Raw genomic sequence first — 55,206 nt, forward strand, 5'->3', positions numbered from 1 at the left:
CGCGGTCGTGGCCAGTCGCTCGCGCAGCTGCTCGATGCCGGTCCACACGTCCCGCAGCCGCGACTCCACCAGGCCGTCGGTGTACAGCAGCAGGGTGGCACCCGCGGGCGCGTCCAGCTCCACGGCCTCGAAGTCCACGCCGCCGACCCCGATGGGGGCGCCGGGCGGTACGCGCAGCACCTCGGCCCGGCCGCCCAGGTGCAGCAGCACCGGGGGCGGATGGCCGGCGTTGGCGATGGTGATCCGGTGCGCGACGGGGTCGTAGACGGCGTACATGCAGGTGGCCATGCGGTCCGTGCCGAGCCGCTGCGCCTGCTCGTCCAGGTGGTGCAGCACCTCGGCGGGCGGCAGGTCCAGCTGCGCCAGGGTCTGGGCGGTGGTGCGCAGCTGGCCCATGATCGCGGCGGAGGTCATCGAGTGGCCCATGACGTCGCCGACGACGAGCGCGACCCGGCTGCCGGGCAGCGGTATGGCGTCGTACCAGTCGCCGCCGACCCGTGCCGTCTCGGCCGCGGGCAGGTAGCGGGAGGCCAGCCGCACGCCGGTGGGCTGCGGCAGGCTGTCGGGCAGCATGGTGCGCTGGAGCTCGTCGGCGATGTACGCCTCACGGCCGTAGAGGACCGCCTTGTCGATGCCGAGCGCGGTGTGGGTGGCCAGCTGGGCGGCGACCAGCAGGTCGTTCTGCTCGAAGGCGGGACGCTCGGGGCTGCGCAGGAAGACGGCGGCGCCGATCACCCGGCGGCGGCCGCGCAGCGGCGCGAGGACCGCCCGGTTGCCGCGCGGCAGCGGATGGTCCAGGCCCAGGAGCTCGGGCAGCGCCGCCCGGGCGGCGGCGGAGGACCCGAAGACGGGCCGTACGCCGCGCAGCACCTCGGCGAGCGCGCCGCCGGGCCGGATCTCGCACAGCTCGGCCGCGGGCAGGTCACCCTGCGGTCCGACCAGCGGCAGCTGGCTGAAGTCGAGCTCGCCGGTGGCCCCCGCGGCCCCGGCGAGGTCCATCCCCGCGCCGATGGTGCTGCTGATGTCGGTCAGGTCGTCGATCGGCCGGAGCCGGTCGGTGCGGCGCAGCCTTAAAACGACCGGGCCGAGGGGCCGTTCGTCGCCCACCGGGAGCGGATCGCGCAAGTAGACGAGGATGGCGTCGGAGAAGGTGGGCACGGTGGCCCGGCACAGGCCGAGCACGATCTCGTCGAGGTCGATGCCGCGGGCGATCCGCCGGGTGGCGGCGCCGACGAAGCGCAGCCGGTCCCCCTCGCGGCGCGCGGCGGTCGCGTCCGGACCGGCCCCGCCCGCCGGCGCGGACCCGCCGGCCCCGGGGAGGCCCGCCGTGCCGCCCCCGCCGCCCGCGGGGGCCGGGCCGGCCGACCCCGCGCCGAGGGCGTCGGCGTCGGCGTCCTCGGCCTGCCGGGGGCGGGCGTTGTCGTGGTCCTGGCCGGGGCCGGGGCCCGCGGCGGCCGGAACCTCCGCCGAGGCCGCTCCGCGCGGCCGGGGGAGCCCCGAGCCGGAGCCCGCCGCGCCGGAGCCCGCCGCCGAGCGCGCGGCCCGTACGTCGGAAGCCGCAGCGGCCGCGCCGCCCGGCTCGGCCGCGGGGCCGGTGCCCGGGGCATGCGTGCGTACGGCCTCGGTGGCGGCGATGGGCGCCTTGCCGTGGCCGGCCTCGTCCGTACCTCCGCCGGAGGCGACGGGCTGCGGGCCCTCCTGGGAGGTGGGGTACTCCGTCACGCGTGGAATTCCGTCCGTTTGCGCTCGATGTGCGCTGCACTCAACTCGGTCAGTCGCGGTATACCCGCTCAGCGGCCCGGGCACCATCACCCAGAGGTTCCTCGCTCGAACTTCTCTCCCGGCCCGCGGCCGGGAGCTCCCCGGGCGGACCCCCGCCCCGTCGTCGCCTCTCCTCGTGTACCGACCTCCGGTCAGATCCCGTGTGCGGAAGGACACTTGCCGATGCGCGGCCCGACCGCACCGTCCCGCGTGCGCGACCTCGCGGAGGACGATCCTACGTTTGAACCCCGGGGGCGCATCAAGGGTCTCATGAGGTCATATGCGCCGGGGTGCGGTCCCAGTCCTCGGGCAGGACCGGAATCCTCCAGGCCGGATCCGGCCGCCAATCCTGCCAGCCGGCCGAGAACGGAGCACCCCATTCCTCGATGAGCGCGACCGCCGCACGGCCTGCTTCCCGTACCCGCCGTGCCTGCTCACGGTCCATCAGGCCGGACCGCTGGGCCTGGGCGAACTCGTCCTCGTCCAGCCACTTCCAGCTGCGGTCGGGGTAGACGGCGATGTCCAGGAAGTGGTCCTCGGAATCCACTCCACCGGCCCATCTCGACCGCGGCTCCTCCAGGTTCACGTACCAGTTCTTGAACGTCCAGCCCGGTCCCCAGAACAGCCAGACCGACCAGGGGTCCCCGGGGCGGGCCAGTTTCAGGACACCGCCGCCGAACCAGCGCGAACGCACCGTCGTGCGCGGCGCGGTGTACCGGGTGGCGAGCGGCTCCTCGTGCACGGGGGTGCCGTCGGCGAGGACCGGCTTGACGCATTCGGTGCCGGGGGCCATCCACACGGCGAGCACGTCGGCGGTGTCCTGCACCACGGTGACGGGACGGCAGATGTGCACCGCGCCCTTCAGCCCCGGGGCGTGGTCACGGTAGCGCCACAGGATCTGGTCCCCGGGCGCCCAGCGCGTGCCGCGCGCGGGACCCGGCTGCGCGCCCGGCGCCCGGCCGCTCCCGGGCTTGAAGGTACCTGTCATGCGCAGATCTTAGGGCGGGGGCCCGCACGCCCGCTGCGGTGCAGGTCACCGAGCGGTCAAGGGACTGTGAACGACCGGATCCGGCCCCCGCCCGGGGGTGGCGGCGACCCGTCAGGGACGCGTCATGCGCAGGACGTCCAGGGCCTCGTCGAGCTGCTCCAGGGTGAGGTCGCCGCGCTCCACGTAGCCGGAGTCCAGGACGACCTCCCTGATCGTCCTGCGCTCGGCGAGCGACTTCTTGGCGACCTTCGCCGCCTCCTCGTAGCCGATGTAGCGGTTGAGCGGGGTCACCACGGAGGGCGAGGACTCCGCGTACTCCCTGGCCCGGGCCTCGTCGGCGGTGATCCCGTCGACCGTGCGGTCGGCCAGCAGGCGGCTCGCGCCGGCCAGCAGCCGGATCGACTCCAGGAGGTTCCTGGCCATCACCGGGAGCATCACGTTGAGCTCGAAGTTGCCGGCCGCGCCCGCCACGGCGACGGTGGCGTCGTTGCCCATGACCTGGGCCGCGATCATCAGGACGGCCTCCGGCACCACCGGATTGACCTTCCCGGGCATGATCGAGGAGCCGGGCTGGAGGTCCGGGAGACTGATTTCGGCCAATCCGGTCCGCGGTCCTGAGGCCATCCAGCGCAGGTCGTTGCAGATCTTGGTGAGCGAGACGGCGACGGTGCGGAGCATCCCCGAGGTCTCCACCAGCGCGTCCCGCGCGCCCTGGGCCTCGAAGTGGTTGCGCGCCTCCGTCAGCGGCAGCCCGGTGGCGACCGCCACCTCGGCGATCACGGCGGCCGAGAAGCCGGGCGGGGTGTTGATGCCCGTGCCCACCGCCGTCCCGCCCAGCGGGAGTTCGGCGAGCCGGGGCAGGGACGAGCGCAGCCGCTCGACGCCGTAGCGGATCTGGGCCGCGTATCCGCCGAACTCCTGGCCGAGGGTGACCGGGGTGGCGTCCATCAGGTGGGTCCGGCCGGCCTTGACCACCCGGTCGAACTCGACCGCCTTGCGCTCCAGCGCGGCGGCGAGGTGTTCCAGCGCCGGGACCAGGTCGTTCGCGACGGCGGCCGTGGCGGCGATGTGGATGGACGACGGGAAGACGTCGTTGGAGCTCTGCGAGGCGTTGACGTGGTCGTTGGGGTGCACGTCCCGGCCCAGGCGCTCGGTGGCCAGGGTGGCGATGACCTCGTTGGTGTTCATGTTGGACGAGGTCCCCGAACCCGTCTGGAAGACGTCCACGGGGAAGTGGTCGTCCCAGCGCCCGTCCGCGACCTCGGCCGCCGCCGACCGGATCGCGTCGGCGACGTCCTGGTCCACCACGCCGAGGCGCGCGTTCACGAGGGCCGCCGCGGCCTTGATCCGGGCGAGCGCCTCGATGTGGGCCCGCTCCAGCCGCTGTCCCGAGAGGGGGAAGTTCTCCACCGCGCGCTGGGTCTGCGCACGCCACTTGGCGTCCACGGGCACCCGTACGTCGCCCATGGAGTCGTGCTCCGTCCGGAAACCGTCGCTCTGCCGATCGTCTGTCATGTCTGTTGCCTCCTAAAAAAGTTGAGCAATTCTCTTGTTAGAAGTGTTCCCAACTCCCCTACCGGCCAGTAAATACCGTCGGTAACACCGACATTCGGGGAGGCGTCCATGGCACGTGCCCGCACGAGACCCGCGCTCAGATCTACCTTCGCCGCCGTCGCGGCGTTCGCGGCCGCCCTGGGGGGTGTCACCGCCGTCACCCCCATGGCCCAGGCGGCCACCCGCTCCGGGGTCGTCGCACCCCTCTCGCCCGAGCTGGAGGCGATCCGCGCCGCGGAAGCCGTCAAGATCTACGGCGACCCCGCCGTGCGCCCGCAGGCCGACCGCAAGACCGGCCTGATCTCGCTGGGCGACAGCGAGATCTCGGGGGAGGGCATCGGCACCTACGACCCGGCGACCAACACGCCGAACAACCAGTGCCACCGCTCGCCCGACGCCGCGATCCACCGCACCGGCATCCCGGCCGACCTCACCTTCAACGTCGCCTGCTCCGGCGGCTACACCGGCAACATCAGGATCGGCGGCAGCAAGCAGTACGCCGACGAGCTGGTGCAGAGCGACAACCTCGCCATCAAGGCCCGCAACACCAGGATCAAGATGGTCCTCCTGGTCGCCGGGGCCAACGACGACCTGCAGTTCGGCCCGGTCATGACCGACTGCGTCACCCGCTGGATCCTCAGCCAGGGCACCTGCGAGCCCAAGTACGCCCCCGGCTGGCAGGCCCGCGTCGACGGCCTCAGGCCCAAGGTGGAAGCCACCGTCGCCGACCTCAGGACGGTCATGCGCGACGCCGGCTACGCCGACGCCGACTACAAGCTCGTCGTGATGGGCTACCCCAGCCCCATCGGCCCCGACTTCCACGACAACCCGAACTTCCCCGGGAAGCTCCCCGGCGGCTGCGCCGGCTACGACTCGGACGCCACCTGGGGCCGCAACCACGCCGTGCCCACCTTCGAGAAGGGCATGCGCGCCGCGGCCCTGTCCTCCGGCGCGATCTACCTCGACAACTCCCGGCTCTTCCACGGCCACGAGGTGTGCATGGAGGACACCTGGGCCCGCGGGCTCTACCTGGACCTCGGGGACCACTTCCCGTGGGACGAGAACACCGCCCGCCAGTCCTTCCACCCCAACTACCGCGGCCACGGGGCCTTCGCGTCCTGCCTGACCCAGCTCTACGACTCGGGCCTGCGCGAGGCCTCCTGCGCCGACCCCGCGAGCACCGGCAGGCCCGTCCTCCAGGCCGGGGCCTGGGACGACAAGTTCGCACCGCTCAGGAACGCGGCCACCGGCAACTGCCTCGACTCCTTCGGCGGATCCAGCGCCAACGAGACGAAGATCGTCGGCTGGGACTGCCACGGCGGGCGCAACCAGGGCTGGTGGTACGACACCGCCCGCAAGTCCGTCCACATCGAACTCACCCAGGACCGCTGCCTCGACGCCCCCGGCGCCAACTACGGCTCCGGCACCGGCCTGATCATCTGGAACTGCCACGGCGGAGCCAACCAGCAGTTCGTCCGCGACGGCGCCACCCTGCGCCCCGCCGCGGCCCCCGGCATGTGCCTGACCGTGGCCGCCGCCCACGAACCGCTGCGCCTGCAGAGCTGCAACGGATCCGCGAACCAGCGCTTCGCATAACCGCCCCGCACCACCAGGCCCCCCACGCCCGGCCGGCGCACCCCGGCCGGGTGTCCCCGCACCCGCACGTGTACCCGTACATGTCCCCGTACATGTCCCCGTACGCGCACCGGCGGCGGTCACAGCGAGTCCAGGTACTCCCGCACCTCGCGCGGCCGGTTGGTGATCAGGGTGTCCACGCCGAGCCGCACGCACAGCTCCACGTCCTCCGGCTCGTCCACCGTCCACACCCGCACCCGCAGCCCCTTGGCCTTCAGCCGCCCCACCAGCCCCGGATCCTTGCGCACCAGGTCGATGCCCGGCCCCGCGTGCCCCGCGAACGGCGGCCGCACCGGCCGCAGCCGCCGCTCGATCAGGTAGACGGCGGGCAGACCGGGCGCCAGCCGGTTCAGCCTGACCAGGGCGTTGCGCGAGAAGCTCATCACCTCGACCAGCCCCGAGGAGCCGTCCGCCAGCCCGTGCTCCTTCAGGACCCGCACGAGCTCGGCCTCCAGCCGGCCGCCGGCGCGGGTGGGGTGCTTGGTCTCCACGGCCAGCCCGACGGGCCGCCCGGCGGCCAGCGCCTCCTTCAGCAGGTCCTCGAAGAGCAGCACCTGCGCCCCGCGGTGCTCGGCGCCCTTCCAGCCGCCGAAGTCGAGCGCGCACAGCTCCTCGTAGGTCATGGCGGAGACCACCCCGCGCCCGTCGGAGGTCCGCTCCACCCGCCGGTCGTGCACGCAGACCAGCTTGTGGTCGGCGGTCAGCCGTACGTCGCATTCGAGGGCGTCGGCACCGTCCGCGACGGCCTGCCGGTAGGCGGCCAGGGTGTGCTCGGGGTGCTCGTGGGAAGCGCCGCGGTGGGCGACGACCCGGACGGCGCGGTCGGTACGGGGGTGCGTGTGCGTCATGCCCCGACGTTATCCGGATGCGCGGGACGCCCCGGTAGCGCATCCTGCGCGGATGGCGGAACAGCAGATGTCCGGGGTCCTGCACTGCGAGCCCTGCGAGGAATGCGTCCGGGAGGAGTGGCAGTTCGTCCGGGACGGCGAGCTGCGCTGGGAGGGCTACGACCACTGCCCCCGGTACCGGATCTACGCCTGCGACCGCGGCCGGGGCGTCCCCCCGCCCTGGGTCCGGGAGCGCATCCTCGCCCAGGAGGGCGCCGTCCACCTGTCCGTCGGCGGGCCCGACGGGGTGCCGATCGCGCTGCTGCGCCGGGTCTACGGGCTGAGCATCGCCGAGGTCGTCGCCGCGCGGGCCGAGGGGTACCGGGCCACCCCCGTAGAGGCCCGGTACCTGACGCGAACGGCGCCCTGACTACGGCTACGGCTACGGCTACGGCTACGGCCGGGGCTGCGGCTTCGGCTGCGGCCGGGGGGCCAGTGGGGCCGGAGTGACCTTGAAGCCGCCCTTGGTGACCTCGGTGAAGGGCGCCGGGGCCATGCAGGTGCCCACCGTCGGCTCGGCGACCGTGCCGTCGGGCTTCGCGTCGACGTTCACGATGCCCCACGAGAAGCCGACGCGGTCGGGCGCGCCGCGCTCGCCGTCCTGGACGCTCAGACCGATCCGCTTGCCCTCCCAGCCGACGTTCGAGCTGGTGACCACCGCGGTGACCGTCGCCGTCCTGCCGCCCGTCACCATGCAGTCCACCTCGGCCTCGGCGACGCCGGTGAAGCCCTGGTCCGGCATCGCGTGGTAGACGGTCACCCGGCCGCGCGCGTCCGTCGGCAGCCCCTGCTCCAGGTTCTCGCCCTTCAGCGGCCTGCTGAACGGCACCGACTCGGCGTCGACCGTGAAGCGGATGTCGTGCGAGGCGGGCACGTACGGGTAGCGCACCGTGCCGCCCCCGTGCACCGAGGCGGTCTTCGGCGCGGCCGGCGCCGCCGGGGCGGGCGCGGCCGCCCACAAGGTGCCCAGCAGGGCGGCGGACCCGGCGACGGCCAGGGCGCGCGTACGGTTCTTCATCATCGTGAACTCCCGTGTCCAAAAGGGATTTTGGTTACGGGAAGAGCCTCGCCGTCCGGCGCCCCCGGCTCCATCCGCCGATCGGCACAAACGCCCGAGGGGCCCTCTGCCGATCGGCAGAGGGCCCCTCGTCGCACGAGCGGGTCGCTACAGGCCCGGGCCGCGGACCGGAATGTGGGTGAACGTCGGCTCGGGCGCCGGGTTCTGGAAGAAGTCGTTGCCCTTGTCGTCGACCACGATGAAGGCCGGGAAGTCCTCGACCTCGATCTTCCAGACGGCCTCCATGCCGAGCTCCTCGTACTCCAGGACCTCGACCTTCTTGATGCAGTCCTGGGCCAGGCGGGCCGCCGGGCCGCCGATCGAGCCCAGGTAGAAGCCGCCGTGCCGGCCGCACGCGTCCGTCACCTGCTGGGAGCGGTTGCCCTTGGCCAGCATGACCTTGGAGCCGCCCGCCGCCTGGAACTGCTCCACGTAGGAGTCCATGCGGCCGGCCGTGGTCGGGCCGAAGGAGCCCGACGCGTAGCCCTCGGGGGTCTTCGCCGGGCCGGCGTAGTAGACCGGGTGGTCCTTGAGGTACTGCGGCATCTCCGCGCCCGAGTCCAGCAGCTCCTTGATCTTGGCGTGCGCGATGTCGCGCGCCACGACCAGCGGGCCGGTCAGCGACAGGCGGGTCTTGACCGGATGCTTGGTCAGGGTCGCCAGGATGTCGTCCATCGGCTGGTTCAGGTCGATGGAGACGACGTCGGAGGACTCCGACAGGTGCTCGTCCGTGGTCTCCGGCAGGAAGCGGGCCGGGTCGCGCTCCAGCTGCTCCAGGAAGACGCCCTCGGCGGTGATCTTCGCGGTGGCCTGGCGGTCCGCCGAGCAGGACACGGCGATCGCCACCGGCAGGGAGGCGCCGTGGCGGGGCAGGCGCACGACGCGGACGTCATGGCAGAAGTACTTGCCGCCGAACTGCGCGCCGATGCCGATCTTCTGCGTCAGCTCGAAGACCTGCTGCTCCAGGGCCTCGTCGCGGAAGCCGTGGCCCAGCGGCGAGCCCTCGCGGGGCAGCTCGTCCAGGTAGTGCGCCGAGGCGTACTTGGCGGTCTTCAGCGCGTGCTCGGCGGAGGTGCCGCCGACCACGATCGCCAGGTGGTAGGGCGGGCAGGCCGCCGTACCGAGCGAGCGGATCTTCTCCTCCAGGAACTTCATCATGGAGGCCTCGTTCAGGACCGCCTTGGTCTCCTGGTAGAGGAAGGACTTGTTGGCCGAGCCGCCGCCCTTGGCCATGAAGAGGAACTTGTAGGCGCCGCCGTCGGTCGCGTACAGCTCGATCTGCGCGGGCAGGTTCGAGCCGGTGTTCTTCTCCTCCCACATGGTGAGGGGGGCCATCTGCGAGTAGCGCAGGTTCAGCCGGGTGTACGCGTCGTAGATGCCGCGCGAGAGCGCCGCCTCGTCGCCGCCCTCGGTCAGCACGTTCTGGCCGCGCTTGCCCATGACGATCGCCGTGCCCGTGTCCTGGCACATCGGCAGGACGCCGGCCGCCGCGATGTTCGCGTTCTTGAGGAGGTCGAGCGCGACGAACTTGTCGTTCGAGGAGGCTTCCGGGTCGTCGATGATGCGGCGCAGCTGCGCGAGGTGCGCGGGGCGCAGGAAGTGCTGGATGTCGTGGATGGCCTCCTCGGCGAGCTTGCGCAGCGCCTCCGGCTCGACCTTGAGGAACGTACGGCCGTCCGCCTCGAAGGTGGACACGCCCTCGGCGGTCACCAGCCGGTAGGGGGTGGTGTCCTCGCCCAGGGGCAGCAGGTCGGTGTACGCGAACTCCGGCATTGGGGCCATTCCTCACTCGGCAGACAGCACTGACGACCAAATTGGCAGCGCAGTCCACCAGCGTAGAACCTCCCGCCCGGCGTGTGTTTGTGAGGTAAGGCTCAGTCGGGCCGACTCGGCAGTATCGCGATCTATCGTGTCTCGCTATGCTGGCGTCGTGGACCTGGAAAAGCACCCCGCCGCCCCCGCGCCCGGCCCTGCCGCGCTGCGCGCCTCCGACGCCGACCGGGACCGGATCGCGCAGATCCTCGGCGACGCCGTCGCCGAAGGCCGGCTGACCGCCGAGGAGCACTCCGAGCGCCTGGACACGCTGTACGCGGTCAAGACCGTCGGCGAGCTGGAACAGCTCGTACGGGACCTGCCCGCGCCCGGCGGCGTCCACACCCCGGCCGCGTCCGCCTACGCGGGGGCCGCCGGCGGCCCGGCCGCCGAGACCATCGTCGCCGTGTGCAGCAGCTCCAGCCGCAAGGGCCGCTGGCGGCCGGGCGCGCACACCCGCGCGGTCTCGGTCATGGGCGACATCACCATCGACCTCACACAGGCGGTCTTCGAGCAGCAGGTCACCGAGATCAACGTGACCTGCGTCCTGGGCAACGTCGAGGTCCTGGTCCCGGAGAACGTCACCCTGCGCGGCTACGGCAGCGGGGTCCTCGGCAACTTCGAGGTGCGCGGCGAGAGCCGCGGCGAGACCGACCCGCAGGCGCCGGTGGTGATCGTCCGGGGCTTCTCCCTGCTCGGCAACATCGAGGCGCGGCCGAAGCTCGGCGCCCGTCTGGTCGACCTGGCGCGCAAACTGCGCAAGCACCTCGACGGCTGAGAACGCCGGCCGGGACGGTGCGGCGGCGCATCCGGATGCGGAGGGTCTCGTTTCGGACGAACCCCGGGCGCCCGGTGGCACACAGTGCATAGGGGCGCGTACAGCGGGTAGGGACAGGTGCGTCGTCTCTCGCTCACGTATACGTCGTCAGGAGTAGACCGTGCCGCATCCGCCGCATCAGTCCCTGCAGGTAGCCGCCGTGAAGAGCCTTCAGGGTCCTGGGGCACGCCCATCGGCCGTGCCGCAGCCGCGGGTGCCGGCCAGGGCCGAGGACGGCCCCTGGCACGCGGAGGCGGTGTGCCGCCGCGACGAGGCCGGCCTGTTCTTCGCACCGTCCAAGGAGCCCACCGCCGCCCGGCTCTCCCGCGAGGAGGCCGCCAAGCGCGTCTGCGCCCGCTGCCCGGTGATGGTCGCCTGCCGTGAGCACGCGCTGCTCCAGCCCGAGCCGTACGGGGTCTGGGGCGGGCTCACCGCGGCCGAACGCCGCGTCGTGCTGGCCCGGATGCGGCGCCGCTCCGCCGAGCTGCGGCAAGCCCCCGGTGCGGGCTCCATAGCCGCGGCGGGCTGAGCCGGCCGCCGCGGCGGGCTGAGCCGGTCGCCGACCGGGCGGCCGCGGTCCGCGTCGCACGCCGGGAAGGCCACGGCGGCCCATGACGGTCCACTGAGGGCCGCGGAAGCCCGCGGACGCCCCGTCCGTCCCCCCACGCCTCGTACGCGGACACGCGAGAGGGGCGGTCACCCCCGCACAGGGTGACCGCCCCTCCCGCGTTGTGCCCCCGCCCGCTACTGGGCGCGGTCGAAGTCGATCGCGCTGTACGCGCGCAGCTTCGACAGGCGGTGCGTGGAGTCGATCTTCCGGATGGTGCCGGACTTGGAGCGCATGACCAGCGAGGACGTCGTCGCGGTCTCCGAGCGGTAGTGCACGCCGCGCAGCAGCTCGCCGTCGGTGATGCCCGTCGCGACGAAGAAGACGTTCTCGCCCGAGACCAGGTCGGTCGTGGTGAGCACGCGGTCCAGGTCGTGGCCGGCGTCGAGGGCCTTCTGGCGCTCGGCGTCGTCCTTCGGCCACAGCTTGCCCTGGATCACGCCGCCCAGGCACTTGATCGCGCAGGCCGAGATGATGCCCTCGGGGGTGCCGCCGATGCCCAGCAGCAGGTCCACGCCGGTGCCCTCGCGGGCGGCCATGATGGAGCCGGCGACGTCGCCGTCGGAGATGAACTTGATCCGCGCGCCCGTCTCGCGGATCTCGCGGACGATGCCCTCGTGGCGGGGGCGGTCCAGGATGACGACCGTGACGTCCTCGGCGGCCATGCCCTTGGCCTTCGCGACCCGGCGGATGTTCACCGAGACCGGGGCGTTGATGTCGACGAAGTCGGCGGCCTCGGGGCCGGTGACCAGCTTGTCCATGTAGAACACGGCGGACGGGTCGAACATCGTGCCGCGGTCGGCGGCCGCCAGGACGGCGATGGCGTTCGGCATGCCCTTGGCGTTCAGGGTGGTGCCGTCGATCGGGTCGACGGCGATGTCGACCTCGGCACCCGTGCCGTCGCCGACCTGCTCCCCGTTGAACAGCATCGGGGCTTCGTCCTTCTCGCCCTCGCCGATGACGACGACGCCGTTCATCGAGACGGTGGAGATCAGGGTCCTCATCGCGTTGACCGCGGCGCCGTCCGCGCCGATCTTGTCGCCGCGGCCGACCCACCGGCCGGCGGCCATGGCGGCCGCCTCGGTGACCCGTACGAGTTCGAGCGCGAGGTTGCGGTCGGGGGCCTCCGGAGAGACTTCGAGCTGGGGCGGCAGGTTGTGCTCGGTCATCGGAGCGCACCTTTCTGTACGGCGACGGCCGGGAAGTGAGGGTGCTGGAACTCTATCGGTACGTCGACATATTGAGCAGGGCGGGTCACGTATGAGCGGAATATCGGTCATTCGATTGTCCTGAGCGGACGCCTTGCACTCCGTGCGGGGCGACTCAAGGGTGCGCCGCGCGCCGCGCCCGCGCGACCCCGGCGGTGATCGCCCCCCGGTGATGCGGGACGATGGTGCCGTGGCAGGTATGAAAGGCAAGCAGACGATCTGGGACATGGTCCGGTCGCTGGCGGTGATCGGCGTCGTCGTCGCGGGGATCTACCTCTTCGTCCCGCACGACGACAAGGCCGATCCCACGCGCACCGTCGACTACCGGGTGGAGACCATCACGGCCCGGCGCGCGGCCCCGTACCCGGTGGCCGCCCCCGTCGGCCTCCCGGAACAGTGGCGCGCGACCTCGGTGACGTACGAGCGCAAGAAGGCCGACGCCTGGCACCTGGGCTTCCTCGACCCGGAGCGGCAGTACGCGGCGGTCGAGCAGTCCACCGACACCTCCGTGAAGTACCTGGAGCGGGTCACCCACAAGGCCACGGCCTCCGGGCAGACCCAGCAGGTCGGTGACACGGCCTGGGAGCGCTGGGACGGCGAGAAGTACGACGCCCTCGTGCGCCGGGAGCAGGGCTACGTCACGGTCGTGACCGGCACCGCCTCCTTCGAGCAGCTCGGCAAGCTGGCGGCGTCGCTGGAGTTCAAGCAGGGCCGCTAGGCCCTCCCGCGCCCTGGTTTCAGTCCGCGGCGGCTGCGGCCCGGCCCTCGCCGGCCATGAACCGCCAGACCAGGGCGTGCCCCAGCACGATCAGGCCGATCAGCATCAGCGCCTCGGCCTGGATCGGCCGCAGCCCGAACGGCTTCGCGAGCTCCGGAAAGGCTCCGATCACCGCGATCAGGGCGTAGAGCAGCGCGGCCGCGGCCTGCTGCCAGATCAGGAACCGGTCGCCGCGCGCCCGGGCCAGCAGCCGCACGGTGCAGACGCAGCCGACCACCGCGAGGACCACGAAGGCCGCCCGCCAGACCTGCGGCTGCTCGGTGCCGCCGATCTGGGCGAAGAGCCCCATCAGGGCGGGCAGCAGGAACGACAGGTAGATCCCGCCGACGACGCGCCGCAGGGCGGGGTCGCGCATCCAGTCGTGGTGGCTCTGGACGACGTTCCACCACAGGCCGACCAGGGTGAAGCAGGTGGCGGAGAACAGGGCGTAGAAGGTGCTGACGTCCATGGACGACGAGGGTGGCAGCAATCGCGTCCGCCGTGTCCGTCCCACGCCAGGCGCCGTCCCGGATCCGCCGGTACGGGTGTGCGCGAAGAGGGCCGCGGCCCCGGTGATCCGGGGGCCACGGCCCTCTTCGCGTGTCCGGGGCGGTGCTCAGACGGTGGTGATGACCTCGTCGAAGGCCAGGCGCGGGGAGCGGTCGAACCAGGCGCCCTCGGCGGCCGGCTTGCCGATGTTGATGACCATGATCGGGGTGTGGTCGGCGTCCAGGAACTCCTTCTGGATGCCGGCGAAGTCGGCGCCGGTCATCGGGCCCGCGGCCAGACCGGCGGCGCGGATGCCGATGATGAAGTACGCGGCCTGCAGCGCGGAGTTCAGCAGCGCCGACCGCTCGCGGACCGGGCGCTCGGAGAAGAACGCGTCCTTGGCCTGCGGGAAGTGGGGCAGGAGCTGCGGGAGCTCCTCGTGGAACTCGTTGTCCGCCGAGAGGATCGCGACCAGCGGGGCGGTCGCGGTCTTGGCGTCGTTGCCCGCGGCCATGTGCTTCACCAGGCGCTCGCGGGCCTCGGGGGAGCGGACCAGGGTGATGCGCAGCGGGGTCTGGTTGAAGGCGGTCGGGCCGAACTTCACCAGGTCGTAGATCGCCTGGACCTGCTCCTCGGTGACCGGCTCCTCGGAGAACGCGTTGGCGGTGCGGGCCTCGCGGAACAGCAGGTCCTGAGCGGCGGGGTCGAGAACGAGAGACATCGGTAAAGCCTTCTTCCATACGGAGGTGAAGCGATGTCCATGACTCTACGACCGAAGTAGATGAATTTTCAACTAAACCGGGGTGCTCGTGACCGGGATCACTCCTCCTCGGCGGCCTCGCGCGCCGCCAGCGCCGAGTCCAGCCGGGCCCGAGCCCCCTCCAGCCAGTGCCGGCACACCTTCGCCAGCTCCTCACCGCGCTCCCAGAGCGCGAGGGAGTCCTCCAGCGAGGTACCGCCGGCCTCCAGCTTGCGGACGACCTCGATGAGTTCGTCGCGCGCCTGCTCGTACCCCAGCGCCGTATTGGCCTCGGTCATTCCCGTATCCATCCTCTGTGTGTCGTGCGACCACGTGATTGCGGCCGTGTGGCGCTACTGCGAAGCCCCGGCGGCGTCCGGGGCGTCGGCCGGGTCCGAGGCTTCCGCCGCAGCCTCCGCGCCCGCGTCCGGCGCGTCCGCCTCCGCCCCCTCCGCCGCGTCCGGCGCGGAAACCTCCACGGAGAACGTGCCCTCCGCGACCCTGGCGCGCAGCACGTCCCCCGCCGACACCTCCTGCGGCGAGCGCACCACGTGACCGTCCGCCCGCTGCAGTACGGCGTACCCGCGCTCCAGCGTGGCGGCCGGCGACAGCGCCACCACCCGGGCCAGCGTGTGGGCGAGCTCCGAATCGGCCCGGTCCAGCAGGTGCCCCAGCGTGCGCCGGCTCCGCGCCAGCAGCGCGTCCAGCTCGTCCTCCCGCATCTCCACCATGCGCTGCGGATGGACGAAGACCGGCCGGCCCAAGGCGTGCGCGAGCCCCCGCTCCTCGCGGTCGAGCAGCGAGTTCACCGCGCGCAGCCCCCGGCCCTGCAGCTGGCGCACCCGCTCCAGCTCCTCGCCGACGTCCGGGACCACCTTCTTCGCCGCGTCCGTGGGCGTCGACGCCCTCAGGTCGGCGACCAGGTCCAGCAGCGGGGAGTCCGGCTCGTGGCCGATCGCCGAGACCACCGGGGTGCGGGCCGCGGCGACCGCCCGCACGACCTCCTCGTCGGAGAAGGGCAGCAGGTCCTCCACGCTGCCGCCGCCCCGGGCCACGATGATCACGTCGACCTCGTCCAGGGCGTCGAGCTCCTTGACCGCCCGGACCACCTGCGGCACCGCGTGCACGCCCTGCACGGCGACGTTGCGCACCTCGAAGCGGACCGCCGGCCAGCGGCGCCGGGCGTTCTCCAGGACGTCGCGCTCCGCCGCCGAGGCCCGCCCGACCACCAGCCCGATCAGCTGCGGCAGGAAGGGCAGCGGCTTCTTGCGCTCCAGCGCGAAGAGGCCCTCGCCGGCCAGGGACCGCTTCAGCCGCTCCAGCCGGACCAGCAGCTCGCCGATGCCGACCGGCCTTATCTCCGTCGCCCGCAGGGACAGCTGCCCGCGCGGGGCGTACCACTCGGGCTTGGCCAGCAGCACGACCCGCGCGCCCTCCGAGACGACGTCCGCGACCTCGTCGTAGACCTGGCGGAAGCAGGTCACGCTGACCGAGATGTCGTGCGAGGGGTCGCGCAGCGTCAGGAAGACCACTCCCGCCCCCGGCCGCCGCGAGAGCTGCGTGATCTGCCCCTCGACCCACACCTGCCCGAGGCGCTCGATCCAGCCCCCGATGAGCCGGGACACCTGGCCCACCGGCAGCGGCGCCTCGGCCGACGTATTCAGACCCATGTGCGCAGGCTATCCGGCGCCGCCGACACCGCGTCAGGCCGCGACACAGGTGTCGGAATCCGGCCCACCCGCGCGCCCCGCCACCCTCAGGTCGCCCACGGCCCGGGAAGCCCGGCCCGGGAGCCCCGGCCCGGCTGCCAGGCGGCCCGGCCCGGGAGCCCCGGTCCGGCGGCCCGGCCCGCGCCATCGGGGCGCCGTTCGGGAGTCCGGGCGCTCCCGCGGTTCCGGGCCGCCGGCCGGTCCGCTCAGGGCCGCACATCCGCGCGGGCGGCCCCGGTACCCCGGCCCCCCTCGGCGCCGTCGCCCCGGCGGCCCCGCTGGGCGAAGAGCACCGCCAGGCCCACCGCCAGCCACACCGCGCCCACCAGTTGCGCCGTCCGCGACGCCTCGACGATCACCGTGACGGTCACCGCCGCCCCGAGCACCGGGACGACCAGGTGCTTCCACCAGTTCGGCGGCCCCTCCCGCCGCCGGACCACGAACCAGCCCACCACCGAGGCGTGCAGCAGGGTGAAGGCCACGAGCGCCCCGACGTCCACCACGGACACCAGGTGGTCGAGCCCGTCGTCGCGCCGGGCCGCCCACACCGCGGCGACCAGCGTCACGGTCGCCGCCAGCAGCAGGGCCGCCCGCGGAGTGCCGTCCGAGGTGCGCGCCAGCGCCCGCGGCAGCCGCCGCTCCCGGGCCATCGCGAACACCAGCCGCCCGGCCGCCGCCTGCCCCGCCAGGGCGGCGAACGCCGCCCCGACCGCCTTGCTGATCGCCACCAGGTCGTGCAGCCAGAAACCGACCGAGGCCTCCGCCGCGGTGTAGAAGGCCGGCCCCTGCTGCGCCGGATCCGCCGCCAGCTCCGCCGAGGACACCGGCATCAGCAGCGCCGCCAGGTAGCTCTGGACGACGAACAGCGTCCCGGCCAGCGCCAGGCAGCACAGCAGCGCCCGCGCCACCCGCTCCGATCCGCCCGTCACCTCCTCGGCGAAGGAGGCGATGGCGTCGAAGCCCAGGTAGGACAGGACCGCCACCGACACCGCGCCCAGCACCGCGGCCGTGCCGAAGCCCAGCGAGCCGTCCCCGGTCAGCGGCGAGAGCCAGCCGCGCCGGGGGCCGTCCTGGACCAGCACGACCACCGCGGCCACCACGAAGACCAGCAGGACCAGTACCTCCATGACCAGCACGGCGAACCCCACCCGCGCGGCCGCCCGTACGCCCCACAGGTTCAGCGCGGTGGTCACCACGACGGCCAGGGCCGTCCACACCCACCGGGAGACCTCCGGCACCAGCGCGTTCATCGCGATCCCCGAGAACAGGTACGCGACCGCCGGGATCAGCAGGTAGTCCAGCATCGCCATCCACCCGGCGATCAGCCCCGGCCCCTCGCCCAGGCCCTTGCGGGCGTAGGTGAAGACCGAACCGGCCTGCGGGGCCACCCGCACCATCTGCGCGTAGGAGAAGGCCGTGAAGGCCATCGCGACCGTCGCCACCAGGTAGACCAGCGCGACGGCGCCGTGCGACTTGGCGTCGAGCGTGCCGAAGACCCCCACCGGGGCCATCGGGGCGATGAACAGCAGCCCGTAGACGACCAGGTCCCGGAAGCCGAGACTCCGCCGCAGGGCCGCGGGCACCGCGGGCGCCGGGGCCCCGCCGGAATCCGTAGCGGACGCCATCAGTCCTCCGGGTGACGGGTGGAACGTTCTCGGACCCTGCCGCGGGACGTCTCACGGGACGTCTCACGCGACGTCGTACGGGATGCCGCTCGGGACCTTGCGGCCAGTCTGCGGCGAACGGGCGACGTTCGGCCTGCTGGAGACCCCCGTACGATGGAGGCTATGACTGCTCCCGCCCCTGCTCCCGCTTCCCGCCGTGTCCTGCTCGCCGCGCCCCGCGGCTACTGCGCGGGCGTGGACCGAGCCGTGATCGCCGTCGAGAAAGCCCTTGAGCAGTACGGGGCGCCGGTGTACGTCCGCCACGAGATCGTGCACAACAAGTACGTCGTCCAGACGCTGGAGCGGAAGGGCGCCATCTTCGTCGAGCGGACGGAGGAGGTGCCCGAGGGCAGCATCGTGATGTTCTCCGCGCACGGCGTCGCCCCCGTCGTGCACGAGGAGGCGGCGCGCGGCAAGCTCGCGACGATCGACGCGACCTGCCCGCTGGTCACCAAGGTGCACAAGGAAGCCATCCGGTACGCGAACGAGGACTTCGACATCCTCCTCATCGGCCACGAGGGCCACGAGGAGGTCATCGGCACCTCCGGCGAGGCCCCGGACCACATCACGATCGTCGACGGCCCGCACGACGTCGACAAGGTCACCGTCCGCGACGAGTCGAAGGTCGTCTGGCTCTCGCAGACCACGCTGTCGGTCGACGAGACCATGGAGACCGTCGACGCGCTGAAGACGAAGTTCCCGCTGCTCGTCTCGCCGCCGAGCGACGACATCTGCTACGCCACCTCGAACCGGCAGGCCGCCGTCAAGGTGATGGGCGCCGACTCCGACCTGGTCATCGTCGTCGGCTCGAAGAACTCCTCGAACTCGATCCGGCTCGTCGAGGTCGCCAAGGACGCCGGCGCGAAGGCCGCGTACCTCGTCGACTTCGCGAGCGAGATCGACGAGACCTGGCTGGAGGGCGTCACCACCGTCGGCCTCACCTCGGGCGCCTCGGTGCCGGAGGTCCTGGTCGAGGAGGTCCTGGAGTGGCTCGCCGCGCGCGGCTACGCGGACGTGGAGATCGTCAAGACGGCGGAGGAGCACATCACCTTCTCCCTGCCCAAGGAGCTCCGCCGCGACCTGCGCGCCGAAGCCGCGGAACTGGTCGCCGACAAGTAACTCGTTTCGTACGGTATGTCCATGCAGATCTTCGGCGTGGACATCGGCGGATCCGGGATCAAGGGCGCTCCCGTGGACCTGGAGCGCGGCGACCTGGCGCAGGAGCGCCACAAAGTACTGACACCGCAGCCGGCCACCCCCGACGGGGTGGCCGGCTGCGTCGTCGAGGTGGTGAACCACTTCGGCTGGGACGGCCCGGTCGGCGTGACCTTCCCCGGCGTGGTCACGGCGGGCGTCACCCGCACGGCGGCCAACATGGACAAGTCCTGGATCGGCGTCGACACGGCGGCGCTGCTCTCGCGCGAGCTGGGCGGCCGGCCCGTCACGGTGCTCAACGACGCGGACGCGGCGGGCGTCGCGGAGATGACGTACGGGGCCGGGCGCGGGCGGGGCGGCACCGTCCTCCTGCTCACCCTCGGCACGGGCATCGGCAGCGCCCTCTTCACGGACGGGCGGCTGGTCCCGAACACGGAGCTGGGCCACCTGGAGCTCAAGGGTCACGACGCGGAGACGCGGGCGTCGGTGAAGGCCAAGGAGGACGGGGACCTCACCTGGGAGCGCTGGGCGCACCGGCTGAGCAAGTACATGCAGCACGTGGAGATGCTGTTCTCGCCGGACCTCTTCGTCATCGGCGGCGGTGTCAGCCGCAAGCCGGAGAAGTTCCTGCCGCTGATCGAGGGCGTCCGGGCCGAGATCGTCCCGGCCAGGCTGCAGAACAACGCGGGCATCGTCGGAGCGGCGATGGCGGCGAAGGGCTGAGGAAGGCGAGGGGCGAGGGTGGCGACGGGGTGAGGGCGGCGAAGGGGTGAGGAACGCCCCGCCGGTCAGGCGACGCGGCGGGGGAGGCGGCGCCGGCCGATGAGCACGGCCTTGCGCACCAGCGCGATGAGGGCGGCCACGAGCGTCCCCGCGTACAGCCAGCCGGCGTGCAGGGACAGCGCGGAGACCAGCCCCATCAGCTGCCCGCCGAAGCCGCCGGAGCCGCCCGAGATGGGCCACGCTCCGGCGGCGAAGGCGATGGGGACCCCGATCGGCGCGGTGATCAGGTCGGCCGGCCGCACCCAGAGCGCGGTGGCGGCCGCGACGGGCAGGAAGAGCAGCCCGTAGACGAACAGCGAGGAGTCGAAGAGCAGCCAGCAGATCCCGGCGACGAGCACCATGGCGGTGCACGCGAACAGCCCGCCGCCCAGGCCGGTCAGCCGGGGGCGGGGCAGCCGGCGCGCGGGCGCGGGCCGCGGGGGGCCTCCGCCCTGGGCGGGCACGCCCGCGGGCCGCGGGCCCCGACGCTGGGCCGGGGGTCGCTGCGGGTGAGGGGCCGATCGCGTCCTGTATTGCTCCACCCCACCAAATTAGGCGGGAGGGGGGCCGGATCCGGGCCCGGACACGCGTACATCCACCGCCACTCATCGGAAAGTAAACTGTCCGGTGGCCCACTCCCGGGCCGCCGCCCCCTCCAGCTACGGGAAGTCGCCAACGTGTCGCTCACGATCGGAATCGTCGGCCTGCCGAATGTCGGCAAGTCGACCCTGTTCAACGCCCTGACCAAGAACGACGTGCTGGCGGCCAACTACCCGTTCGCCACCATCGAGCCGAACGTCGGCGTCGTCGGCGTCCCGGACCCGCGCCTGGCCGTCCTCGCGGGCATCTTCGGTTCGGCGAAGGTCCTCCCGGCGACGGTCGACTTCGTCGACATCGCCGGCATCGTGCGCGGCGCCTCGGAGGGCGAGGGCCTGGGCAACAAGTTCCTCGCGAACATCCGCGAGTCGGACGCCATCTGCCAGGTCATCCGCGCCTTCAAGGACGAGAACGTCGTCCACGTCGACGGCAAGGTCTCGCCGAAGGACGACATCGAGACGATCAACACCGAGCTGATCCTCGCCGACCTCCAGTCCATCGAGAAGGCCGAGCCGCGCCTGACGAAGGAGTCCCGCCTCCAGAAGGACAAGGTCGCGGTCCTCGCGGCCGTCGTCGAGGCCAAGAAGATCCTCGAAGCCGGCGACACCCTCTTCTCGAAGGGCATCACGAAGGGCACGGAGCAGGGCGACCTCCTGCACGAGCTCCACCTGCTCACCACGAAGCCCTTCCTCTACGTCTTCAACGTGGACGAGGACGAGCTGACCGACGACGCCTTCAAGGCGGAGCAGTCGGCGCTGGTCGCCCCGGCCGAGGCCATCTTCCTCAACGCCAAGCTGGAGCAGGACCTCTCCGAGCTGGACGACGAGGAGGCCCTGGAGCTCCTCCAGTCGGTCGGCCAGGACGAGCCCGGCCTCGCCACCCTCGGCCGCGTCGGCTTCGCCACGCTGGGCCTGCAGACCTACCTGACGGCCGGCCCGAAGGAAACCCGCGCCTGGACCATCAAGCAGGGCGCGACCGCCCCGGAGGCGGCCGGCGTGATCCACACCGACTTCCAGCGCGGCTTCATCAAGGCCGAGGTCATCTCCTTCGCGGACCTGGTCGAATGCGGCTCGGTCACCGAAGCCCGCGCCAAGGGCAAGGCCCGCATGGAGGGCAAGGAGTACGTCATGCAGGACGGCGACGTGGTCGAGTTCCGCTTCAACGTCTAATACGTTCGGCGAAAGGCCGTCTGACCTGCGAAGGAGCAGGTCAGGCGGCCTTCGTCGTCCACGCGAAGCCCGCAGCGGGCTGGGTGGGTCTGCCGAAAGGGAGGACGTCGGCCGTCAGGCGGCGCGAGCTGCGGGCAACTGCGAGACCCACGTCGTGAGCTCAGTCAGGTGCCCGGGTTGCAGCCCGTGGTGCGAGTCGGGCTGGACGAGGAGGGTCGGCATTCCCTCGGCAGTCCGCTCCGCCGCCCAGGCATGGTCGAGGTCGGTGAAGTCGTCGTCGACCCAGGCGACCGCCGCCCCGCCGAGCCACGGCTCGACGTGATCGCGCTTCCAGAGGTAGCCGTTGGGGTGGCTGGTCGTGATCCGGGGGCGGGGGAGGTCGAGATACGGGAACTCCGGCAGCCCGAGGAGCGGCCCGACGATGGTGGTGGCGTCCTTGCGCCAGCTCGTGCACCACACGGGAGCGACGAGAGCGTCGGCAAGGAAGCCGGCGAGCAACGGGCCGTGGGCGGGGTCGAGCCAGATCGGTACCGGATCGTCGGGGTTGCGGCCCGCGGGCAGGACGGTGTGGCGGACGTGGGTGGTTGGGGTGCTGCCGTCGGGCGCCGGGAACGGTATGAGGACGCCGTCGATGTCCAGCAGCAGGTAGGGCAGGGGCATCGTTGCCTCCGTCGGTCAGCGTTTCCGGGCGGTGATCAGGAGAGTGGTGGGCCACGCGTCGAGGCGCGGGTGCTGCAGTTCGATGGCCGAGGTGATCCGTAGGCCGGTGCGGCTGAGATGGGCGGCCCAGCGGTGGGCGTCGAACTCCCAGCGGGCGATGGGCAGCCGGGTGCGGTCGGGCATGGTGACGTAGTCCTGGCGGGGACGATCGTCCGTCGAAGGATGTCTTCCTGCCCGTGCCGGGTGGGGGACGGAGAAGGCCAGCACGCCACCCGGCACGAGACGGCGGGAGGCCGCAGCGAGCAGAAGCTCAGGGGCGACGAGGCCGACGGCGCCGAAGACCGAGTAGATCGCTTCGAAGCTCTTGCCGGTGACCTGGAGGTGGTGCAGGGCGTGGCCGGCGGCGAAGGTGGCTCCGTCGATGTGGCCGTAGTGCGACCGCGCTCGCTGTACCTGGAGGCCCACCAGGTCGACTCCGGTGACGCGTGCCCGGTGGTGCTGGGCGAGGTGGGCGATGTTGTGGCCGGGGCCGCATCCCAGCTCCAGGAGGCGCTTGCCGCGCAGGTCCCGGCCGAGGACCTCCGCGCCGGGGCCCAGGCCGGGGCGGGTGCTCCACTCCATCCGTGTCGGAGGGGTGAGGGCGTGGGCCGGGGCGGTGGTCAGGCGCTGGGCTGCGTGGGCGTACCAGGGGGAGACCTGGGCGAGCACCTAGACCTCCAGGAGTCGGACCACGTCGTTCAAGTGACGGCGGACGACGGGGATGTACGCGAAGTCCCTGGTTGGGTCGTTGATCCAGCGGATCGCCTGCTCCATGAACCACTCGACGGCCCACATGCGATGCCAGCCCAGGGCCCATGCCTCGGCGGTCAGGCCGCCCCGGGCGGCGAGGGCGTCCTCGTGCCCGCCGGCGGCGACGTACTGCTCCAGGAGCACCCTCAGCCGTACGGGGCTGGGCGTCTCGGTGGTGCCGTGGTAGGAGGCGAGGTCGATCAGGCCGGGGCCGGTGAAGGCGCGGGCGAAGTCGAGGAGGCGCCAGCCCTCCTCCCCGATGTGGATGCTCGTGGGGTGAAACTCGGAGTGCACCCAGCCGAACGGGTCGAGCGTCGCCCCCCGGGCGCGGGCTTCGGCTGCTGCGGAGATCTTCCCCAGCGCGGTCTCGATGTCGTCGCAGTCCGTCCACCGGCCGGCCTTCCGCAGCCGCTGGAGGTGGTCGAGGGCCCGGCCGGGCAGGGCCGCGAGGCCCGTGGCGTCGAGGAAGGGCAGGCCGCCGGCCGGGCGGGCGGCGTGGAGCATCACGGCCGCGGCGACGCCGTCGAGGTCGTCGGCCTCCCGCACCGGGGTGCCTAGGTCGTCCATGAGCATCCCGAGCCACTTGTCCTGCATGGTGGTGGCGTGAAGCTCGGGAACCGGCAGCCCGCGCTGATGGGCGATCCGGAGGGCCTGGGCTTCGCGGTCGAAGGGCTCCTTGGCGTACTTGAAGACGGCCGTGGTGCCGTCGGGGAAGGTGACGCGTTCGACTCCGGACATGCCCCAGACGCGGATCTCCGTGCGTTCCGGGAGCGGCTTGCGGATGAGGGCACACAGGTCGTCCAGCAGGGCGGCGGTCAGGCTCTGGTCCATGGGGTGTCTCCAGGGGCTGGTGGGCTCCGGGGCGGGCGAGCATCCGGCCCGCCCCGAAGCCGTACGGGTGGGGCTACTCGGCCGCGGTCACGCGGTGGGCGTAGACCTGCTCGATCCAGCCCGCCTTGAACGCGGCCAGGTCGTCACGGAAGTTGGCCATCGAGGCACCGTAGGGCGCGACGACGCCACCCGACTGATCCGGCACGGACTGGCAGCCGTGCACGAGCCGGCCGCCGAGGGCCGCGTGGGCCTTGATGGACTCGATCCGGCGGTGCTCGTTGAACCAGCCGCCGTGGTAGACCTCGTCGAGCATCGCGCCCGTCTCGTCGTCCAGGTCGAAGACGACGGAGGTGGCGGCGGGGAAGAACCAGCACGGGCCGACGTTGGAGATGTGACCGTCCAGTTCGACCTTGTTGAGCGCCATGAGCGTGGCGGCCTCGCGGAGCATCCGCAGGTGGTCGGCGGTGATCTGCGGCAGGCCGAGACCGGCCAGGTGCTCGTCGCGGAAGAGGTACGCGTACACCTCGTACGCGGTGGCTAGGACGCGGGCCGCGTCGGAGGTGGACTCGCCGTGGCTCTTGACGAAGCCGAGCGCGAGCTGTTCGACCGCGCTCTCGGCCGTCTCGTCCGCGTCCAGGAGCTGGGCCTTGACCAGCTCCCAGTCGGTGACGAGCCAGGTGTTGGACTCGAAGCGGAAGAAGTACTCGGCCGGGTCGATGGTGAGGCGTCGGCCCTCGACCTGGATGCCGGGAAGGCGGCTCCAGCGCGGGTCGAAGGCGTCGGGCAGCTCGATCGTGATGGTCGTGGTGTCGATGGTGGTCACCGTGTCTCCGTCTCTGATCGTCCGGGCCAGGGCATGGGAATGCCCGAGCTCGTTAGGGCGTAGGGGACTTGGGGCCGCCTGTCCCGAGAGTGGGGCGGCTCTCGATAAGTGAACCGCCCGTTACGCAGAGTGGGTACGGTGTGACCGAGCCCAAGCGGTATACGCGGTTTACAGCTCCGGGACGGAGGAACGTGCCAGCGCCGACCGACCCCAACTCCCGCCTGCGCGAGACGATCCACGCTGCCGGATGCACGTACGAAGCCCTCGCCAAGGACGTCCGCCGCATCGCCGCCGAGAACGGCGAACTCCTCCAGACCAACAAGTCCGCGATCTCCCACTGGGCCAACAACACCCGCGCACCCTCGGGCCAAGCGGACCAGTACCTCGCCGAAGCCCTCTCCCGCCGCCTGGGCCGCGTCGTCACCCCGACCGAGATCGGCCTCCACCCCGGAGATGCCGAAGCCGCCTCGAACGGCGATCCGGTCGTGACCGTCACCGACCTCGGCCGTGCCGACGTCGAACGCCGCCGCTTCCTCGCCATCGCCGCCTTCACCACGGCCGGCGTCGCCATGCCGCTGCTCCACGACCACGAAGCCACCTCCCGGATGCTCCGTGCCCGCACCGGCCGGTCGCTCGTCGGAGGCGAGGACATCGACGTCGTACGCCAGATCACCGCCGCCTTCAGCGCAGCCGACGAACGCCTCGGCGGCGGCCACGGCCTGACCACCGTCACCGCGTACCTCGCAGACACAGCCGCTCCGATGCTCCGCGGACGCTTCCCCTCGGAGCCGTTACGCCAGACCGCCTTCGGAGCCGTCGCCGAACTCGCCTACCTCGCCGGATGGAAGCACCACGACCTGGGCCACGAAGGCGCCGCCCAGCGCTACTACCAAGTCGGCTACCAGCTCGCCTGCGAAGCCGACCCCCACGGCCACGCCGCCTGGATGATGCGCGCCCTCGCCCACCAGGCCCTGAGCCTCAAGCAGCCCCACCACTGCGTCGACCTCGTCGAAGGCGCCCTGCGACGCGGCCTCGGCCACGTCGACGGCCAGACCGAGGCACTCCTCCACATCACCCACGCCCGCGCCTACGCCGCCACCGACGAGAACCCGTCGGCCGCACGTGCCCTCCTCGCCGCCGAAGACGCCCTCCTCCGGGACGACCGCCCCCAGCCCAGCTACTCCCGCGTCAGCGGCCCCGCCGCCGGCACCGTGGCCAGCCACACCGCGCGCACCCTGACCGATCTCGCCGACCACATCGGCACCGAACAACAGCACCGCGACGCGCTCACCCGCTGGGACCCCGAGAAGTACAAGCGCGTCCACGCCCTCACCCACGCCGACCTCGGCGACAGCCTCGCCGCCCAGGCCCGCGCCGACGAGGCCGTCGCCGCCTGGACCCAGGCCCTGGTCCTCATGGAGGGCATGACCTCCGACCGCACCCGTAAGGCGATCACTTCGATCCGCTCCACGCTCGCGGTCTACCAGCGCCGCCGCGTTCCTGGCGCCGCCGATCTCGCCCGCCGCGCACGCGAAGCCCTCGCCTAACATGCCCAACAACCCGCCCGACGAAGGGAACACCGTGGCCCAGCAGACCGACGACCGCTCCCAAGCCCTCAAGCCGGCGCTCGAATCGATGACCCTGCTCGTCGCGGCCGTCATCGTCCACGACAAGGCCACCAACCGCGTCGTCCTCCTCCAGCGCAGCGAGAACGCCAAGTTCGCCCAGGGCCTATGGGACCTCCCCGTCGGCAAGAGCGAACCGGGCGAGCCCATCACGGAGACCGCAGTCCGCGAGCTCTACGAGGAGACCGGCCTCACCGTGAAGCCCGAGTCCCTCAAGGTCGCCCACATCATCCACGGCGCTTGGGGCGTCGAAGCCCCCAACGGCTTCCTCACGGTCGTCTTCGCCGCCCACGAATGGACCGGCGAACCCGAAAACCGCGAACCGCGCAAGCACTCCCAGGTCCGCTGGATCGACGCCGACGCAGTACCCGAGAATTTCGTGGATACGACCTCCAGCGCCCTCCACCGGTACCTCGCAGGGGAACCGGAGGTGTCCCTCGACGGCTGGCATTAGAGATGCCCGATGCCTGACCCCATTGCCCCGTCCTTTACGAGACCTCGGAGTCGTCCAGCAAGGCGCCGGCATTTTCACCGGAACGGCCCGCTCCTTCGAGCTGCCCGCCGAGCGGGAAGAGGCCGAGCGCATCACCGACGAACCATTCGCAGCCACTGAGCGCATCGGCCAGGTCCACCCCTTCGCCGAAGGCATGGGTACTGCGGCTTCGTAGATCGGCATTGGTCGCACCGCCGCAGTGGTCATGCCATGCGGCGAGGCCCCCGCCAGTGTCCTGCTCTACCTCAAGATTACTGATCGGTCGGACGAGACGGACGAGCAGCGCGAGGGCTGCCTGAGCTTCTTCGACGTCCGGGGCCTGACCCCCACCCCTTGAAGATCACCGTTGAACTGCCCTGAGCGGCGAGTCCGTGACTACCGTGTACGAACACGGCCTCGCCCGCACATCCACCACGAGATCGACCACCTCGACGGCATGCTGTGCATCGCACGCATGAGCGCCTGGGCCCCGGACCCTCGTGGAGGAGTACCGGCAGACCGGCCTGGTATGGGCGTACTAGTAAGTCGGTCACGGACGTTGGCTGAAACACCCGTCGGTTGTCAGCGGACCCGAAATACTTGGGTGCGTGCGACAACACCCAGGGGGGAACGTGGCCCAGCTCGAACTCGCAGTGCTCACGGAGGATGTCCGCGAGGCAGCAGCCTTCGAGGCATATTGGCGCCTAGACGACGATGGCGAGACATGGGCGCAGACCGTCACCGCGATCCGCGCGGAGTACGAGCTGAGTTCGCAGCAGATGACCCGCATCGCCCAGCAGGCCGGCACGGCCTACCTAAGAAACTTGGCGTGCAAGTCCTGTGAATGCCCCTACTCGGTGTCGAGCCGAAGCGACCTCGCCCAAGCCCTCCGTCTAAGGAATTGGGAGTGCTCGAGTTGCCACGAGCGTGAAGCGGCAGAGCACGCGGCGCGGATCCAGGAGCAGAAGGCGCGATGCCGCGCTGAGGTCTACGAGCAGTACCCCGTCCTGAGTGGTCCCGACTTGGAGCCTGCCGATCTCACACTCTTCGAGGCCATCTCGCTGCACGTCCTCTTCAGCGATCCGGCTGTCGAAGACGCCGGGCTGACGTCTCCCACCGACGTCTGGCCGAAGGATCGCCGCTGGGCTCCCGAGCAGCTGCGGTTCGAATTCGAGCGTGGGCTCCTGGAGCGCGCGCCGCAGCTGATCAAGGTGCACCCGGACTCTCATCTCAATGCGTTCGCGCTGGATGACGAAGGGGAGCTCAGCGATTCCTTCTACCTTGGTCGCGTCAGTTACTACCTCATGGGAGAGGCCGACGAGCTCACCGGCCGGCACCCCCGCCTTCTGCAGGCCCTGAACCGTACCTTCAGGGAGGGCCCGTGGCCGACCTCCTGGACAGGTCAGTGGCGCGATTTGTGGGATGAGCTGGCGCTGGCGGACGCCCAGAACTACCTCACGATGAAGCTGGGCGAACACCACCTTGAGATGAAGCAAGGCGAGGGGACCCGTACCGCTCTCCAAGACGCATTGAGCACCTTCAGCCTCGGCCAGGTCTTCAACTTCATCTACCGGGCGGCCAAGGACTCCGCCGCCTACTACCAGCGCGGCGGAGTGAACAAGCGCCAAGCCGCCAACAGCACCATCGGACGCATCAGTGCCAGCGCTGACAGAGCCCGCGCTAGTGGCTGGGAGGTCAAGCCCTTCGGCCGGCCCTGGAACCTCCCGCTCTCGGCCATCGGGGAGACGTTCTTCAGCAAGGTGATGTGGCAGCCGGACATGATGCAGATGCCATCCCGCGACGCGCAGGTCCCCTTGCACGCCTGGCCAGCTGCCGACGCCGACGAGGGCCCCGCGGAAGTGACGAACCCGGTACCCGGCATCGATGAGGAAGGCACGTGGACCGACCTAGGCAGGGTCCCCGGTGCAACTCCGTGGCCTGATGTCAATGAGCTCCTGCATCTAGAGCCCGGGACGGTCACCGCGATCGTGTCTGTGCCAACTGCCGGCCGCTCAACAATGGTGCTGAACATCGCTCTGCACAACGCCGCAGCTGAACGGCTCACCGCCTTCAGCACCTGCGAGATCAACTCGGACTTGATCGAGCAGAAGCTCGTCAGCGCAACATATGGAGCAGATCTGCGATGCCCCGCCGACACGGCGGATCTTGACTCCCTGCGCCGCCGCGCGTCCGAGTGCTCAGTCAGGGTTCCGGGCTGGCACACTCCGATCATTGGGCTCCCGCTCGAACAGGTCTTCCGGGAGGCTGCCACCCGCGTCATCCCGCCGCAGCGAGGGCGCCTGGCCCTGTGGGTGGTCGACACGATCGAGAGCTACAGCGAGCTGGGCGAAGAGGGCGTGGCGGTGAGTATGGAGGTCGCGCGCCGCATCGCGATGGAGCACAACCTTGCGGTTCTCATCACAGCGCGAGCGCTGAGCGAAGGGCCGGACGAGCCGCTTGAGCTGCACGACGTTCCGACGCCTATCGCACGCGGCGCCGACACCATCGTTGAACTACACCGTGACGGGGTCTACTGGACCAGTTTGCCCGACGCCGGCACAGCCACGGTGCGGGCCTTGAAGGTTAGGGGCGAGCGGTGCAAAAAATCCGTCTCGTTGAAGTTTGAGCCTTCCTACTGCCGCTTCGTTCGAACTGGCGGGTGAGTGAGCTCCATAGGGGGATTCCAGTAGTGTCCGCTCACGGCACACGGGTTATTCGAACGGATTAATCGGGGCGACCATGCGCGTGAACCAGGGCGGGGTCAGGGTTTGAGTCCCTTAGCGTCTCCTGCAGCATCGCCATCCCGCCAGAGCGGGCTCTACCGAACTGGGAGCCTCCATGCCGAATACCTTCGCCGATGTGCCCAAAGCTGTATGGCACGCCGACGAAACCGGCCTTGTCACCGTACAGGCGCAACCGGAATGGTGGCGTCGGTGGGGACAGCGTGCCGACTGGCCGGAGTACGCCGAGATGTTCGCACAGGCCGGCGAACAGGCACGTTCTGACGACGTATGTGGAGTCCTGGGGCGTACCACTTATCGTCCCTGCCGCCACAACACCCGCCTGTACGGACCATGCCCGCATCACTGTGAGACGCCGCAGTCTTTCCACTGCGCCACGGAGCGGAAGAAGCGTGGATGGTGCCGGTGGGATCTCCGTAAGGGCGCCTGTGTGCATCACCCCGACTCCTACGAGACGTACATGGAGGTGATTCGAGCCGATGAGGAGGAGGAACTGCGGAGGCGCGAGGTGCGCGAGCAGGAGCTTCGCAAGGAGGCTGAGGAGCGGCGCACCGGGACCCTAGGGGTGGCGTGCCCATACTGCGACGCGCAGCCCGGCGGAAGCTGCTTGATGCGGAACGGCGAAGAGCAGCCCAAGCTGCACGGCGCACGAGAATACCTATGGCTCCACACCAACACAGCCAGCACGGCATCCTGTTCCTATTGCGAAGCAGCGGTCGGCGAGCTGTGCCGCACATCCAGCGGGAAGATTGCCAATCAGGCCCACGCCGGCCGCTGACGCTCCCTGGCGCATCGGGACTACCGCCACACTTTGGTTGTACCTGCAGAGCACGGTTCGGCCCGGCAGCGCGCATGGCCCTGCCTGCCTGGCTGACCACACCGGGTTAGCGAGGCGACGAACGCATGCTCGTCCCGGTGTCGGTCGGCCTGCGGGTCCGATAGCGCGGTCCGAGCCGGCCCCGCTGGCTGTCATGGGTGGTCCCGGCGCCAGAAAGCGGGGAGCCATGTCGCGCGGAACCTCGCGGAGCTTAGTCTGAGCGCCTTGGGCCGGGGGTCGGCGCGGTATTCAGTCGCTGCGCGCCAGAGTCTCCGCCGTGATGTCCTCGATCGGGACGCCGGGTGCCGGGTTGGCCGTGCGCTCGTCGACGATCCGGTTGATTTCGCGCTCTTCCCATTCCTGGTACTTGCGCAGAACCTCGATCGACACCACGGCGGCGACCTGCTTGCCGCGTCGAGTGATGACCGTGGGCACGCCCTCCCGATCGGCACGCTCCACGACCTCGGCGAGGTGAGCACGCACATCGCGGATGGACGCCATGGGCATTGGCTGTGTCATGTGCTCAAGATTGTCGAGTGTCCCATGTGCGCACAACGGGGGAGTTGGCCCCTGCGCCGTGTTCGGGCGGAAGGCCTCAGGTGGTGCGGGGTGGTGTGAGTTTGGCGAGGTCCAGGGTGATCTCGAAGGGCACCGGGCGCTGGAGGGTGTCGCGGAAGATGCCGGCGGGGGCGTAGGCGCCGGTGGGTTCGTCGAGCTCGTAGACGTGGACGACTGGTGCCCCGTCCTCGTCCTCGATGCACCAGTAGTGCGGGATGCCGGCCTCGGCGTACTTGCGGAGCTTTACCGTGCGGTCGCGGTGGGCGGACTCGGGTGAGACGACCTCGACGACGAGTCGGACTTCGGCCGGTGAGAACCAGGTGCGGTCGTCGTCGTAGGCAGCCGTGGTGACCAGGAGGTCGGGCTCGGGCCGATTGCGCGGGTCGAGCTTGATGGTCATCTCGCGTCCGACTCTGGCGTCGGCCGGCACCTGATCCATGAGGGCAACGGTCAGCATCGTGACGAGGTGGCCGTGCCACCACCTCTGGGGCGACATCATGAAGACGAGGACTCCGTCGATCAGCTCGGTGTGGCGGGGTGCCTCGGGGAGGTGGTCCAGGTCCTCCGCGAACCAGCCTTCCGGGCGCGGCGGGCGCATCCAGTCGGGCAGTGCGGTCATGGGTCAACCCTAACGATTGCGGCCAGGGCGGTACGGCGCTTCCGGCCGATCGGGCCGCGGGTTGGTGGGTATCGGCATAAAATGGGTGTAAAGGTACTCCAGGTGGGTCCGGGAGGCGTGATGTCCGTACATCCCGACGCGTCACCGCAGCGCGCGCAGCATGACCCCGAGGACACGCTCAAGCAGCTCGGGAGCTCCTGGCACTGGGCACTCGGCGTCGCGCTCGCGACTCTGATCCCGGGCATCCTCGTGCTCGTCTGGCCCGACGAGACGCTGCACATCCTGGCCGTGATCATCGGCCTGCAGCTCCTGGTCGCGGGCGGGTTCCGATTCGTCTCCGCCTTCTCGCACAGCAACGACGCCGGCGGCAGCAGGCTGGCGAGCGTGCTGATCGCGATCCTGGCCTTCCTGGCCGGCGTCCTCGTGCTGCGGCATCCGATGCAGACGATCGGCGCGCTGTCCCTGATCATCGGCGTGTTCTGGCTGATCACCGGAGTGCTCACCGCCTACGTCGCGATCGCCGACCGCCTCCTCGTTCACCGCGGGCTGCTCTTCGGCCTGGGCGCCCTCGGCACCGTCGCCGGAATCGTCGTGCTCTGCTTCCCGGTGGACTCCGCGGTCGCCCTGACGCGGCTGCTCGGGCTGTGGCTCGTCCTGCTCGGCGTCTTCGAGTTCGTGATGGCCCTGGTGATGCGGTCCGCCACCCGTCGGGTCGTCGCTGCGTCGAGATAGGCGGCCGCCCCCATTACCTTGCGGCACAAGGTAGTCGTTGACTATCTTGTGCCGCATGACAAAGGAGCGACCCGCGACCGGTGACCAACGGCGCAGCCAGCTCCTGCGCGGAGTGCTCGACCTGTGTCTGTTGTCCCTGATCGCCGAACGGCCCCGGTACGGCTTCGAGTTCGCCGAGGCCCTCGCCGACGCCGGGTTGGAGCTGGTCAGCGACGGCAGCATCTACCCGCTGCTCGCCAGGATGGAGCGCGCGGGACTCATCACCTCGTACCGCGCCCCGTCCCCGAGCGGCGGCGCCCCGCGCAAGTACTACCGGCTGACCGACACGGGGCGCGCCGAGCTCGGCCGCGGCCGGGCCGACTGGCTCGCCTTCGCCGGACCGGTCGGCCGGATCCTGACCGCCACCACGCCATCCACGGGGGAGAACACGGCATGACGAACGCGCAGATACTCGCGGCCTGCCGCAGCAACTGGGAGTACCGCGGCATCGACGACGCGTCCGTGCGCGAGATGCTCGACGAGCTCTCCGCGCACCTGGACGACGCGGAAGCGGCCGGCCGCACCGCGCAGGACGTCGTCGGCGGGGACGTACGCACCTTCGCCGCGGCCTGGGCCCGGGCGCGCGCCCCGTTCCCGCGCCGACTGCTGCGCATGATCCGCCAGATCGCCTTCGTGCTCGGCTGCCTCCTGCTGCTGACCAGCCTGACCCGGTGGACCACCGCGGTGGCCGTGACCCCCGGCCAGATCGCCTTCTGGACCGTCCTCGGTGCGGCCACGGTCGTCTGGGAACTGCGGCGGGGCAGCCTGGGCATACTCCGGAACTGGGCGATCGGCCTCTGCGTCGCCCTGCCCGCGGCCGTCCTCACCGGCCGCCTCGCCGGCGACGCCCCGGTGTTCACGGCGCCCCTGTGGGTGGCGGCGCTCCTGATGCTGCCCGGGCTGCCCCTCGCCGTCGCCGACCTGCGGGCCAGGAGGAGCGGGACCGCCTGACGGCCGCACTGCCTGACGGTGCCCGGCCCGGCCCGGCCCCGTCAGAAGCCGCGCACCGATGCCACCGTGAAGGTGGTCGGGGTGCCCGTACCGGGGTCCATGGGGCCGCCCTTGTCGAACTGCGAGCGGACCACCAGGGTGCGTCCCGGGACGTGCGCCAGCGTCGTGGGGATCTGCAGGGAAGGGTCCGTGATCGTACGGGTCAGCCTGGCGCGGGTGCCGTCCGCGCCGAGCTGCCACCGGGTCAGCGTGTTGGTGACGTTGTGCGCCACGCGCAGGGTGCCGTCGGGGGCGAGGTCGAGGCCGTCGGCTGCCTTCAGGTCTCCGCCGGTGAGGGCGACCCGGCGGATCGCGCCGGTCCGCAGGTCGACGCGGTAGAGGTCGCCCGCCGTCATGTCGACGGTGAGGAGGTAGCGGCCCGCCCGGTCGGAGGTGATGCCGTTGAGGCTGAACGCACCGGCCGGACGGGGGCGCAGGGCCGGGGTGAGGTCGTAGGCCTCGGTCAGGACGCCGCTGCCGGCGGCCAGTTGCCGCGGGGTCACGCGGTAGATCACGCCGCGGATGCTGTCCGTCAGGTACGCGGTGCCGTCCGGCGTGACGGTCAGGTCGTTCACGAAGCGGGCGGGGGTTCCCGCGGCCACCTCGAAGTGGGCCAGCCGGGCCCCGGTCGCGGTGTCGTACACGGCCACGCCCGCGGTGGAGTCCGTGACCCACAGCCGGCCGAGCGCGTCGACCCGCAGGCCGTTGGCCGTGTGGCGGCCGTCGGTGCCGGAGGGCAGGAACACCTCGGCCTCCGCCCGGCCGGGCCGGGCCCGGTAGACCGTGCCGTCCGCGTACGAGCCGACGTAGACCGTACGCGTGCGGGGGTCCGCGGCGATGCCCTCCGGGTAGACCTTCGCCCCGGGCAGCGAGAAGGCGGTCGATATCCGGGCGTCGCCCGCCGGGCCCTGCGCCCCGGCCAGGGCCGGAGCCGGCGCCGCCGCCCCGAGGGCGAGCGCCCCGGCCAGCGCCGCCACCAGGAGCGACCTCTTCGCTGCTGCCTTGTTGTTCGTCTTCATCGCCGTCTCCACCGTCGCCATCGTCTCCACCGTCGTCCGCGTCATCGAGCGCTCCATGAGATGCCCTCTACTGATCAAGTGAAGGCGAATGTATGTTAGAGCTCTAATGGATGCAAGGGTCGTAGGATGCCGGCATGACCTCCATGGCCCCCGAGGAGCGCATCGGCTCTCACGTCAAGCGCGCCGAGCAGGCGCTCCTCGCGGCGAAGAACGCGGCCCTCAAGCCGGCCGCAGTAACGGTTCCGCAGTACGCCGCGCTGCTCTGGCTCGCCGAGAAGCCCGGCATCTCCGCCGCCGCGCTCGCGCGCCTGTGCGGGGTGACCCCGCCGACCATGAACACCGTGCTGAAGAACCTCCACGAGCGCGGACTCATCGAGCGCACCCCGCACGAATGGCACCGCAACGTGCTGGAGACCCGGCTCACCGACGAGGGGCGCGCGGTCGTGGAACTCGCGGACGCGGGCGCGGTGCGGGTGGAACGGGCACTCGCGGCCGCGTTCACCGAGGAGGAGCGGGCGCAGCTCATCGCCCTGCTCGGGCGGTGCGCGGAGGCGCTCGACGCCCAGCGCTGAGCGCGCCGCCCGCACCCGCCCCCGTATGTTTTTTGCTCGAATTTGGAACTGTGCGGGTGGTTTGCTCATCAGGACTTAGGGGAGACCAGCCGTTCTGCCCTCGGGGGCAGTCAAGACCGTTCGGAGCGAAGTTCGTGCACCAGTACCCGCAGCGCCCGCGGCCTGACGACCAGCCGTCGTACCAGGACTACCCGCCCCAGGGGCATGGCGGCCGGCAGCAGCACACGCAGGAGTACCCGCAGTACCGGCAGGAGCAGCCGTACCAGGAGTCGTTCGACCAGCCGCCGTACGGGGGGCCGCCCGCCCCCGCCGGGTACCCGCACGACGGTGAGCCCCCGCAGCCCAAGCGGTCCCGGCGCCGAATATGGATCAGCGCCGTGGTCGCCGTCGCGCTGCTCCTCGGCGGTGGCGGCTTCGCCGCCTGGAAGCTCGACTGGTTCTCGGGCAACGGCGAGGCCGTGACCTTCGGCAAGAACCCGCCGCCTGCCGCGGGCAAGTCGGACGCGGGCACCCCGGCGGCCGAGGCCAAGCCCTCCGGTGACCCCGACGTGCTGATGCCGACCGGCCCGAAGGCGGACTTCAAGCAGACCACCAAGCTCGACGACGGCACGATCATCGCGAAGACCCGCGTCACCGGCGCGAAGTCCGGCTTCGAGGGCGACGTGTGGGTGTGGGCCCCCAAGCAGTACGACGACCCGAAGTACGCGAAGAGTGGCTTCCCCGTACTCATCGCGCTGCCGGGCGGCAACGGCTTCCCGTCCAACTACTGGTCCGACCGCAGCCTTGGCCTGCAGAAGGCCATCAGCGAGGGCGCCCAGGCCGGCACCAGCCTGCCGTTCATCGTGATCATGCCGGTGCTCAACCCGGACGCCAAGTACTACTACGACGGCTCCGACATCCCCGGCCAGGCCAAGATGGGGACGTGGATGGCGGAGGACGTCCCGGACTTCGCCAAGGCCAACTTCCGCACCTACAAGTCCCGTGACGGCTGGGCCTTCATGGGCTCGTCCTCGGGCGCGTTCGTCGGCATGAAGACGGTCCTGCAGCACCCGGACAAGTTCAAGGCCGTCATCGCCAGTGGTGGCGAGATCGTCCCCGACTCCCCGCTGTGGAAGGGCCACCAGGCGGAGATGGACGCGAACAACCCGGAGAAGCTCGCCCAGAAGCTGATCGACACCAAGGGTCCCGAGGTCTACATCAACTTCCAGATCGGCACCAAGGAGTCGGGGAAGGAGCGGATGACGAAGTTCCAACAGCAGTACGCCAAGGGGCCGATCAAGATGACCATCCGCGACATCCAGAACGGCGAGCACAACGGCTGGCATTACGTCCGGGGCATGAAGGAAGGGTCCCTGGAGTGGATCAGCAAGGTCCTGAAGGCGCCGAAGCCTGAGGCGGGCTGAGCGGGGCGGGGTCCCAGCCCCCTCGGCCCCCCACGGCGGGCCCGTGGTTGCCCACCCGCCTCAGGGCCGTGACCTGCCGGGCCGTGAGCGGCACGTGACGGGCACGGCGGGGCGGCGGGGGCTTCGGCGGGGCGGGGGCGGCGGTGCGCGGGGTGGTGTGGGGGAGCGGTGTTTCGGCGGGGCGGGGGGCAGAGCCGTTCTGGGGGTTTTTCCGTCTGTCCGATGGTTTTCCGGGTCGTGCCGGTCCCTCAAGGGCGCTCCTGCGTCGCGTCGCGTTGCGATGGCCTTCGGCCACCCTTGACCGCCCGTCCCGCCCCGGAACTGCAAGGACCGGCGGAAAACCCCAAAAGAACGAGCCGGGACCTTCGTTTCAGGGACGGCCACATCAGCGATGCCGGGCGGGAGCCCGGAGCGCCTCAAATCGCTACGCGCTCCTGCCCGACGGCGTCCGCCAGCCTCTTGGGCTGGGCATAAGCCGCCATCGATCGCTACGCGCTTCGCCCTGACCGCGTCCGGCGGTCGTTCGGGGCCGGGAAGGGCGGATTCGAGGGGCGGGAGGGCGATCCATCGGCTCAGCCGATGCCAACCCCCGACAAGGGGAGGGTGACATCCCAACCGCCCGCCCAAAGGGGGGTAATTGGGGCAAACCGAGGGTCTTCTGAGGCGTGCACTCGCGCAGACATGGATGGGGTTCGGCTCAGCCGTCATCCGGCGCTTTTCCTCCCTCCATCCGCCCGCAGACGCCGCCCATGGGGGGCAGTCCGGGCCTCTGCGGCCTCTGACCGGCCCCAGGCGGTCTGCGGTCGCGTGATCGAGGAGCGCGCAGTGATCGATGGCGGCCTATTCCCAGCCCATGGGGCTCACAGACGCCATCGGGCAGGAGCGCGCAGCGGTCGATGGCGGCGTATGTCCAGCCCAAGAGGCCTGCGGACGCAGTCAGGCAGGAGCGCGTAGCGATCGAGGGCGGCTTATGTCCAGCCCACGGGGCCTGCGGACGCCGTCGGGCAGGAGCGCGTAGCGATGTGGGGCGTGCCTGGCTTTGCTGGCGCTGGACACCGCCCTGATGGTCTCTCGTTGCCCGGCTCGTTCTTTTGGGGTTTTCCGCCGGTCCTTGCAGTTCCGGGGCGGGACGGGCGGTCAAGGGTGGCCGCAGGCCATCGCAACGCGACGCGACGCAGGAGCGCCCTTGAGGGACCGGCACGACCCGGAAAACCATCGGACGGACGGAAAAACCCCCAGAACGTCTCTGCCCCCCGCCCGGGTGGGTCCTGCCGACCCGAAGCCGCCGCCCTGCTGCCGCATTCCGCCCGGTCGTCTTGTCCTGCTGTCCTAGCCCGCCTCCATGTTCCATCCTGCCCGGCTGTCCGTCCCCGGTGTCCTGTCCCGCCCCCCGTCCCGCCCCCCGTCCCGCCCCGCCTGGGCCCGGCGCGCGTGGTGCTCGACACGTCACTCCCGTCCCAGGCAACCCGTACCGTCGTTCATACCTCTGTAAAGGGTGTAAGGGGGACCGATCGGTCCGGCCCGCGCTCCGAGGTGAGCGCCGGAGAAGGAACGGGACAACAACCGTGCAGCATGACCAGCAAGGCGACGGCAGCCCCATGACCACGGGCCGCCGTCGCCCCCACCGCCTGCGCCTGCTTCTGATCAGCGGCGGTCTCGCGCTCACCCTCGCCGGGGGCGGCGTGGCAGCGTACAAGTTCGGGCTCTTCTCGGACATAGGGGATCCGGTCTCCTTCGGCAAGGTCCAGGAGAAGACGGCCACCGCCTCCGAGGCCCTGCCGGAGGTGCTCATGCCGACCGGCCCGGCGGCCTCGTTCGTCCGTACCAGCCGGCTGCCCGACGGCACCCAGATCGGCAAGGCCACCCTCACGGGCAAGAAGTCCGGCTTCACGGGCGACGTGTGGGTGTGGGTGCCGAAGGAGTACGACGAGCCGAGGTACGCCAAGAGCGGCTTCCCGGTCCTGATCTCCCTGCCCGGCGGCCGCGGCTACCCGACGAACTACTGGGGCACCGGCCCGGGCCTCGGCCTCCAGCAGGCGGTCAGCGACGGGGCCAAGTCGGGCAAGAGCCTGCCCTTCATCCTGATCATGCCGGTGACCAACGCGGACACCAAGCACCACTTCGACGGCTCGGACATCCCCGGCCAGCCCAGGATGGGCACCTGGATGGCCGATGACGTCCCCGATTTCGCGAAGGCCAATTTCCGCACCTTCACCTCCCGCGACGGATGGGCCTTCATGGGCTCCTCGGCCGGCGGATTCAACGGCTTCAAGCAGCTCCTGAAGTACCCCGACCGGTTCAAGGCGGCCATCGCGAGCGGGACCGACATCGTCCCCGACTCCCCGCTCTGGAACGGGAACACGCAGGCCATGGACCAGAACAACCCCGAGAAGCTCGCCGCGAAGCTGATCGACACGGGCGGTCCCGAGGTCTACATCAACTTCCAGATCGGGACCAAGGAGACCGGTCGCGAGCAGGCCGAGAAGTTCATGCAGGAGTACGGCAAGGGACCCGTGCACACTTCGCTCCAGGTGATCCAGGATGGTGAGCACAACGGAAAGTCGTACGTGCGCGGTATGAGGGAGGGCTCCCTGGAGTGGATCAGCAAGGTGATGAAGGGACCGACACCCGATCCCGGCGTGCGATGAGCACGGTGGTGAAGGGGGCATCGGCCGCCGCCGCGGCGGGCATCGCGGCGGTGTGCGCCATGGCCTTCATAAAGGCGCCCGGCGAGCGGCCGGTGCTCCCCTTCCCCACCGTCGGAGTACTCATGGCGGGCGGCGAGCACTGGTGCACCGCGAGCGTCGTCGACAGCCCGAAGGGCAATGTCGTCGCCACCGCCGCGCACTGCGTCGCCCCCGCCGGCGAGGACGGGCAGCCGGGCGAGGTGGCCCACGACGGCCTGGCCATCGGCGAGCTCTCCTTCGCCCCGGCCTTCTCCGGCGAGGGCGACGGCACCCAGCCGCTGGGGGTGTGGAAGGTCAAGGCGATCCACGTCGACGACCGCTGGACCAAGTGGGGCGAGGACACCGCCGACTTCGCCTTCCTCACCATCGAGCCGGACGAGGACGGGCGCAGCGTCCAGGAGGCCGTGGGCGGCCGCACCGAGGCGCCCAGGCCCGAATGGACCTCCGGCTACGACCGGGACGTCACCGTCGTCGGCTACCCGGAGTCCGAGCACAACCCGGAGAACAGGCCGGTCTCCTGCACGACGCAGACCCGCCACGACGAGGACGACCCCGACATGCTCTACATGAGCTGCGCGGGCTTCTGGACGGGTACGAGCGGCAGCCCGTGGATCGCGGACCGGGGCGGTGCGGATCCCGCCGGGCACCTGATCGGGGTGCTGAGCGGCGGGGACACCGACGTGGACTCGACGGCCGCGCTGTTCGACGAGCGTGCGAAGGCGTTGTACGAGCGGGCCGCGCGGGACTGAGCGCCCCCCAGCCCGGACACCGCCCCGTCGCTACCGCTACCGCTTCCGCCGCTCCGTGCTGACGATCACGACCACCGCCGCCACGACGATCGCGCCGCCGAGCAGGATCGGCCAGGTCAGGGCCTCGTCGAGGATCAGCGCGCCGAGGGCGACGGCGACGACCGGATTGACGTACGCGTATGTGGCCACCAGCGACAGCGGTGCGGCCTGCAGGAGCCATACGTACGCGGTGAAGCCGACGAGCGAGCCGAAGAGGACCAGGTAGCCCAGGGCCAGCCAGGAGCCGGTGGAGAAGGTCGACGGGTCCAGACCGTGGTGCTCGCCGCGCAGGAGGCCGACGACCACGCCCGCGATGCCGCCGGCGAGCATCTGGTAGGCGCTGCCCGTGAAGGGGTTGCCGGGCAGGGGCAGCTTCGAGGCGGAGAAGGACCCCAGCGACCACAGCATCGAGGCCGCCACCACCAGCAGCACCCCCGACAGCCGAACGGCGCCGCTCAGCCCGGGGCTGGTCAGCACCGCGAGACCGGCGAGGCCGACGAGGACCCCGGCCAGGGTGCGCAGTGGGGGCCGGTCGCCGGTGGCCGTTCGCAGCACCACCACCCACATGGGCACCGCGGCCACCAGCAGTGCGGCCAGGCCGGACGGCACGGAGGTCTCGGCGAGGACGACCAGGCCGTTCCCGCCGAGGACCAGCAGCAGGCCGACCAGGACCGCCGAGCCGAGCTGCGCCCGGGTGGCCCGGAGCGCGGCCGGCCCGTGGCGCCAGGCCACGATGGCGGCCAGCATCAGGCCGGCGGTGATGAAGCGGGCCCCGGCGGAGAGGAAGGGCGGCATGGTCTCGACGACGATCCGGATGCCGAGGTAGGTCGAGCCCCACACGACGTAGACGAGGGCCAGCGCGGTCCAGACCGCTCCGGTGGTCCTGCCCTGCGGGGTGGTGGCCGCGGCTCTGCCGTCCACCGGGGTTGAGGTGCTCATGCCCGGATCCTATGGTCGTTGGCCCATGCACGCATTCGGGTGTCTCAGCCCTTGAGCAGGTTGTTCAGCTCGCCGTACGGGAGCGAGCGCGCGAGCGATCCGTAGGTCCCATCGGTGATCAGCTCCTCGGCGGCGCGGCGGACGAGCGCGTACGCCGCTTCGGCCACCCAGGAGCCGAGGCTGACGCGGGAGACGCCGAGGGCGCCGAGGGCGGCGACGGTCGGGGCGTCGGGGCCGAGGAGGATGTTGAGGGGGGCGTCGATGCACTTGGCCAGCTCGGCCACGACGGCCGGGTCCAGGACGCCGGGCACGAAGATGCCGGTGGCTCCCGCCCGGAGGTAGGCGGTGGCGCGGGCGAGGGTCTCGTCGAGGCGGTCGGCCGGCTCGCCCAGGCCCTTGAGGTAGGTGTCGATCCGGGCGTTGACGTAGAGCGGGACCCCGGCGGCGTCGGCCGCGGCGCGGGCGGCCGCCAGGCGCTCGGCCTGCTCGGCGGGGGCGCGGGTGCCGTCCTCGATGTTGATCCCGACGGCGCCGGCGGCGATGACGCCGGCGACGGTCTCGCCGACGGCGGCGGGGTCGGTGCCGAAGCCGCCCTCGATGTCGGCGGTGACCGGCACGGACACGGCGGCGGTCACGCGGGCGATCAGGTCGAGGGCGCGGTCGCGGGCGAGCGCGTCGCCGTCCGGGGAGCCGAGGGACCAGGCGACGCCCGCGCTGGTGGTGGCTACGGCGGGGGCGCCGGTGGCCTCGACGATGCGGGCGCTCGCGACGTCCCAGGCGTTCGCCAGGGCGAGGGGGGCGGCGGGGGTGTGCAGTGCGGCGAACGCGGTGGCTTTGGCGGCGAGGCCGATGTGGGTGCTCATGTCGTCAGTTGAACAGACGGGGTGGGGCGGGGGCTCGCGGATTTCCGACTTCTGCCTTTGCGCTGCGCTTGCTTGGCCGGTCCGGGGTCTGCCGGTGCGTTGGCTGGTGCGGCGCCGTGGCGGGGGCGCTGCCCCCGGGCCCCCGCGCCTCAAACGCCGGCGGGGCTGAAATGGCGGGGCTGAGCGGGCCCCGCCCCCGGCCCCGCGCCTCGAACGTCGGCAGGCCTCAGGGGGACAGGCCGGTTTTGGCGCCTGCGCCGCAGAGGGGGATGACCGCCGTGCGGCCCTGCAAGGGGTCGGTCGGGGACGCGGGGCCCACCGCCGCCCAGCAGGCCGCGGCCGTCGGTTCGACGAAGAGGCCGCGCCGGGCCAGGTCCCGCTGGGCCGCGCGCAGCCGGTCGTCCGGGACCGTCACGAAGGTGCCGCCGGAGTCCCGGACCGCGGCCAGGATCTGGCGGGCGCGCGGCGGTGCCGGGATCGCGATCCCCTCGGCCAGGGTCGGCCGCTGTTCGACCGGGGCGGCGTCGTCCGTGCCCGCGGCGAACGCCTCCGCGAGCGGGGCCACCGCTTCCGACTGGACCGCGATCAGGGCCGGCGGCCTGACGCCGCGTCGGGCCAGCTCCTGCGTCGCCAGCGCCGCCCCGAGCAACAGGGTGCCGTTGCCCACCGGGACCACCAGTGCCTCCGGCAGCCGCCGGCCCATCTCCTCCCACACCTCGTACACGTAGGTCTTGGTCCCGTGGAGGAAGTACGGGTTGAACACGTGGCTCGCGTAGAAGACGCCGGGGGCGTCCGCCTCCTTGCGGGCCGCCAGGGCCGCGGCCTCGCGGCCGCCCGGGATCACGCGGACGACCGCCCCGTGTGCCCGCATCTGCTCGGTCTTCTTCTCCGACGTCCCCTCGGGCACGAAGATCTCGCAGGCCAGTCCGGCCCGTGCGCAGTACGCCGCCACCGAGGTCCCCGCGTTGCCGCTGCTGTCCGCCACGACGCGCTCCGGCGCCAGCCGCCGGGCGAGTTCCACGAGCATCACCGCGCCCCGGTCCTTGAAGGACAGGGTCGGCATGAGGAAGTCCAGCTTGGCGTGAATCCGCTCCCCGAGCGGGATCAGCGGAGTGTGCCCCTCCGCCAGGGAGATGGAGAAGGCCCCCGGCAGCGGCAGCACCGGCCCGTACCGCCACAGCGAGTTCGGTCCGGCGGACGGTTCGAGTGCCACGTCCGGGTTTGGCGTGAAATCGAGGTCCCAGGGTCCGCCGCACAGAGGGCACCCCCACGGCGCGGTCCGGACGTCTGCGCGTGTACCGTCCTCGGAGCAGACGTAACCGGGGGGTGCGTGCGTCATGTGCGGAGCGCCTTTGGTCGGTCATGGCCGGTGTATGGCACGGATGTTACGCGTTCGTTGTCCTCTTGTCGGGTCGTGCCGAGGGTGGGTCAACCTTTCGGAGGCGACCGCCCGTTGGGCCATCTGCGTTGTCATGGCCACGTTTGCGAGGTTCCACCGCACCCCGCAATGCACCACCTAAGAGGAGGACCCGTCACATGCCAGTGATGCGTCACAGGCGCCGGAAGATCACCGGAATCGGCGCGACCGCGGTCGTGGCCCTCGCGCTGGGCTCGGCCGCCGCCGCACTGCCCGCCTCGGCCGCCGACAGCGGTCCGCGGGGCGTGGTCCAGAACGCCGGGGCCCCCGGGACCGTGCCCAACAGCTACATCGTGACGCTGAAGGACACCGCGCCCCGCTCGACCACCGAGAGCGGCAAGCTCGTCGCCAAGAAGTACGGCGCGAAGATCGACCGGACCTACAGCGCGGCCCTCAACGGCTACTCCGTCCAGGTCTCCCAGACCCAGGCCGAGAAGCTCGCCGGCGACCCGGCGGTCCAGTCCGTCGTGCAGAACCGCACCTTCACCGTCAGCGCCACGCAGCCCGGCCCGCCCTCCTGGGGCCTGGACCGCGTCGACCAGGACAAGCTGCCGCTGAACCAGACCTACGCCTACCCGGACAAGGCGGGCGAGGGCGTCACCGCGTACGTCCTCGACACCGGTGTCCGCATCACGCACCAGGACTTCGGCGGCCGCGCCTCCTACGGCTACGACGCCATCGACAACGACAACACCGCCCAGGACGGCCACGGCCACGGCACGCACGTCGCCGGCACCGTCGCGGGCGGCGCGTACGGCGTGGCCAAGAAGGCCAAGATCGTCGGCGTCCGCGTCCTCGACAACAGCGGCTCCGGCACGACCGCCCAGGTCGTCGCGGGCATCGACTGGGTGACCCGCAACGCCGTCAAGCCCGCTGTCGCCAACATGTCCCTCGGCGGCGGCGCGGACACCGCGCTCGACACGGCCGTCCGCAACTCCATAGCCTCCGGCATCACCTACGCCGTGGCCGCGGGCAACGAGTCGGCCAACGCCTCCACCAAGTCCCCGGCGCGCGTCGCCGAGGCCATCACCGTCGGCGCCACCACGAACACCGACGCCAAGGCGAGCTACTCCAACTACGGTCCGGCCCTGGACATCTTCGCGCCGGGCTCCGCCATCACCTCCGCGTGGGGCACGGGCGACTACGCGACCAACACCATCAACGGCACCTCGATGGCCACGCCGCACGTCGCGGGAGCGGCCGCCGTCTACCTGTCGCAGAACCCGTCCAGCACCCCGGCCCAGGTGGCCACGGCACTGATCGGATCCGCCACCCCGGACAAGGTGACCGGCCCCGGGACCGGTTCGCCGAACCGTCTGCTCCACGTCACCGCCCTGGGCCCCGTCCCGCCGGGCAAGCGCTTCGAGAACACCACCGACTACGCGATCGGCGACAACGCGACCGCCGAGTCCTCGATCGCCGTCAGCGGCGTCGTGGGCAGCGCCCCGAGCACGCTGAAGGTCCCGGTCGACATCAAGCACTCGTACATCGGCGACCTGAGGATCGACCTGGTCGCACCCGACGGCACCGTGTACAACCTGCACAACCGCTCCGGAGACGGTGCGGTCAACATCATCAGGACCTTCACGGTGAACGCCTCCTCCGAGACGGCGCCGAACGGCACGTGGAAGCTCCGCGTGAACGACAACTCCAGCGGCGACACCGGGAAGATCGACTCCTGGGCCCTGCAGTTCTGAGGTCGAAACCGGTGGCGGTGACTGGGCCATAGGGAAACAGCGGGGGCGACCGGTTGACGGTCGCCCCCGCTGCGTACTATTCGCGCATCCGTTCGCGCCCGCAGCGGCGCCTCCCGGCGCCCCGCGATGCCCTCTGCCACCTGCGATGGAGTCCGACCCCTTGAGCATCCCGCCGAGTCCTCCTCCCGGACCGGGCCACTCCTGGCCCCCGCCCCCGCCGCAGCAGGGGTGGGGCTGGGCGCCGCCGCCCGGCCAGGGGCCGCAGCCGCCGGCGCTCAACGGCTTCGCCCTCGCCTCCCTCCTCGCCGGACTGCTCTGCTTCCCGCCGCTCGGCGTCGCCTTCGGCATCGCGGCGCTCGTGCAGATCGCCAAGAAGGGCGACCGGGGCAAGGTCCTGGCGGTCACCGGGCTCGCGGTCTCCGTCGTGATGACCGGTGTGATGGTCTTCGCGCTCGGCCGGCTGGTGGAGATGACACCCGCCCGGCTCGACGGGCTGACCGAGTACACCGAGGTCGAGGGCGAGCTCAGGGACATCGACGACCTGAAGGCGGGCGACTGCTTCAACGTCCCCGGCGGGGACCTGTTCGACGAGCGGCCGCTGATGTACGCGGTCGACTGCTCCCAGGTGCACCACGGCGAGGTCACCGCGTCGAGCGCGGCGGGCGCCGCCGGCGCCCCCGATTCGAGCGAGGCCGACCGGGCGTCGGAGGACGCCTGCTGGAAGGCCCAGGACGAGTACGCGATGGACACCTGGGCCCTGCCCGACTTCGCGGAGATGTTCTACTACGCGCCCTCGCGCCAGTCCTGGCGGGACGGGGACCGGCGCCTGCTCTGCGTGATCGGCACGACGGAGGAGGAGTGGCGCGGCAGCCTGCGCCGGGACGCGGGCATGCTCAAGCCGGAACAGGCGGCCTTCCTGCGGGCGGCCAACGGCGTGGAGTTCGTCATGAGCCGGCCGCCCGTGGAGGACGTCGGCGAAGCGCTCCAGAAGCACCAGGCGTGGGCGCGCGAGATGTACGCGGCGCTGGGCGAGGAGGCGAAGGTCCTCCAGCAGGACGCGGCCCGGCCGGGGCTGGAGAAGGCCGTTCCGGCGCAGCTGAAGGAGATCGAGGCGGCCCGCGCGGCCTGGCAGCGCGCCTCCCAGGCGCGGACGGGGACGGAGTTCGACCGGCTGTGGGACCGGGCGACGGCCGCCATGTCCCTGGAGACGGAGAAGGCGCTGCGCGGCGCGTACGGGCTGTCGACCGAGGTTCCGCGCTGGCTGGAGGAGAGCCCGGAGAGCACGGAGGACCCGGAGGCCGGGGCCGCCCGGCTGCCTTCGTCGCAGTCGGTGTGACGTCGCCGGGGTAACGCGCGGTAATGGGTTTGAGTGACCTGGTTTCATCACTTCGGGTGAAACTCTGGCCCTTGCTTGCGGTCTTCAACCGTCGGTTGCCAGGGTGTGGCTGTCTGTCAACCTGATGGGAGTGGCCAGTGACTTTCGGTGAGCAGCCGGCCTATCTTCGCGTGGCCGGGGATCTTCGACGACAGATCGTCGACGGTTCTCTGCCCCCGCACGCCCGGCTCCCCTCCCAGGCCCGCATCCGCGAGGAGTACGGGGTCTCCGACACCGTGGCCCTGGAGGCGCGCAAGGTCCTCATGGCGGAGGGGCTGGTCGAAGGCCGGTCCGGGTCCGGTACGTACGTGCGGGAGCAGCCGGTGCCGCGCCGGGTGGCCCGCTCCGGCTACCGCACGGGCGGCTCCTCCACGCCGTTCCGGCAGGAGCAGGCCGACTCCGGCGCGCGGGGGACGTGGGAGTCGAGCAGTGAACAGGCGGGCGCGCCCGCGGAGATCGCGAAGCGGCTCGGCATCGAGCCGGGCGAGCGGGTGATGCGGACCCGGTACGTCTTTCGCGACGCGGGCGAGACGATGATGCTGTCGACCTCGTGGGAGCCCCTCGCGGTGACCGGGAGGACCCCGGTGATGCTCCCCGAGGAGGGCCCGCTGGGCGGCTCCGGGGTCGTCGACCGGATGGCCGCGATCGACGTCGTCGTCGACAACATGGTGGAGGAGGTCGGCGCACGGCCCGGCCTGGCGGAGGAGCTCCTCCTGCTCGGCGGGGTCCCGGGCCACGTGGTCCTGGTGATCGGCCGCACCTACTTCGCCTCGGGCCGCGCGGTGGAGACGGCCGACGTGGTCGTCCCGGCCGACCGCTACCGCCTCTCGTACCACCTCCCGGTGCGCTAGCCGGCCGGGCGGTCGTCGCCGTCCGGCAGTCCCGCGGTCCGGCAGTCCCGCGGTCCGGTGGCCCCGCGGTTCGGCGGCCCGCGGTCGGGCGGTCCCGCCGTCCGACAGCTCCGCGGTCCGGGGCCCGCCCTCCGACGGCCCGCCGCCCGGTCTGCGGCCGTCCAGTCCGCGGCCGGACTGCGGCCGTCGGGGTTCCGCCGGACCCGGCGACCCGGCGGGTTTCGGCGCGATGGTGATCGCCGCCGGCCGCCCCGAACTGCGCCTTCCGCGGGACGCAGGGCGCCCGCGCCGCCCGCGGCGGTGCCTTCGTGGCGGCCGGAAACCTCCCTTTACCCGGGCCCCCGGGGTGCCCGGACGACCGGTTCCCCCGAAGCTACCTGCGGGTATACCCGCCCGTAGGAAGGCCGGGGCCCGTGGTCGCGCTTCCCGGCGTCCCGTGTGCGCCCCGTCCGGACCGGCGCGCACGGCGCACTCGTACGCATGGCCGGATGCGTACGCCTGCCAGGTATCTCTTCGTGAAAAACCGTATCCGCTCCGTAAAGGTCGGGCGTAAGGTCGGGCATATGCGCAATGCGGTTTCCCGGGCAGATACGTCGGCGGAAGGTGAAACGCGATGAACGACGGCGGTGCACTGCTTCCGTGGCTGGTCATACGTCAGGACGACAACGGCAACCGCTACCGGGTGGGCCGGTACGCCACCCGGGCCGAGGCCCAGAAGGTCGCCGACAGTCTCGACGACCGAGGACACAAGCAGCTCTACTGGGTCGAGCGGATCGGTCAGACCGCCACGATGAACTGAGCCGAGCGGCGCCCCACGGCGCTGGCATAGGCTCCGCCCATGACTGTACGCGTGGTCGTGGGCGGAGCCCTTTGTCATGAGGGGCGCCTGCTGGCCGCCCGCCGCAGCGCACCGCCGGAGCTCGCCGGACGCTGGGAGCTGCCGGGCGGAAAGGCCGAACCGGGCGAGTCCGTCCCCGAGGCGCTGGTGCGCGAACTGCGCGAGGAGCTCGGCGTGGAGACCGAGCCGGTCGAGCGGATCCCGGGGGAGTGGCCGCTGAAGCCCGGGCTGGTCCTGCACGTGTGGACGGCGCGGTTGCTCTCCGGGGTGCCGGCTCCGCTGGAGGACCACGACGAACTGCGCTGGCTGGGGCCGGAGGAGCTGGAGTCGGTGGACTGGCTCGACCAGGACCGTCCCGCGGTCGCCGAGGCGGGCCGCCGGCTGCGCGCGGACGGCGGCGGTACGGACTCCGCCGGTGGCGGTGGCGGTGCCGGTCGCAGGGGCGCGTGACGCTCGCGCACTGGTCCGTCTGTGCCACAGTGCGCCGGTGGGTTCGGGATCGAGTGGTACGACGCCCCGAATATCGGGTATGTCGCTATTAATCCCTATCTCGTCCCCCTTTCGTCCCCGACGAACCGGACTGGGGTCGCTGCTGGCCCGGGAAGTGATCGGCGTGATCGACACAGACGGTGAGTGCGCCGAGTGGGCCTTCCCCGCCGAACCCGGCGCCGTCCGTACCGCCCGCCACGCCGTCCGCGGAACCCTGCACGAGTGGGGCCTCGAAGCCGTCGGTGACGTGACCGTTCTGCTGGTCAGCGAGCTGGTGACCAACTCCCTGCGCTACGCCTCCGGCCCCATCGGCGTCCGGCTGGTGCGGCGGAATCCGGCCGCGCAGGGCTCCGAGGGCGCCCCGGTCGGAGGCCCCGCGCTGCTGGTGGAGATCTCCGATCCGCTTCCGGATCCGCCCCGCGAGCGGGTGGCGGACTCCGAGGACGAGGGGGGCCGCGGACTGCACCTCGTGGCCGCCTCCTCGCAGCGGTGGGGAACACGTCACGGGAAAACAGGGAAGACTGTGTGGTTCGAGTTGGCTCTTCCTGGTGAGTAACAAGGTGAGCGGTGGCGGGAGACCCCCCGCGGCGCTTCCCGGCCCTCGCCGGGAAGGGGGCCGGGGGAGATCGCGCGACATGGCTTGAAATCATCGAGACCGTGCTGTGATCGTGAACGCCGTGCCGTCCGGGGTCGTGGTGCTGAATACTTCCGTCATGGCCGGTCCGGTTGCGGTGAGCTGGAGGGGACGGTCGCGTGAGCGAAATACCTGCGCAGGCACATCAGGCCGACGTGCCTCGGGAGACATGGCACGACGCCCTGTGGCACAGCAGTCCGCCTGGCTCGATATATGACTACATAAAGGTTGCATCCTTCTCGATCGGGCCCGACGGGTTCATCGACCAATGGAGCCTGCGCGCCGAGGAGCTCTTCGGACTGACGGCCGCCCAGACCGTCGGGCGCGACCCCGTCGACGCCTTCATGCCACCCGAGTTGCGCCAGGACGCCCACCGCAAGGTCGCCGAGATCCTCGACGGCAAGGAGTGGACCGGCCTGATCCCCTTCCGGATCCCGGGCGGGAACGGCGCACACGGCGTGGCCGAGATCTATGTGATGCCCACCCAGACCGAAACCGCGGAACGGGCCGCCCTCTGCGTCGTCGTCGACGTACGCGCGCTGCGCCGCATCGAATCCGACCTTGCCGCCTCACAAGCCATATTCGGCCAATCTCCCTTCGGCTTCCTGCTGTTCGGCACCGACCTCACCGTGCAACGGGCCAACCGCCGCTTCGCCACCGTCTTCGGCGGCACCGCCGAGACGCACCGCGGCCGCACCGTGCACGACTACCTGCCCGCGCACGAGGCGGACCGGATGGCGGACGCGCTGCGCCGGGTGCTGGACACCGGCGACGCGGTCACCGACCTGCGGATCACCGGGTCCACCCCGCGCAGCCGGGAGAACCGCCACTGGTCCATCAACCTCTACCGCGTGCACGGCGGCAGCGGCCGCCCCATCGGCGTCGCCGGCATCGGCACCGACGTCACCCGCCGCCACCTCGCCGCCCGCGAGGCCGCCGGGGTCCGGCGCAACCTCGCCCTCCTCAACGAGGCCGGGCACCGCATCGGCAACTCCCTCGACCTGGAGACCACTGCCCGGGAACTCCTCGACGTCACCGTCCCGGGCTTCTGCGACCTGGCCGCCGTCGACCTCTACCAGGGGCTGCTGCTCGGCGACGACGACCGCCCCGCACGGCCCCAGGGGCCCGGCGTGCCCAGCCTGCCCGGCCAGGGCCCGGCCCGCACCCCGTCCGCGGCGCTGCGCCGGGTGGCCTTCGCCTCCGCCGTCTCCGACGCGCCGCTGTCCGGCCCGGGCGCCCTGGTCGCCGTCGGCGACATCCACCGCTACCCGGCGGCCTCGCCGGGCGCGCTGGCCCTGCGTACGGCACGGCCCCGGCTGATCGAGGGCGGCGGACCGGAAGACCTCGTGCAGTCCACCCTGGTGGTGCCGATGGTCGCCCACGACACGGTCGTCGGACTCGCGCAGTTCTCCCGTACGAAGGGCAGCGAGCCCTTCGGCGAACGGGACCGGGCGGTGGCCGTGGAACTGGCCGCCCGCGCCGCCGTGTGCATCGACAACGCGCGCCTCTACCGGCGCGAGCACGAGCGGGCGCTGATCCTCCAGCGCAGCCTGCTGCCCCCCGGCGACCCGGAGGCCGCGGGCCTGGACATCGCCTGCCGCTACCTGCCCGGCAACGCCGCCACCGAGGTCGGCGGCGACTGGTTCGACGTCATCGAACTGCCCGGGCACCGCACGGCGCTGGTTGTCGGCGACGTCATGGGCCGGGGCCTGCGGGCCGCCGTCGCCATGGGCGAACTGCGCACCGCCGTACGGACCCTGGCCCTCCTGGACCTCGAACCGGCGGAGGTGCTGACCGCGCTCGACGAGATCGCGCGCGGGCTCGGCGCCCCCGGCGGCTCCCAGCAGGCCTCCCGTGCGGCCCTGCACTCCCGGGACTCCGACCGCTCGGAGGTGTACCTCGCCACCTGCGTGTACGCCGTCTACGACCCGGTGACGCGGCGCTGCACCATCGCCAACGCCGGCCACATGCCGCCGGTGCTGGTCTCGCCGAACCAGGCCGGGCCGGGCGAGGACCGCGAGCCCATGCCCGCCCTGCTGCTGGAGGTGCCGACCGGGCTGCCGCTCGGGGTGGGCGGGGAGCCGTTCGAGGAGGTCGAGGTCGAACTCCCCGAGGGCGCCCTCCTCGCCCTCTACACCGACGGACTCGTGGAGTCCCGTGACCATCCCCTGGAGGAGGGCCTGCGCGGCCTGCGCGCCGCGCTCGCGGACCCGGTCCGCCCCCTGGAGGACGTCTGCGACCACGTCCTGAACACCCTGGACACCCGGCACGGCGAGGACGACATCGCCCTGCTGATGGCCCGGGTGCAGGGACTGCCCGTGGACGCCGTCGGGGACTGGCAGCTCCCGCGCGAGGCCCGCTCGGTGGGCCGGGCGCGGGAACTGGCCCGGGCCAAGCTGCCGGCGTGGGGCCTGGAGGGCCTGCTGGACACCACCGAACTCCTGGTCAGCGAACTCGTCACCAACGCCCTGCGCTACGGCGAGGGCGAGATCCGGCTCAGGCTGCTGCTGGACCGGACGCTGGTGTGCGAGGTGTGGGACGCGAACCTGGTCCAGCCGCGGCGCCGGCGCGCCCGCGACACCGACGAGGGCGGGCGGGGCCTCCAGCTCGTGGGCCTGCTGTCCGCCGGGTGGGGCACCCGGCGGACCCACCGCGGCAAGACCGTGTGGTTCGAGCTGCCGCTGCCGGGCGCGGCGGAGGAGGCCGTCGCGGAACTCTCGGCGGAACAACTCCTCAACATGTACGGCTGACGGGCCCGGGCCGGTCGGGCCGCCGCCCCGCGGCGACCCGGGCCGCCCGGCTCCGGCCCGTGCGGCTGACCCGGACCCCCTAGGCGGCGCGGCCCTGCTTCAGGGCCGCCAGGCGGGCCTCGATCTCCGAGGTCTTGCCCAGGTCCTCCAGGGACTCGAACTGCGCGTCCAGGGAGGACGCGGCCAACTCCTGCTTGCCCAGGGCCATCGCCTCCTCCCGCCGCACCTTCTCCTCGAAGCGGTTCAGGTCGCTGGTCGGGTCCATGACGTCGATGTTCTTCACCGCGTCCAGCATCGTGTTCTGCGCCTGGGCGGTGCGGGCCCGGGCCACCAGCTCGTCCCGCTTCGCCTGGAGCTCCGTCAGCTTGTTCTTCATCGCGTCCAGGCCCGACTTGAGCTTGTCGACGACCTCCGTCTGCGCCGCGATCGTCGGCTCCGCCGTCTTCGCCTCCTTCTCCGACTGCAACTGCCGCCCCAGCGCCACCTTCGCGAGGTTGTCGAACCGGTCGGCCTCCGCCGCGGCCCCCGAGGACCTCAGCTCGTCCGCCTTCCGGCTCGCGGCCAGGGCCTTGGCACCCCACTCGGCCGCCGCGTCCAGGTCCTCCCTGTGGTCCGCCTCCAGCATCCGCAGGTTGCCGATCGTCGTGGCGACGGCCTGGTCCGCCTCCGAGATGTTGTTGCTGTAGTCCCGGATCAGCTGGTCCAGCATCTTCTGCGGGTCCTCCGCCTGGTCCAGCAGCGCGTTGATGTTGGCCTTGGCGAGCTGGGTGACCCGGCCGAGGATGGTCTGCTTGCTCATGACGGTTCTCTCCTGGTGAGGGATGGACTGGTCCGGTACGCGCCCGCGCCGCGGGAGGTTCAGAAGCGGCCGCCCCCGCCCATGCGGCCCCGGGTGCCGCCGCCCCCGAAGGAGCCCGGGCCGCTGCCGCCCCCGCCGCCGAATCCGCCGAAGCCCCCGCCGCCGCCGAAACCGCCGCCCCCGCCGCCGAAACCGCCTCCGCCCCGGCCGCCCCGCAGGATCTCGCCGAGGATGATCCCGCCCAGTACGGCGCCGCCCTGCCCGCCGCCGCGCCGGCCCGCGTACGGGTCCTGGTACCCCCGTACGTCCTGCTCCGCCAGCTGCTGCGCCTGCCGCGCGAGCGCATCCGCCTGCTGGGCCTCCGCCAGCGCCTCCGACGGGTCGCCCGCCGCCAGCGCCCCGGCCCGCTCCAGATGCCGGCCCGCCTCCGCCAGCCGCGTGCGGGCCTGGCTGCCCACCGCGCCCCGGCTGGTGGTGATGTAGTCCGTCGCCGCGCCGATCGCACTGCGCGCCGCGAGCATCGCCTGGTCGAGCAGGGCGGCCGCCCGCTGCCGGCCCGACTCCCGCTCCCGGGCCCCGGCGAGGGCGTCGTCCAGCGCCGCGTCGGCCTCCTCCACCCGGCGCAGGGCGTCGATCGGGTCGTAGCGGCCGGCCGCCTCCTCCCGCCGTACGTCGGCCAGTACCGCCTCGGCCCGGCCGATGCGCCCGCGCAGGTCCGCCGTCGAGGTGCCCTCCGCGGTACCGGCCAGCAGCCCGCGGGCGTCCGCGAGGTCGGTCTCCGTCTCGGTCAGCGCGCCCGGCAGCTTCCCGGCCGCCTCCGCCAGCTCCTGCGCCCGCCGCTCGACCGCGTCCATCAGTGTCGCCGCCTGGTCCACCGCGCCCTCGGCGGACCGCACGTGCACGGCCGCCGTGCCGTTCTGGCCCGCGTCGACGGCCGCGTGGGCCAGGCCCAGGCTGGTCGCCGCGAACAGCAGCCGGTCCTTGGCCTGCCCGGGGTTGGAGGAGACCGGCGCCGAAGCGGAGTCCGCGTACCGCCGGGCCAGCGCGGTCAGGGTCGCCTCGGCGGTGGTGGTCCGCCCGGTCAGCTCCAGATAGCGCTCCTCGACGGCCGCCAGCGCCTGCGGGGCGTTCTTCTCCAGGTCCCGCAGCCGGTCGAAGTCCGCCGCCTGCGCGTCGAGCCGCCGGTTCGCCTCGGTGCAGCGGGCCACGATCTCGTCCAGCATCCGGCGCCGGGTCGCGTCGTCCTCCGGATAGGCGTCGTCCAGCTGCTGGCGCAGCCGGAAGGCGTGGGTCAGCTCGCCCTTGGCGTACTCCACGGCCGCGGTGAACGGGGCGGCCGCCTCCTCGCCGAACTGCGCGGTGGCGAAACCGAGTTCCTCGGAGCTGGTGCGCACCGCGTCGTCCGTCTCCACCAGCAGGGACTTCGCCCGGCCGTCCAGCTCCGGCAGCGGCAGGCGGTCCGGCGCCCCCTCGGGCCAGCCCGGCCCCCTCGTCGTACCGCGGCCGCCCGCCGCGGCGTCCTTGCGCCTGCGGCGGCTGTACGCGTACACGCCGAGCGCCCCGGCCGCGCCGACCGCGACCACCGGGAGCACGTAGTCCCCGGCGCCGCTCCCGCCGCTGCCGCCGCCGGGGTCGACCGGGCCGGGGGTGATGGTGGGCGCCGGCACGGGCTGCCCGCCGAGGACCGCGTTGTAGCCGTTCGCCGCGCCGATGGCCGCGCCCGCCCAGTCGTTCTGCCGCAGGGCCGGCTCGATCGCGGTCCGCGCCACCTCCGCCAGCTGCCGCTCGGTGAAACCGGAGTCGACATCGGCCGAATAGGCGTACTGGCGGTCCCCGGTGGCCACCGCCAGCAGGACGTCGTCCCGGCCGAGGCCGTTGCGCTGCGCGGTGGCGTCCGCCCAGCTCTGCGCGGAGCACCCGGAGAAGTCCTGCACGTACGCCACGAAGAGCTGGATCTTCCGGTCGGCGTAGAGCTCGTCGAGGGCGGCGGTGACGGCGGCCTTCCGGTCGCCGAGCGCGCCGACGAGGTCGGTGATCTGCCCCTGCCGCTCCAGGGCGACGGGGTCCTCGGCCCGCGCGGGCGGAGCCTGTGCGACGCCCCAGCCGCCGAGCGCCAGCAGTCCGGCGGCCAGGGCGAGCCCGGCCCGTGCGAGTGCTCTGCTGCGCGGCGCGGTTCTCGGCGGGATCACATTTGGGAGGGTATGGGCGCTCTATCGCGCCCGCATCCGGAGCAGAGGGCAGTGACCCGGCCGGAGAGCGGTCGTTGGCAGGCCATGAAGAAGATCATGACTGCGGCCGTGCTCACCGCTGCCGCCCTCGGCCTCGCCGCCCCCGCCCACGCCGACAACGACTCCAACTTCGGGGGCGGGGTGAACGCCGCGAACAACTGGAACTTCACCGCGGCCGCCGTCTGCCTCCAGGAGGTGGCCGTGGTCCCCGTCATGGGCGACTGGGTCGGCGACCACGCGAACAACTGCTCCAACGGCAACGTCATCGACCACTCGGGCCGCTGACCGGGCGGGGTCCGGGGCGGGGTCCGGGTCCGGGGCCTCCCGCAGAGGCACCCGGCCCCCGGACCCGGCCCCCGGACCGTCCGCACCGTAGCGTGCCGTCCGTCAGGCCTTCCGGCGCCCGATCCTGCTGCCGAGCCAGACCAGCGGGTCGTACTTGCGGTCCACCGCCCGCTCCTTCAGCGGGATCAGCGCGTTGTCGGTGATCCTGATGCCCTCGGGGCAGACCTCCGTACAGCACTTGGTGATGTTGCAGTAGCCGAGCCCGTGCTCCTCCTGCGCGGTCCGCTTGCGGTCGAGGCCCGCCTCCGAGGCCGCGTCCAGGGGGTGCATGTCCAGCTCCGCCACCCGCATCAGGAAGCGGGGACCGGCGAAGGCGGGCTTGTTCTCCTCGTGGTCACGCACCACGTGACAGGTGTCCTGGCACAGGAAGCACTCGATGCACTTGCGGAACTCCTGCGAGCGCTCCACATCGATCTGCTGCATCCGGTACGCGCCCGGGGCCACCCCCT

55 protein-coding genes (2 of these 55 running past the window's edge) are annotated in these 55,206 nt (G+C 71.8%); 28 read left to right on the plus strand and 27 right to left on the minus strand.

Annotation, left to right across the window (positions count from 1 at the left end; all coding sequences use genetic code 11):
* From AB0O53_RS09170 to AB0O53_RS09180, 3 genes are all read right to left on the minus strand, one after another.
* On the minus strand, positions 1-1,722 hold the 5' portion of the coding sequence (locus AB0O53_RS09170) for a SpoIIE family protein phosphatase (RefSeq protein WP_365194265.1). Its footprint begins 516 nt before the window's first position; the window shows 1,722 of its 2,238 coding nt (coding positions 1-1,722); it begins with the start codon at positions 1,720-1,722; the stop codon falls past the left edge of the window.
* 307 nt (positions 1,723-2,029) lie between these two features.
* Positions 2,030-2,749, minus strand: coding sequence for a cytidylyl-2-hydroxypropylphosphonate hydrolase (gene fomD / locus AB0O53_RS09175; protein ID WP_365194266.1), 720 nt, complete (start codon positions 2,747-2,749; stop codon positions 2,030-2,032).
* 111 nt (positions 2,750-2,860) lie between these two features.
* Positions 2,861-4,264, minus strand: a complete 1,404-nt coding sequence (locus AB0O53_RS09180; protein ID WP_365194267.1) for a class II fumarate hydratase — start codon at positions 4,262-4,264, stop codon at positions 2,861-2,863.
* A gap of 108 nt (positions 4,265-4,372) precedes the next feature.
* Here AB0O53_RS09180 and AB0O53_RS09185 point away from each other — a divergent pair, with 108 nt between their 5' ends.
* Complete coding sequence (locus AB0O53_RS09185) at positions 4,373-5,899, plus strand: ricin-type beta-trefoil lectin domain protein (protein ID WP_365194270.1); 1,527 nt, start codon at positions 4,373-4,375, stop codon at positions 5,897-5,899.
* 119 nt (positions 5,900-6,018) lie between these two features.
* On the opposite strand, the gene AB0O53_RS09190 is transcribed toward AB0O53_RS09185, so the two are convergent.
* Positions 6,019-6,786, minus strand: coding sequence for a glycerophosphodiester phosphodiesterase (locus AB0O53_RS09190; protein WP_365194272.1), 768 nt, complete (start codon positions 6,784-6,786; stop codon positions 6,019-6,021).
* A 52-nt stretch (positions 6,787-6,838) separates the two neighbouring features.
* Here AB0O53_RS09190 and AB0O53_RS09195 point away from each other — a divergent pair, with 52 nt between their 5' ends.
* Positions 6,839-7,195 (plus strand): hypothetical protein, encoded by a 357-nt coding sequence (locus AB0O53_RS09195; RefSeq protein WP_365194274.1) that lies wholly within the window; start codon positions 6,839-6,841, stop codon positions 7,193-7,195.
* A gap of 24 nt (positions 7,196-7,219) precedes the next feature.
* Here AB0O53_RS09195 and AB0O53_RS09200 read toward each other — a convergent pair whose 3' ends face one another.
* Positions 7,220-7,846 (minus strand): hypothetical protein, encoded by a 627-nt coding sequence (locus tag AB0O53_RS09200; RefSeq protein ID WP_350988163.1) that lies wholly within the window; start codon positions 7,844-7,846, stop codon positions 7,220-7,222.
* A gap of 144 nt (positions 7,847-7,990) precedes the next feature.
* A complete protein-coding gene (locus tag AB0O53_RS09205) occupies positions 7,991-9,655 on the minus strand; it encodes a fumarate hydratase (protein ID WP_350988161.1) in 1,665 nt (554 codons plus the stop codon).
* A 157-nt stretch (positions 9,656-9,812) separates the two neighbouring features.
* Between AB0O53_RS09205 and AB0O53_RS09210 the strand changes: the two genes are divergently transcribed.
* Both AB0O53_RS09210 and AB0O53_RS09215 read left to right on the plus strand, forming a co-directional pair.
* The gene (locus tag AB0O53_RS09210) at positions 9,813-10,472 is read left to right on the plus strand and encodes a DUF1707 SHOCT-like domain-containing protein (protein ID WP_350988159.1); all 660 of its coding nucleotides are present in this window, start codon (positions 9,813-9,815) and stop codon (positions 10,470-10,472) included.
* A 160-nt stretch (positions 10,473-10,632) separates the two neighbouring features.
* On the plus strand, positions 10,633-11,040 hold the full coding sequence (locus AB0O53_RS09215) for a WhiB family transcriptional regulator (protein WP_392050008.1): 408 nt from the start codon (positions 10,633-10,635) through the stop codon (positions 11,038-11,040).
* Positions 11,041-11,255: 215 nt separating this feature from the next.
* Here AB0O53_RS09215 and glpX read toward each other — a convergent pair whose 3' ends face one another.
* Positions 11,256-12,287 carry a class II fructose-bisphosphatase gene (glpX, locus tag AB0O53_RS09220; protein ID WP_030850369.1) on the minus strand — a complete coding sequence of 344 codons (1,032 nt, stop codon included), beginning with the start codon at positions 12,285-12,287 and terminating at the stop codon, positions 11,256-11,258.
* A 238-nt stretch (positions 12,288-12,525) separates the two neighbouring features.
* Here glpX and AB0O53_RS09225 point away from each other — a divergent pair, with 238 nt between their 5' ends.
* The gene (locus AB0O53_RS09225; protein ID WP_350988451.1) at positions 12,526-13,044 is read left to right on the plus strand and encodes a DUF4245 domain-containing protein; all 519 of its coding nucleotides are present in this window, start codon (positions 12,526-12,528) and stop codon (positions 13,042-13,044) included.
* Positions 13,045-13,063: 19 nt separating this feature from the next.
* Here AB0O53_RS09225 and AB0O53_RS09230 read toward each other — a convergent pair whose 3' ends face one another.
* The 5 genes from AB0O53_RS09230 to AB0O53_RS09250 form a co-directional block, all read right to left on the minus strand.
* Positions 13,064-13,552: a hypothetical protein gene (locus tag AB0O53_RS09230; RefSeq protein ID WP_350988155.1), complete on the minus strand. Its 489-nt coding sequence runs from the start codon at positions 13,550-13,552 to the stop codon at positions 13,064-13,066.
* Positions 13,553-13,699: 147 nt separating this feature from the next.
* Complete coding sequence (locus AB0O53_RS09235) at positions 13,700-14,293, minus strand: malonic semialdehyde reductase (protein WP_350988153.1); 594 nt, start codon at positions 14,291-14,293, stop codon at positions 13,700-13,702.
* Between the two features lie 98 nt (positions 14,294-14,391).
* On the minus strand, positions 14,392-14,610 hold the full coding sequence (locus tag AB0O53_RS09240; RefSeq protein ID WP_350988152.1) for an exodeoxyribonuclease VII small subunit: 219 nt from the start codon (positions 14,608-14,610) through the stop codon (positions 14,392-14,394).
* A 54-nt stretch (positions 14,611-14,664) separates the two neighbouring features.
* Positions 14,665-15,981 carry an exodeoxyribonuclease VII large subunit gene (gene xseA / locus AB0O53_RS09245; protein WP_365194281.1) on the minus strand — a complete coding sequence of 439 codons (1,317 nt, stop codon included), beginning with the start codon at positions 15,979-15,981 and terminating at the stop codon, positions 14,665-14,667.
* Between the two features lie 245 nt (positions 15,982-16,226).
* A complete protein-coding gene (locus AB0O53_RS09250; RefSeq protein ID WP_365194283.1) occupies positions 16,227-17,645 on the minus strand; it encodes an APC family permease in 1,419 nt (472 codons plus the stop codon).
* A 153-nt stretch (positions 17,646-17,798) separates the two neighbouring features.
* Between AB0O53_RS09250 and AB0O53_RS09255 the strand changes: the two genes are divergently transcribed.
* Both AB0O53_RS09255 and ppgK read left to right on the plus strand, forming a co-directional pair.
* Positions 17,799-18,803 carry a 4-hydroxy-3-methylbut-2-enyl diphosphate reductase gene (locus AB0O53_RS09255; RefSeq protein WP_350988148.1) on the plus strand — a complete coding sequence of 335 codons (1,005 nt, stop codon included), beginning with the start codon at positions 17,799-17,801 and terminating at the stop codon, positions 18,801-18,803.
* Between the two features lie 21 nt (positions 18,804-18,824).
* Positions 18,825-19,562 carry a polyphosphate--glucose phosphotransferase gene (gene ppgK / locus AB0O53_RS09260; protein ID WP_350988146.1) on the plus strand — a complete coding sequence of 246 codons (738 nt, stop codon included), beginning with the start codon at positions 18,825-18,827 and terminating at the stop codon, positions 19,560-19,562.
* A 65-nt stretch (positions 19,563-19,627) separates the two neighbouring features.
* On the opposite strand, the gene AB0O53_RS09265 is transcribed toward ppgK, so the two are convergent.
* A complete protein-coding gene (locus AB0O53_RS09265; RefSeq protein ID WP_350988144.1) occupies positions 19,628-20,065 on the minus strand; it encodes a DUF6542 domain-containing protein in 438 nt (145 codons plus the stop codon).
* Between the two features lie 213 nt (positions 20,066-20,278).
* Between AB0O53_RS09265 and ychF the strand changes: the two genes are divergently transcribed.
* Positions 20,279-21,367, plus strand: a complete 1,089-nt coding sequence (gene ychF, locus AB0O53_RS09270; protein ID WP_350988142.1) for a redox-regulated ATPase YchF — start codon at positions 20,279-20,281, stop codon at positions 21,365-21,367.
* 114 nt (positions 21,368-21,481) lie between these two features.
* On the opposite strand, the gene AB0O53_RS09275 is transcribed toward ychF, so the two are convergent.
* From AB0O53_RS09275 to AB0O53_RS09290, 4 genes are all read right to left on the minus strand, one after another.
* Complete coding sequence (locus AB0O53_RS09275) at positions 21,482-22,027, minus strand: HAD domain-containing protein (RefSeq protein WP_350988140.1); 546 nt, start codon at positions 22,025-22,027, stop codon at positions 21,482-21,484.
* Between the two features lie 15 nt (positions 22,028-22,042).
* Positions 22,043-22,735 (minus strand): class I SAM-dependent methyltransferase, encoded by a 693-nt coding sequence (locus tag AB0O53_RS09280; RefSeq protein ID WP_365194287.1) that lies wholly within the window; start codon positions 22,733-22,735, stop codon positions 22,043-22,045.
* Positions 22,736-23,647, minus strand: coding sequence for a phosphotransferase family protein (locus tag AB0O53_RS09285; RefSeq protein ID WP_350988136.1), 912 nt, complete (start codon positions 23,645-23,647; stop codon positions 22,736-22,738).
* 73 nt (positions 23,648-23,720) lie between these two features.
* Complete coding sequence (locus AB0O53_RS09290; protein WP_350988134.1) at positions 23,721-24,470, minus strand: hypothetical protein; 750 nt, start codon at positions 24,468-24,470, stop codon at positions 23,721-23,723.
* Between the two features lie 191 nt (positions 24,471-24,661).
* Here AB0O53_RS09290 and AB0O53_RS09295 point away from each other — a divergent pair, with 191 nt between their 5' ends.
* Both AB0O53_RS09295 and AB0O53_RS09300 read left to right on the plus strand, forming a co-directional pair.
* Positions 24,662-26,017 carry an NsdA family TPR-like regulatory protein gene (locus tag AB0O53_RS09295; protein WP_365194290.1) on the plus strand — a complete coding sequence of 452 codons (1,356 nt, stop codon included), beginning with the start codon at positions 24,662-24,664 and terminating at the stop codon, positions 26,015-26,017.
* A gap of 1 nt (position 26,018) precedes the next feature.
* Positions 26,019-26,549: an NUDIX domain-containing protein gene (locus tag AB0O53_RS09300; protein WP_350988130.1), complete on the plus strand. Its 531-nt coding sequence runs from the start codon at positions 26,019-26,021 to the stop codon at positions 26,547-26,549.
* A 34-nt stretch (positions 26,550-26,583) separates the two neighbouring features.
* On the opposite strand, the gene AB0O53_RS09305 is transcribed toward AB0O53_RS09300, so the two are convergent.
* A complete protein-coding gene (locus tag AB0O53_RS09305; protein ID WP_350988128.1) occupies positions 26,584-26,727 on the minus strand; it encodes a hypothetical protein in 144 nt (47 codons plus the stop codon).
* A gap of 66 nt (positions 26,728-26,793) precedes the next feature.
* Here AB0O53_RS09305 and AB0O53_RS09310 point away from each other — a divergent pair, with 66 nt between their 5' ends.
* The 3 genes from AB0O53_RS09310 (at position 26,794) to AB0O53_RS09320 (ending at position 30,086) form a co-directional block, all read left to right on the plus strand.
* Positions 26,794-26,925: a hypothetical protein gene (locus AB0O53_RS09310; RefSeq protein WP_365194294.1), complete on the plus strand. Its 132-nt coding sequence runs from the start codon at positions 26,794-26,796 to the stop codon at positions 26,923-26,925.
* Between the two features lie 274 nt (positions 26,926-27,199).
* Positions 27,200-29,230 (plus strand): hypothetical protein, encoded by a 2,031-nt coding sequence (locus tag AB0O53_RS09315; RefSeq protein ID WP_350988126.1) that lies wholly within the window; start codon positions 27,200-27,202, stop codon positions 29,228-29,230.
* Between the two features lie 175 nt (positions 29,231-29,405).
* Positions 29,406-30,086, plus strand: a complete 681-nt coding sequence (locus AB0O53_RS09320; RefSeq protein ID WP_350988124.1) for a zinc finger domain-containing protein — start codon at positions 29,406-29,408, stop codon at positions 30,084-30,086.
* Positions 30,087-30,374: 288 nt separating this feature from the next.
* Here the strand turns inward: AB0O53_RS09320 and AB0O53_RS09325 are convergent, their stop codons facing one another.
* Both AB0O53_RS09325 and AB0O53_RS09330 read right to left on the minus strand, forming a co-directional pair.
* The gene (locus AB0O53_RS09325) at positions 30,375-30,644 is read right to left on the minus strand and encodes a type II toxin-antitoxin system Phd/YefM family antitoxin (protein ID WP_350988122.1); all 270 of its coding nucleotides are present in this window, start codon (positions 30,642-30,644) and stop codon (positions 30,375-30,377) included.
* Positions 30,645-30,720: 76 nt separating this feature from the next.
* Complete coding sequence (locus AB0O53_RS09330) at positions 30,721-31,302, minus strand: Uma2 family endonuclease (RefSeq protein ID WP_350988120.1); 582 nt, start codon at positions 31,300-31,302, stop codon at positions 30,721-30,723.
* A 120-nt stretch (positions 31,303-31,422) separates the two neighbouring features.
* Here AB0O53_RS09330 and AB0O53_RS09335 point away from each other — a divergent pair, with 120 nt between their 5' ends.
* The 3 genes from AB0O53_RS09335 to AB0O53_RS09345 are packed head-to-tail and all read left to right on the plus strand — an operon-like array spanning position 31,423 to position 33,024.
* On the plus strand, positions 31,423-32,034 hold the full coding sequence (locus AB0O53_RS09335; protein ID WP_365194297.1) for an HdeD family acid-resistance protein: 612 nt from the start codon (positions 31,423-31,425) through the stop codon (positions 32,032-32,034).
* A 55-nt stretch (positions 32,035-32,089) separates the two neighbouring features.
* Positions 32,090-32,470 carry a PadR family transcriptional regulator gene (locus AB0O53_RS09340; RefSeq protein ID WP_365194299.1) on the plus strand — a complete coding sequence of 127 codons (381 nt, stop codon included), beginning with the start codon at positions 32,090-32,092 and terminating at the stop codon, positions 32,468-32,470.
* On the plus strand, positions 32,467-33,024 hold the full coding sequence (locus AB0O53_RS09345) for a hypothetical protein (RefSeq protein ID WP_365194302.1): 558 nt from the start codon (positions 32,467-32,469) through the stop codon (positions 33,022-33,024). The genes AB0O53_RS09340 and AB0O53_RS09345 overlap by 4 nt, the downstream gene beginning before the upstream one ends.
* 41 nt (positions 33,025-33,065) lie before the next feature.
* On the opposite strand, the gene AB0O53_RS09350 is transcribed toward AB0O53_RS09345, so the two are convergent.
* Complete coding sequence (locus AB0O53_RS09350) at positions 33,066-34,127, minus strand: SMP-30/gluconolactonase/LRE family protein (protein WP_350988113.1); 1,062 nt, start codon at positions 34,125-34,127, stop codon at positions 33,066-33,068.
* A gap of 89 nt (positions 34,128-34,216) precedes the next feature.
* Here AB0O53_RS09350 and AB0O53_RS09355 point away from each other — a divergent pair, with 89 nt between their 5' ends.
* The 4 genes from AB0O53_RS09355 (at position 34,217) to AB0O53_RS09370 (ending at position 39,493) form a co-directional block, all read left to right on the plus strand.
* The gene (locus AB0O53_RS09355; protein WP_350988111.1) at positions 34,217-34,654 is read left to right on the plus strand and encodes a MarR family winged helix-turn-helix transcriptional regulator; all 438 of its coding nucleotides are present in this window, start codon (positions 34,217-34,219) and stop codon (positions 34,652-34,654) included.
* Positions 34,655-35,016: 362 nt separating this feature from the next.
* Positions 35,017-36,057, plus strand: coding sequence for an alpha/beta hydrolase (locus AB0O53_RS09360; RefSeq protein WP_350988449.1), 1,041 nt, complete (start codon positions 35,017-35,019; stop codon positions 36,055-36,057).
* Positions 36,058-37,655: 1,598 nt separating this feature from the next.
* Complete coding sequence (locus AB0O53_RS09365; protein ID WP_350988109.1) at positions 37,656-38,705, plus strand: alpha/beta hydrolase; 1,050 nt, start codon at positions 37,656-37,658, stop codon at positions 38,703-38,705.
* A complete protein-coding gene (locus tag AB0O53_RS09370; protein ID WP_365194307.1) occupies positions 38,702-39,493 on the plus strand; it encodes a trypsin-like serine peptidase in 792 nt (263 codons plus the stop codon). The genes AB0O53_RS09365 and AB0O53_RS09370 overlap by 4 nt, the downstream gene beginning before the upstream one ends.
* A gap of 36 nt (positions 39,494-39,529) precedes the next feature.
* On the opposite strand, the gene AB0O53_RS09375 is transcribed toward AB0O53_RS09370, so the two are convergent.
* The 3 genes from AB0O53_RS09375 to AB0O53_RS09385 form a co-directional block, all read right to left on the minus strand.
* Positions 39,530-40,471, minus strand: a complete 942-nt coding sequence (locus AB0O53_RS09375) for an EamA family transporter (protein WP_350988107.1) — start codon at positions 40,469-40,471, stop codon at positions 39,530-39,532.
* Positions 40,472-40,515: 44 nt separating this feature from the next.
* Positions 40,516-41,334 carry an isocitrate lyase/PEP mutase family protein gene (locus AB0O53_RS09380; protein ID WP_365194310.1) on the minus strand — a complete coding sequence of 273 codons (819 nt, stop codon included), beginning with the start codon at positions 41,332-41,334 and terminating at the stop codon, positions 40,516-40,518.
* Positions 41,335-41,560: 226 nt separating this feature from the next.
* Positions 41,561-42,673: a threonine synthase gene (locus AB0O53_RS09385; RefSeq protein WP_350988104.1), complete on the minus strand. Its 1,113-nt coding sequence runs from the start codon at positions 42,671-42,673 to the stop codon at positions 41,561-41,563.
* Between the two features lie 197 nt (positions 42,674-42,870).
* On the opposite strand from AB0O53_RS09385, the gene AB0O53_RS09390 reads away from it, so the two are divergent.
* From AB0O53_RS09390 to AB0O53_RS09420, 7 genes are all read left to right on the plus strand, one after another.
* Positions 42,871-44,448, plus strand: a complete 1,578-nt coding sequence (locus AB0O53_RS09390; protein WP_350988102.1) for a S8 family peptidase — start codon at positions 42,871-42,873, stop codon at positions 44,446-44,448.
* 160 nt (positions 44,449-44,608) lie between these two features.
* Entirely contained in the window at positions 44,609-45,784 is a 1,176-nt protein-coding gene (locus AB0O53_RS09395) for a DUF4190 domain-containing protein (RefSeq protein ID WP_350988100.1), read from the plus strand.
* A gap of 137 nt (positions 45,785-45,921) precedes the next feature.
* The gene (locus tag AB0O53_RS09400) at positions 45,922-46,674 is read left to right on the plus strand and encodes a GntR family transcriptional regulator (protein ID WP_365194314.1); all 753 of its coding nucleotides are present in this window, start codon (positions 45,922-45,924) and stop codon (positions 46,672-46,674) included.
* 613 nt (positions 46,675-47,287) lie between these two features.
* A complete protein-coding gene (locus AB0O53_RS09405; protein ID WP_350988096.1) occupies positions 47,288-47,473 on the plus strand; it encodes an SPOR domain-containing protein in 186 nt (61 codons plus the stop codon).
* 39 nt (positions 47,474-47,512) lie between these two features.
* Positions 47,513-47,962 (plus strand): (deoxy)nucleoside triphosphate pyrophosphohydrolase, encoded by a 450-nt coding sequence (locus tag AB0O53_RS09410; protein WP_365194317.1) that lies wholly within the window; start codon positions 47,513-47,515, stop codon positions 47,960-47,962.
* Positions 47,963-48,116: 154 nt separating this feature from the next.
* Positions 48,117-48,557, plus strand: coding sequence for an ATP-binding protein (locus tag AB0O53_RS09415; RefSeq protein WP_359117076.1), 441 nt, complete (start codon positions 48,117-48,119; stop codon positions 48,555-48,557).
* Between the two features lie 206 nt (positions 48,558-48,763).
* A complete protein-coding gene (locus AB0O53_RS09420; RefSeq protein WP_365194492.1) occupies positions 48,764-51,385 on the plus strand; it encodes a SpoIIE family protein phosphatase in 2,622 nt (873 codons plus the stop codon).
* Positions 51,386-51,464: 79 nt separating this feature from the next.
* On the opposite strand, the gene AB0O53_RS09425 is transcribed toward AB0O53_RS09420, so the two are convergent.
* Positions 51,465-52,184, minus strand: a complete 720-nt coding sequence (locus tag AB0O53_RS09425; protein ID WP_350988088.1) for a PspA/IM30 family protein — start codon at positions 52,182-52,184, stop codon at positions 51,465-51,467.
* A 59-nt stretch (positions 52,185-52,243) separates the two neighbouring features.
* The gene (locus AB0O53_RS09430; RefSeq protein ID WP_435886636.1) at positions 52,244-54,373 is read right to left on the minus strand and encodes a TPM domain-containing protein; all 2,130 of its coding nucleotides are present in this window, start codon (positions 54,371-54,373) and stop codon (positions 52,244-52,246) included.
* 84 nt (positions 54,374-54,457) lie between these two features.
* Here AB0O53_RS09430 and AB0O53_RS09435 point away from each other — a divergent pair, with 84 nt between their 5' ends.
* A complete protein-coding gene (locus tag AB0O53_RS09435; protein ID WP_350988086.1) occupies positions 54,458-54,697 on the plus strand; it encodes a hypothetical protein in 240 nt (79 codons plus the stop codon).
* 102 nt (positions 54,698-54,799) lie between these two features.
* Here the strand turns inward: AB0O53_RS09435 and AB0O53_RS09440 are convergent, their stop codons facing one another.
* Positions 54,800-55,206, minus strand: partial view of a succinate dehydrogenase/fumarate reductase iron-sulfur subunit gene (locus AB0O53_RS09440; RefSeq protein ID WP_350988084.1) — the 3' portion only. It continues 364 nt past the right edge of the window; 407 of the gene's 771 nt are visible here — the last part of the coding sequence; the start codon falls outside the window, past its right edge; its stop codon occupies positions 54,800-54,802.

The sequence above is a fragment of the Streptomyces erythrochromogenes genome (assembly GCF_040684695.1).
Lineage (GTDB): Bacteria > Actinomycetota > Actinomycetes > Streptomycetales > Streptomycetaceae > Streptomyces > Streptomyces erythrochromogenes_C.

Bases quoted from the DNA above. Each gene is read 5' to 3' on its own strand.
- AB0O53_RS09255 (WP_350988148.1), top strand. From the start codon at position 17,799: ATGGAGGCTATGACTGCTCCCGCCCCTGCTCCCGCTTCCCGCCGTGTC.
- AB0O53_RS09225 (WP_350988451.1), top strand. From the start codon at position 12,526: ATGAAAGGCAAGCAGACGATCTGGGACATGGTCCGGTCGCTGGCGGTG.
- AB0O53_RS09380 (WP_365194310.1), bottom strand. From the start codon at position 41,334: ATGAGCACCCACATCGGCCTCGCCGCCAAAGCCACCGCGTTCGCCGCA.
- AB0O53_RS09365 (WP_350988109.1), top strand. From the start codon at position 37,656: ATGACCACGGGCCGCCGTCGCCCCCACCGCCTGCGCCTGCTTCTGATC.
- AB0O53_RS09340 (WP_365194299.1), top strand. From the start codon at position 32,090: ATGACAAAGGAGCGACCCGCGACCGGTGACCAACGGCGCAGCCAGCTC.
- AB0O53_RS09230 (WP_350988155.1), bottom strand. From the start codon at position 13,552: ATGGACGTCAGCACCTTCTACGCCCTGTTCTCCGCCACCTGCTTCACC.
- fomD (WP_365194266.1), bottom strand. From the start codon at position 2,749: ATGACAGGTACCTTCAAGCCCGGGAGCGGCCGGGCGCCGGGCGCGCAG.
- AB0O53_RS09335 (WP_365194297.1), top strand. From the start codon at position 31,423: ATGTCCGTACATCCCGACGCGTCACCGCAGCGCGCGCAGCATGACCCC.
- AB0O53_RS09250 (WP_365194283.1), bottom strand. From the start codon at position 17,645: ATGGCGTCCGCTACGGATTCCGGCGGGGCCCCGGCGCCCGCGGTGCCC.
- AB0O53_RS09410 (WP_365194317.1), top strand. From the start codon at position 47,513: ATGACTGTACGCGTGGTCGTGGGCGGAGCCCTTTGTCATGAGGGGCGC.
- AB0O53_RS09370 (WP_365194307.1), top strand. From the start codon at position 38,702: ATGAGCACGGTGGTGAAGGGGGCATCGGCCGCCGCCGCGGCGGGCATC.
- AB0O53_RS09310 (WP_365194294.1), top strand. From the start codon at position 26,794: ATGCCATGCGGCGAGGCCCCCGCCAGTGTCCTGCTCTACCTCAAGATT.
- AB0O53_RS09355 (WP_350988111.1), top strand. From the start codon at position 34,217: ATGACCTCCATGGCCCCCGAGGAGCGCATCGGCTCTCACGTCAAGCGC.
- AB0O53_RS09330 (WP_350988120.1), bottom strand. From the start codon at position 31,302: ATGACCGCACTGCCCGACTGGATGCGCCCGCCGCGCCCGGAAGGCTGG.
- xseA (WP_365194281.1), bottom strand. From the start codon at position 15,981: ATGGGTCTGAATACGTCGGCCGAGGCGCCGCTGCCGGTGGGCCAGGTG.
- AB0O53_RS09185 (WP_365194270.1), top strand. From the start codon at position 4,373: ATGGCACGTGCCCGCACGAGACCCGCGCTCAGATCTACCTTCGCCGCC.
- AB0O53_RS09275 (WP_350988140.1), bottom strand. From the start codon at position 22,027: ATGCCCCTGCCCTACCTGCTGCTGGACATCGACGGCGTCCTCATACCG.
- AB0O53_RS09345 (WP_365194302.1), top strand. From the start codon at position 32,467: ATGACGAACGCGCAGATACTCGCGGCCTGCCGCAGCAACTGGGAGTAC.
- AB0O53_RS09180 (WP_365194267.1), bottom strand. From the start codon at position 4,264: ATGACAGACGATCGGCAGAGCGACGGTTTCCGGACGGAGCACGACTCC.
- AB0O53_RS09195 (WP_365194274.1), top strand. From the start codon at position 6,839: ATGGCGGAACAGCAGATGTCCGGGGTCCTGCACTGCGAGCCCTGCGAG.
- AB0O53_RS09325 (WP_350988122.1), bottom strand. From the start codon at position 30,644: ATGACACAGCCAATGCCCATGGCGTCCATCCGCGATGTGCGTGCTCAC.
- AB0O53_RS09425 (WP_350988088.1), bottom strand. From the start codon at position 52,184: ATGAGCAAGCAGACCATCCTCGGCCGGGTCACCCAGCTCGCCAAGGCC.
- AB0O53_RS09320 (WP_350988124.1), top strand. From the start codon at position 29,406: ATGCCGAATACCTTCGCCGATGTGCCCAAAGCTGTATGGCACGCCGAC.
- AB0O53_RS09375 (WP_350988107.1), bottom strand. From the start codon at position 40,471: ATGAGCACCTCAACCCCGGTGGACGGCAGAGCCGCGGCCACCACCCCG.
- AB0O53_RS09285 (WP_350988136.1), bottom strand. From the start codon at position 23,647: ATGGACCAGAGCCTGACCGCCGCCCTGCTGGACGACCTGTGTGCCCTC.
- AB0O53_RS09435 (WP_350988086.1), top strand. From the start codon at position 54,458: ATGAAGAAGATCATGACTGCGGCCGTGCTCACCGCTGCCGCCCTCGGC.
- AB0O53_RS09235 (WP_350988153.1), bottom strand. From the start codon at position 14,293: ATGTCTCTCGTTCTCGACCCCGCCGCTCAGGACCTGCTGTTCCGCGAG.
- AB0O53_RS09300 (WP_350988130.1), top strand. From the start codon at position 26,019: ATGCCCAACAACCCGCCCGACGAAGGGAACACCGTGGCCCAGCAGACC.
- AB0O53_RS09190 (WP_365194272.1), bottom strand. From the start codon at position 6,786: ATGACGCACACGCACCCCCGTACCGACCGCGCCGTCCGGGTCGTCGCC.
- AB0O53_RS09350 (WP_350988113.1), bottom strand. From the start codon at position 34,127: ATGACGCGGACGACGGTGGAGACGATGGCGACGGTGGAGACGGCGATG.
- AB0O53_RS09390 (WP_350988102.1), top strand. From the start codon at position 42,871: ATGCCAGTGATGCGTCACAGGCGCCGGAAGATCACCGGAATCGGCGCG.
- AB0O53_RS09240 (WP_350988152.1), bottom strand. From the start codon at position 14,610: ATGACCGAGGCCAATACGGCGCTGGGGTACGAGCAGGCGCGCGACGAA.
- AB0O53_RS09200 (WP_350988163.1), bottom strand. From the start codon at position 7,846: ATGATGAAGAACCGTACGCGCGCCCTGGCCGTCGCCGGGTCCGCCGCC.
- AB0O53_RS09385 (WP_350988104.1), bottom strand. From the start codon at position 42,673: ATGACGCACGCACCCCCCGGTTACGTCTGCTCCGAGGACGGTACACGC.
- ppgK (WP_350988146.1), top strand. From the start codon at position 18,825: ATGCAGATCTTCGGCGTGGACATCGGCGGATCCGGGATCAAGGGCGCT.
- AB0O53_RS09405 (WP_350988096.1), top strand. From the start codon at position 47,288: ATGAACGACGGCGGTGCACTGCTTCCGTGGCTGGTCATACGTCAGGAC.
- glpX (WP_030850369.1), bottom strand. From the start codon at position 12,287: ATGACCGAGCACAACCTGCCGCCCCAGCTCGAAGTCTCTCCGGAGGCC.
- AB0O53_RS09205 (WP_350988161.1), bottom strand. From the start codon at position 9,655: ATGCCGGAGTTCGCGTACACCGACCTGCTGCCCCTGGGCGAGGACACC.